At 73.7% G+C, this 56,686-nt stretch carries 51 protein-coding genes (1 of these 51 cut by a window edge); 25 read left to right on the top strand and 26 right to left on the bottom strand.

Annotated features, from left to right (window positions below; genetic code table 11):
• Positions 1-572: the 3' portion of a response regulator transcription factor gene (locus HHX35_RS30270; protein WP_182902067.1), read on the top strand. The gene continues 34 nt to the left of window position 1, outside the view; the window shows 572 of its 606 coding nt (coding positions 35-606); its start codon lies off the left edge, out of view; it ends in the stop codon at positions 570-572.
• A gap of 24 nt (positions 573-596) precedes the next feature.
• On the opposite strand, the gene HHX35_RS30265 is transcribed toward HHX35_RS30270, so the two are convergent.
• A complete protein-coding gene (locus tag HHX35_RS30265; protein ID WP_182902066.1) occupies positions 597-1,589 on the bottom strand; it encodes an aldo/keto reductase in 993 nt (330 codons plus the stop codon).
• Between the two features lie 164 nt (positions 1,590-1,753).
• Positions 1,754-3,097, bottom strand: a complete 1,344-nt coding sequence (locus tag HHX35_RS30260; RefSeq protein WP_310739402.1) for an EAL domain-containing protein — start codon at positions 3,095-3,097, stop codon at positions 1,754-1,756.
• Positions 3,098-3,214: 117 nt separating this feature from the next.
• Here HHX35_RS30260 and HHX35_RS30255 point away from each other — a divergent pair, with 117 nt between their 5' ends.
• From HHX35_RS30255 to HHX35_RS30235, 5 genes are all read left to right on the top strand, one after another.
• A complete protein-coding gene (locus HHX35_RS30255; protein ID WP_182902065.1) occupies positions 3,215-3,910 on the top strand; it encodes an acVLRF1 family peptidyl-tRNA hydrolase in 696 nt (231 codons plus the stop codon).
• A gap of 145 nt (positions 3,911-4,055) precedes the next feature.
• Positions 4,056-5,654 (top strand): ABC-F family ATP-binding cassette domain-containing protein, encoded by a 1,599-nt coding sequence (locus tag HHX35_RS30250; protein WP_182902064.1) that lies wholly within the window; start codon positions 4,056-4,058, stop codon positions 5,652-5,654.
• Positions 5,655-5,769: 115 nt separating this feature from the next.
• On the top strand, positions 5,770-5,985 hold the full coding sequence (locus HHX35_RS30245) for a helix-turn-helix domain-containing protein (protein WP_030507271.1): 216 nt from the start codon (positions 5,770-5,772) through the stop codon (positions 5,983-5,985).
• A gap of 199 nt (positions 5,986-6,184) precedes the next feature.
• Entirely contained in the window at positions 6,185-7,042 is an 858-nt protein-coding gene (locus HHX35_RS30240; RefSeq protein WP_182902063.1) for an enoyl-CoA hydratase/isomerase family protein, read from the top strand.
• Between the two features lie 100 nt (positions 7,043-7,142).
• Positions 7,143-9,029, top strand: a complete 1,887-nt coding sequence (locus tag HHX35_RS30235; protein ID WP_139573102.1) for an ABC transporter ATP-binding protein — start codon at positions 7,143-7,145, stop codon at positions 9,027-9,029.
• A gap of 27 nt (positions 9,030-9,056) precedes the next feature.
• On the opposite strand, the gene HHX35_RS30230 is transcribed toward HHX35_RS30235, so the two are convergent.
• Complete coding sequence (locus tag HHX35_RS30230; protein ID WP_182902062.1) at positions 9,057-9,935, bottom strand: sulfotransferase; 879 nt, start codon at positions 9,933-9,935, stop codon at positions 9,057-9,059.
• A gap of 31 nt (positions 9,936-9,966) precedes the next feature.
• Between HHX35_RS30230 and HHX35_RS30225 the strand changes: the two genes are divergently transcribed.
• Together HHX35_RS30225 and HHX35_RS30220 are read left to right on the top strand one after the other, a co-directional pair.
• Entirely contained in the window at positions 9,967-10,929 is a 963-nt protein-coding gene (locus HHX35_RS30225) for an LD-carboxypeptidase (RefSeq protein WP_182902061.1), read from the top strand.
• A 43-nt stretch (positions 10,930-10,972) separates the two neighbouring features.
• A complete protein-coding gene (locus tag HHX35_RS30220) occupies positions 10,973-11,878 on the top strand; it encodes a hypothetical protein (RefSeq protein WP_259405522.1) in 906 nt (301 codons plus the stop codon).
• Between the two features lie 70 nt (positions 11,879-11,948).
• On the opposite strand, the gene add is transcribed toward HHX35_RS30220, so the two are convergent.
• Positions 11,949-12,950 carry an adenosine deaminase gene (gene add, locus HHX35_RS30215; protein WP_182902060.1) on the bottom strand — a complete coding sequence of 334 codons (1,002 nt, stop codon included), beginning with the start codon at positions 12,948-12,950 and terminating at the stop codon, positions 11,949-11,951.
• Positions 12,947-13,900, bottom strand: coding sequence for a nucleoside hydrolase (locus HHX35_RS30210; protein WP_182902059.1), 954 nt, complete (start codon positions 13,898-13,900; stop codon positions 12,947-12,949). Before HHX35_RS30210 ends, add begins: the two co-directional genes overlap by 4 nt.
• Positions 13,901-14,034: 134 nt before the next feature.
• On the opposite strand from HHX35_RS30210, the gene HHX35_RS30205 reads away from it, so the two are divergent.
• Complete coding sequence (locus HHX35_RS30205; protein WP_182902058.1) at positions 14,035-15,018, top strand: LacI family DNA-binding transcriptional regulator; 984 nt, start codon at positions 14,035-14,037, stop codon at positions 15,016-15,018.
• 96 nt (positions 15,019-15,114) lie between these two features.
• On the opposite strand, the gene HHX35_RS30200 is transcribed toward HHX35_RS30205, so the two are convergent.
• The 3 genes from HHX35_RS30200 to HHX35_RS30190 all read right to left on the bottom strand — a co-directional run bounded on the left by HHX35_RS30200 (position 15,115) and on the right by HHX35_RS30190 (position 19,440).
• The gene (locus tag HHX35_RS30200) at positions 15,115-16,887 is read right to left on the bottom strand and encodes a glycoside hydrolase family 15 protein (protein ID WP_182902057.1); all 1,773 of its coding nucleotides are present in this window, start codon (positions 16,885-16,887) and stop codon (positions 15,115-15,117) included.
• Positions 16,888-16,938: 51 nt separating this feature from the next.
• Positions 16,939-18,735, bottom strand: coding sequence for a glycoside hydrolase family 15 protein (locus HHX35_RS30195; RefSeq protein ID WP_182902056.1), 1,797 nt, complete (start codon positions 18,733-18,735; stop codon positions 16,939-16,941).
• Between the two features lie 66 nt (positions 18,736-18,801).
• Positions 18,802-19,440, bottom strand: coding sequence for a YitT family protein (locus tag HHX35_RS30190; protein ID WP_182902055.1), 639 nt, complete (start codon positions 19,438-19,440; stop codon positions 18,802-18,804).
• A 64-nt stretch (positions 19,441-19,504) separates the two neighbouring features.
• Between HHX35_RS30190 and HHX35_RS30185 the strand changes: the two genes are divergently transcribed.
• The gene (locus HHX35_RS30185; RefSeq protein WP_182902054.1) at positions 19,505-20,950 is read left to right on the top strand and encodes a PLP-dependent aminotransferase family protein; all 1,446 of its coding nucleotides are present in this window, start codon (positions 19,505-19,507) and stop codon (positions 20,948-20,950) included.
• A 41-nt stretch (positions 20,951-20,991) separates the two neighbouring features.
• On the opposite strand, the gene HHX35_RS30180 is transcribed toward HHX35_RS30185, so the two are convergent.
• Positions 20,992-22,497 (bottom strand): peptide MFS transporter, encoded by a 1,506-nt coding sequence (locus HHX35_RS30180; RefSeq protein WP_182902053.1) that lies wholly within the window; start codon positions 22,495-22,497, stop codon positions 20,992-20,994.
• 372 nt (positions 22,498-22,869) lie between these two features.
• Between HHX35_RS30180 and HHX35_RS30175 the strand changes: the two genes are divergently transcribed.
• From HHX35_RS30175 to HHX35_RS30160, 4 genes are all read left to right on the top strand, one after another.
• Entirely contained in the window at positions 22,870-24,711 is a 1,842-nt protein-coding gene (locus HHX35_RS30175) for a long-chain fatty acid--CoA ligase (protein ID WP_182902052.1), read from the top strand.
• Between the two features lie 106 nt (positions 24,712-24,817).
• Positions 24,818-25,714: a hypothetical protein gene (locus tag HHX35_RS30170; protein ID WP_182902051.1), complete on the top strand. Its 897-nt coding sequence runs from the start codon at positions 24,818-24,820 to the stop codon at positions 25,712-25,714.
• A 168-nt stretch (positions 25,715-25,882) separates the two neighbouring features.
• Positions 25,883-26,803 carry a hypothetical protein gene (locus tag HHX35_RS30165; protein ID WP_182902050.1) on the top strand — a complete coding sequence of 307 codons (921 nt, stop codon included), beginning with the start codon at positions 25,883-25,885 and terminating at the stop codon, positions 26,801-26,803.
• A 190-nt stretch (positions 26,804-26,993) separates the two neighbouring features.
• Positions 26,994-27,650, top strand: coding sequence for a DNA-binding response regulator (locus HHX35_RS30160; RefSeq protein WP_142559420.1), 657 nt, complete (start codon positions 26,994-26,996; stop codon positions 27,648-27,650).
• Here HHX35_RS30160 and HHX35_RS30155 read toward each other — a convergent pair.
• From HHX35_RS30155 to HHX35_RS30115, 9 genes are all read right to left on the bottom strand, one after another.
• On the bottom strand, positions 27,552-29,360 hold the full coding sequence (locus tag HHX35_RS30155; protein ID WP_182902049.1) for an ABC transporter ATP-binding protein: 1,809 nt from the start codon (positions 29,358-29,360) through the stop codon (positions 27,552-27,554). The two genes, HHX35_RS30160 and HHX35_RS30155, sit on opposite strands and share 99 nt — an antisense overlap.
• Positions 29,357-31,096, bottom strand: a complete 1,740-nt coding sequence (locus HHX35_RS30150; protein ID WP_182902048.1) for an ABC transporter ATP-binding protein — start codon at positions 31,094-31,096, stop codon at positions 29,357-29,359. The genes HHX35_RS30155 and HHX35_RS30150 overlap by 4 nt, the downstream gene beginning before the upstream one ends.
• Before the next feature lie 126 nt (positions 31,097-31,222).
• Positions 31,223-31,354 (bottom strand): SapB/AmfS family lanthipeptide, encoded by a 132-nt coding sequence (locus HHX35_RS30145; protein ID WP_139573085.1) that lies wholly within the window; start codon positions 31,352-31,354, stop codon positions 31,223-31,225.
• Between the two features lie 70 nt (positions 31,355-31,424).
• Complete coding sequence (locus HHX35_RS30140) at positions 31,425-31,553, bottom strand: SapB/AmfS family lanthipeptide (RefSeq protein ID WP_139573084.1); 129 nt, start codon at positions 31,551-31,553, stop codon at positions 31,425-31,427.
• A 7-nt stretch (positions 31,554-31,560) separates the two neighbouring features.
• Positions 31,561-34,188, bottom strand: coding sequence for a class III lanthionine synthetase LanKC (lanKC, locus tag HHX35_RS30135; RefSeq protein WP_310739399.1), 2,628 nt, complete (start codon positions 34,186-34,188; stop codon positions 31,561-31,563).
• Positions 34,189-34,568: 380 nt separating this feature from the next.
• Positions 34,569-35,291 carry a sensor histidine kinase gene (locus tag HHX35_RS30130; RefSeq protein WP_182902047.1) on the bottom strand — a complete coding sequence of 241 codons (723 nt, stop codon included), beginning with the start codon at positions 35,289-35,291 and terminating at the stop codon, positions 34,569-34,571.
• Between the two features lie 269 nt (positions 35,292-35,560).
• A complete protein-coding gene (locus HHX35_RS30125) occupies positions 35,561-36,646 on the bottom strand; it encodes an NAD(P)/FAD-dependent oxidoreductase (protein WP_220506078.1) in 1,086 nt (361 codons plus the stop codon).
• 5 nt (positions 36,647-36,651) lie between these two features.
• Positions 36,652-37,227: an isoprenylcysteine carboxylmethyltransferase family protein gene (locus tag HHX35_RS30120; RefSeq protein WP_310739398.1), complete on the bottom strand. Its 576-nt coding sequence runs from the start codon at positions 37,225-37,227 to the stop codon at positions 36,652-36,654.
• Between the two features lie 12 nt (positions 37,228-37,239).
• Entirely contained in the window at positions 37,240-38,307 is a 1,068-nt protein-coding gene (locus tag HHX35_RS30115; RefSeq protein ID WP_182902045.1) for a type III polyketide synthase, read from the bottom strand.
• A 118-nt stretch (positions 38,308-38,425) separates the two neighbouring features.
• Here HHX35_RS30115 and HHX35_RS30110 point away from each other — a divergent pair, with 118 nt between their 5' ends.
• The gene (locus HHX35_RS30110) at positions 38,426-39,430 is read left to right on the top strand and encodes a UbiA family prenyltransferase (protein ID WP_310739396.1); all 1,005 of its coding nucleotides are present in this window, start codon (positions 38,426-38,428) and stop codon (positions 39,428-39,430) included.
• A 38-nt stretch (positions 39,431-39,468) separates the two neighbouring features.
• Here HHX35_RS30110 and HHX35_RS30105 read toward each other — a convergent pair whose 3' ends face one another.
• Positions 39,469-40,626 carry an MFS transporter gene (locus HHX35_RS30105; protein ID WP_310739395.1) on the bottom strand — a complete coding sequence of 386 codons (1,158 nt, stop codon included), beginning with the start codon at positions 40,624-40,626 and terminating at the stop codon, positions 39,469-39,471.
• Positions 40,627-40,701: 75 nt separating this feature from the next.
• Between HHX35_RS30105 and HHX35_RS30100 the strand changes: the two genes are divergently transcribed.
• On the top strand, positions 40,702-41,445 hold the full coding sequence (locus tag HHX35_RS30100) for a helix-turn-helix transcriptional regulator (protein WP_182902044.1): 744 nt from the start codon (positions 40,702-40,704) through the stop codon (positions 41,443-41,445).
• A gap of 9 nt (positions 41,446-41,454) precedes the next feature.
• Here HHX35_RS30100 and HHX35_RS30095 read toward each other — a convergent pair whose 3' ends face one another.
• The 4 genes from HHX35_RS30095 to HHX35_RS30080 all read right to left on the bottom strand — a co-directional run bounded on the left by HHX35_RS30095 (position 41,455) and on the right by HHX35_RS30080 (position 45,014).
• Complete coding sequence (locus HHX35_RS30095) at positions 41,455-42,924, bottom strand: DUF2079 domain-containing protein (RefSeq protein WP_182902043.1); 1,470 nt, start codon at positions 42,922-42,924, stop codon at positions 41,455-41,457.
• Positions 42,925-43,093: 169 nt separating this feature from the next.
• On the bottom strand, positions 43,094-43,714 hold the full coding sequence (locus tag HHX35_RS30090) for a methyltransferase domain-containing protein (RefSeq protein ID WP_310739394.1): 621 nt from the start codon (positions 43,712-43,714) through the stop codon (positions 43,094-43,096).
• Positions 43,711-44,373, bottom strand: a complete 663-nt coding sequence (locus HHX35_RS30085; protein ID WP_182902042.1) for a TIGR04282 family arsenosugar biosynthesis glycosyltransferase — start codon at positions 44,371-44,373, stop codon at positions 43,711-43,713. The genes HHX35_RS30090 and HHX35_RS30085 overlap by 4 nt, the downstream gene beginning before the upstream one ends.
• Positions 44,370-45,014: a glycosyltransferase family 2 protein gene (locus tag HHX35_RS30080; protein WP_182902041.1), complete on the bottom strand. Its 645-nt coding sequence runs from the start codon at positions 45,012-45,014 to the stop codon at positions 44,370-44,372. Before HHX35_RS30080 ends, HHX35_RS30085 begins: the two co-directional genes overlap by 4 nt.
• A 104-nt stretch (positions 45,015-45,118) precedes the next feature.
• Between HHX35_RS30080 and HHX35_RS30075 the strand changes: the two genes are divergently transcribed.
• Positions 45,119-46,384 carry a hypothetical protein gene (locus tag HHX35_RS30075; protein WP_182902040.1) on the top strand — a complete coding sequence of 422 codons (1,266 nt, stop codon included), beginning with the start codon at positions 45,119-45,121 and terminating at the stop codon, positions 46,382-46,384.
• A 12-nt stretch (positions 46,385-46,396) separates the two neighbouring features.
• On the opposite strand, the gene HHX35_RS30070 is transcribed toward HHX35_RS30075, so the two are convergent.
• Complete coding sequence (locus HHX35_RS30070; RefSeq protein WP_182902039.1) at positions 46,397-47,410, bottom strand: NAD(P)-dependent oxidoreductase; 1,014 nt, start codon at positions 47,408-47,410, stop codon at positions 46,397-46,399.
• A gap of 151 nt (positions 47,411-47,561) precedes the next feature.
• On the opposite strand from HHX35_RS30070, the gene HHX35_RS30065 reads away from it, so the two are divergent.
• On the top strand, positions 47,562-48,704 hold the full coding sequence (locus HHX35_RS30065; protein WP_182902038.1) for a cellulose binding domain-containing protein: 1,143 nt from the start codon (positions 47,562-47,564) through the stop codon (positions 48,702-48,704).
• Positions 48,705-48,764: 60 nt separating this feature from the next.
• Entirely contained in the window at positions 48,765-50,060 is a 1,296-nt protein-coding gene (locus tag HHX35_RS30060; protein WP_182902037.1) for a cytochrome P450, read from the top strand.
• Here the strand turns inward: HHX35_RS30060 and HHX35_RS30055 are convergent.
• On the bottom strand, positions 50,048-51,202 hold the full coding sequence (locus HHX35_RS30055; protein WP_182902036.1) for an RtcB family protein: 1,155 nt from the start codon (positions 51,200-51,202) through the stop codon (positions 50,048-50,050). The genes HHX35_RS30060 and HHX35_RS30055 overlap by 13 nt on opposite strands.
• Before the next feature lie 116 nt (positions 51,203-51,318).
• On the opposite strand from HHX35_RS30055, the gene HHX35_RS30050 reads away from it, so the two are divergent.
• Both HHX35_RS30050 and HHX35_RS30045 read left to right on the top strand, forming a co-directional pair.
• Positions 51,319-52,347: a phosphotransferase gene (locus HHX35_RS30050; RefSeq protein WP_182902035.1), complete on the top strand. Its 1,029-nt coding sequence runs from the start codon at positions 51,319-51,321 to the stop codon at positions 52,345-52,347.
• Between the two features lie 301 nt (positions 52,348-52,648).
• A complete protein-coding gene (locus tag HHX35_RS30045) occupies positions 52,649-53,083 on the top strand; it encodes a hypothetical protein (protein ID WP_182902034.1) in 435 nt (144 codons plus the stop codon).
• A 98-nt stretch (positions 53,084-53,181) separates the two neighbouring features.
• On the opposite strand, the gene HHX35_RS30040 is transcribed toward HHX35_RS30045, so the two are convergent.
• Complete coding sequence (locus tag HHX35_RS30040) at positions 53,182-53,514, bottom strand: cupin domain-containing protein (protein WP_182902033.1); 333 nt, start codon at positions 53,512-53,514, stop codon at positions 53,182-53,184.
• 268 nt (positions 53,515-53,782) lie between these two features.
• Between HHX35_RS30040 and HHX35_RS30035 the strand changes: the two genes are divergently transcribed.
• The 4 genes from HHX35_RS30035 (at position 53,783) to HHX35_RS30020 (ending at position 56,384) form a co-directional block, all read left to right on the top strand.
• Positions 53,783-54,205, top strand: a complete 423-nt coding sequence (locus HHX35_RS30035; RefSeq protein WP_220506044.1) for a YjdF family protein — start codon at positions 53,783-53,785, stop codon at positions 54,203-54,205.
• A gap of 230 nt (positions 54,206-54,435) precedes the next feature.
• Positions 54,436-55,425 carry a GTP 3',8-cyclase MoaA gene (moaA, locus tag HHX35_RS30030; protein ID WP_182902032.1) on the top strand — a complete coding sequence of 330 codons (990 nt, stop codon included), beginning with the start codon at positions 54,436-54,438 and terminating at the stop codon, positions 55,423-55,425.
• A gap of 54 nt (positions 55,426-55,479) precedes the next feature.
• A complete protein-coding gene (locus HHX35_RS30025; protein ID WP_182902031.1) occupies positions 55,480-56,100 on the top strand; it encodes an NTP transferase domain-containing protein in 621 nt (206 codons plus the stop codon).
• Between the two features lie 11 nt (positions 56,101-56,111).
• Positions 56,112-56,384, top strand: a complete 273-nt coding sequence (locus tag HHX35_RS30020) for a DUF6457 domain-containing protein (RefSeq protein WP_182902030.1) — start codon at positions 56,112-56,114, stop codon at positions 56,382-56,384.
• The last annotated feature ends 302 nt before the right edge of the window (positions 56,385-56,686 follow it).

Raw genomic sequence — 56,686 nt, 5'->3', positions numbered from 1 at the left:
TGGTGCGGGGGGCGCTCGCCTCCCTGCTCGGCCTGGAGCCCGACATCGAGGTGGTCGGAGAGGCGGCGAACGGGGACGAGGTGATCACCGTCGCCGAGGCGACCAGACCGGACATCGCGCTGCTCGACATCGAGATGCCCGGCAGGGACGGGATCTCCGCCGCCGAGGAGCTGGGCCGCCGGGTCCCCGGGTGCCGGGTGGTGATCCTCACGACCTTCGGCAGGCCCGGATATCTGCGCCGCGCGATGGAGGCCGGGGCGGTGGCCTTCCTGGTGAAGGACAGTCCCGCGAGCGAACTGGCCGCCGCGATCAGGCGGGTGCTGCGGGGCGAGCGCGTGATCGACCCGGGTCTGGCCGCCGCCGCGCTCAGCGCCGGGCCGAACCCCCTGTCGCCGCGCGAGCGCGACGTGCTGTCCGCCGCCGCGGACGGCTCGACGATCAACGACATCTCGCTGCGGCTGCACCTGTCGGAGGGCACGGTGCGCAACTACCTCTCGGCGGCCATCCACAAGACCGGCGCGCGCAACCGGATCGAGGCCGTGCAGAAGGCCCAGGCGCAGGGCTGGCTCTGACCGGCGAGGCAGGGCGGGGCGTGATCACCAGGCGTACGCCTCGGGCGCCGGCCTGGCTCCGTTGGGGCCGGGGGGCGGGAAGAGCGCGTCCAGCGTGGCGAGCGTGCCGTCGTCGAGCGTGATCCTCAGTGCGCGCAATGAGCCGTCGAGCTGCTCGACCGTGCGCGGCCCGACGATCGGTCCGGTCACGCCGTCCTGGGCGAGCAGCCACGCCAGTCCGACATGCGCCGGGTCCTCGCCGATGTCGGCGCACAACTTCTCGTACGCCTCGACGGAGTCCCGGTGCTCGGCGAGCGCCGCGGCCCACAGTCCCGAGCCGCTGCGGTCGGCGACCCCCTCACGCTGCTTGCGCAGGACGCCGCTGAGCACGCCGCCGTGCAGCGGCGACCATGGGATCACCCCCAGCCCGTAGTGCCGAGCGGCGGGCAGCACCTCCAGCTCGGCCCAGCGCGACATCAGGTTGTAGATGGACTGTTCGCTGACGAGCCCGAGGAAGTGCCGGTCCCGCGCCGCCTCCTGCGCCTGGGCGATGTGCCAGCCGGCGAAGTTGGACGAGCCGAAGTAGAGCACTTTCCCCTGCCGGCGAAGGACGCTGAACGCCTCCCAGATCTCCTCCCAGGGCGTGCTCCGGTCGATGTGGTGCATCTGGTACAGGTCGATGTGGTCGGTCCGCAGTCGCCTGAGCGACGCCTCGCACGCCCGCCGGATGTGCAGGGCGGACAGGAACTGCTCGTTGGGCCAGTTCCCCATCGGCTGGTAGACCTTCGTGGCCAGCACGGTCCTGTCGCGCCGGCCGCCGCCCTTGGCGAACCAACGGCCGATGATCTGCTCGGTGACGCCTTCGCCCTGCTGTTCGCCGTACGCGTCGGCCGTGTCGAAGAAGTTGAGGCCGTGCTCGTGCGCACGGTCCATGATCGCGTGACTGTCCTCTTCGGACGTACGCGACCCGAAGTTCATGGTGCCGAGGACGAGCCGGGACACCGAAAGGCCGCTGCGGCCGAGGCGGGGGTACTCCACGTGTTTCTCCCTCTCAAGGGGCGTCACTGGTCGCATCAAGCGGGACGCAGTGAAGCTACAACTTGCCACATGTATGTTGCAAGTCTGAGGCAAGCGGCGACGCCGCCGTAGTATCACCCCGTGGAGAAGGCAGGACGCGCCCTCGGCCGCGATCCGCGGTGGCCTCAGCGGGCCGGCTGCGCCTGGAGGTCGGCGGCGTGCCGCAGCAGGTCGCCGACCCGCACCACGCCCATGCACCGGCCGACTTCGTCGACCACCACGAGGTCGTCGTACACGCGGGCGTTGTCCCGCCCCGCCACCTGCATGGCCGCGATCACCGGGGTCGTCTTCGCCACGATCTTCGCGGTGTCCGCCAGGCGGCCGGCCGACTTCTTCGCGTGCAGCGCGTGGCCGTACGCCCCGGCCATGAAGAGCAGGAACCGGCTGCGGTCGATGCTGCCCTGCGGCCGCTGGTATTCGTCCACCAGGATCACGCTCGTGATCGAGGGCTCGGCGCTCAGCACGGCGACCACCTCCTCGGCCGTCGACCCGGCCGGCAGCGTCACCGCGGGAAGCAGGAGCTCCTGCACCCGGGGGCCCAGCGACGCGGTGACCGCGGCCGCCTCGGGCACCGGCAGCGGCACGTGGACGCGGTTGTACCCGTGGGAGGGCCGCCAGTCCGACGGCGCGAGCAGGGGGCCCTGCGCGAGCCGGATGCCCCAGCCGCGTACGGCCGCCAGCTCCGTCTCGTCCCGCACGCCCGGGGCGAGCACGTGCGCGCCGACGCCACGCGCGAGCCGGACCAGCGACTCCGCGAGCGCGCCGCGCCGGGGATCGCGCGGCCCCCGCGCCACCAGGTCGGGGGACAGCGCGATCACGTACGGCGAGGCGTCGGCGAGCAGGTCGAGCGGCAGCGCGGCGGTGCCGACCCCGCCGAACGCGATGAGGTAGCCCACCGCGCGCAGACCGTCGATCCCGGACAGCAGGGCCGTGCGATCCACGGGCGCGGGATCGCCCTCGATCACGAGGATGACCTCGCGGGGACGCCGCTTGCACACGCGCATCGCCTCGTGCAGCGCCGCGAGGCCGGCCGTACCCCCGGCCACGGCGGCGGCGGAGATCGGCAGGACGAGCGGCAGCAGGGCCTCCTCGCGGGCGGCGGCCAGCAGGCCGTTCACCGTGCCCGCCACGTCCGGACCGCCGGAGGAGGCGCCCTCGGCGATCACCTCGATGGCCACGGCGCCGCCGGTGTCGAGGTCGACCACCGGAAGGAAGAGCGGGGCGGCCGGGCCGGGGAAGCCGGGCGCGGGACCCGCGGACGCGTACGCGCGCTGGTCGTACGGCTGGGCGGCGGCCGCCGGGGTGTACCTCCGCACCATGGTGGCCGGGCCGTGTTCCCACACGGCGTCCGCCGGGGCGTGTTCCCGCGCGCTGTCCGGGGGGAACGGGGTCGCCGGGGCCGGGCCGGACGCCGGGGTGAGTTGCGAGGTCGCGGCGAGCGGCGCCGCCGAGGGGGAGGGGAGCGACACGATTGAATTGTGGGACGCCGGGCCCCCGGACTTGCCGTCCACAGAAGGAAATTCACCTATATTTCCCCGTCAGTTGGACGGAATCCGACAGACGGTGCACGAGTAGGCTGATCAGCCATGACGGCAGGGCCCGCCGCGGGAGGCGGCAGATGGATCTCGGTAGCCCCCGAGCGGCTCGCCGGATGGATCGTGCGCTTCGCCGAGCGGCACGGCGCGATCGAGGCCGTCGTCCTGCCCGACCTGGTCCGTCTCGACGCCGCCGACGGCGCGGTCGCCGAGTGCCACGTGCCGTTCCCGCCGCTGCGCCCCTCCCGCGACGGTGAAGGTGACGGCGGGCACGAGGGCGAGTTCCGCCTTCCCCCGCCTGCGGCGGCGCTGGTGGCCCACGTGTGCCGTGAGCGGACCGTCGGCGTGCTGCTGGCCCGGCTCGGCGGGCACGCCGCCGGCGTCTTCGCCGGGGCCCGCCTCGTGACGGGCAAGGTCGGCTCGCGTCAGGTCCACGGGCGCAGCGCGGCGGGCGGATGGTCGCAGCAGCGCTTCGCCCGGCGCAGGGACAAGCAGTCGGCCGAGGCGCTGGGGGCCGCCGCCGACGTGGCCGTCCGGGTGCTCCTGCCGAGGCTCGCGGACCTGGAGGCCGTCGTGCTCGGCGGGGACCGGCGCTCGATCGAGGAGATCAGGCGCGACCGGCGCCTCGCGCCGCTGTTCGCGCTGGAGACCGGCCCCTTCCTCACCGTCCCCGACCCCCGGCTGGCGGTCCTGGAGGGCGCCCCCGCGCTGTTCCGCGCCGTACGGATCCGCGTGATCGACCCCTGACCGGCCGTGCGGCGGGGCGAGGGCGGGGTTTCACCGCAGGCGGTGGTGGACACGGCGGCACTACACTTGAGCCCATGCGCACTCCCGATTGATCGCTCCCGGTGCCGATCCTGACCCCATCACCTACGGGAGTGTCCCCTTAACTATGATCATCGCTACCGACATCGAACTTCGCGCCGGCTCGCGCCTGCTCATCGAGGGCGCCTCGTTCCGGGTGAACCCGGGCGACAAGATCGGTCTGGTCGGCCGCAACGGGGCCGGCAAGACCACCCTCACCAAGGTCCTGGCGGGAGAGGGCCTGCCCGCCGCGGGCACGGTCACGATCTCCGGCAGTGTCGGCTACCTGCCGCAGGACCCCCGCACCGGCGACCTGAGCGTGCTGGCGCGCGACCGGATCCTGTCGGCCCGCGGCCTCGACGACGTGCTCCGCGAACTGCGCGAGGCGGAGGCCGGGATGGCGGCCGACGACCAGCGCGTACGCGATCGGGCGGTGCGCGCCTACGGCCGCCTGGAGGACCGCCTGCACGTCCTCGGCGGCTACGCGGCGGAGTCGGAGGCGGCCTCGATCGCCTCCAGCCTGGGGCTGCCCGACCGTGTCCTCGGCCAGCCGCTGGAGACCCTCTCCGGCGGCCAGCGACGCCGGGTGGAACTGGCCCGCATCCTGTTCTCCGGAGCGGAGACTCTCCTGCTTGACGAGCCGACAAACCACCTCGATGCGGACTCGATCGGCTGGCTTCGTGATTTTTTGCGCTCACACCAGGGCGGCTTGGTGATCATCAGCCATGATGTGAACCTTCTTGATGCGACGGTAAACCGGGTGCTCCACCTCGACGCGAACCGCTGCGTGATCGACACCTACAACGTCGGCTGGAAGGCGTACCTCGCCCAGAGGGAGACCGACGAGAAGCGGCGCAAGCGTGAGCGGGTCAACGCCGAGCGGCAGGCGTCGGCCCTGCTGTCCCAGGCCGACCGCATGCGGGCGAAGGCCACCAAGGCCAAGGCGGCCCAGGACATGGAGCGGCGCGCCCGGCGGCTGCTCTCCGGCGTCGAGGGCGAGCGGCGCTCCGACCGCGTCGCCAAGCTGCGCTTCCCCGACCCCGCGCCCTGCGGGAAGACCCCTCTGACGGCCCGCGGCCTGTCCAAGTCGTACGGCTCGCTTGAGGTGTTCACCGACGTCGACGCCGCGGTGGACCGGGGCTCGCGGATCGTCATCCTGGGCCTGAACGGCGCGGGCAAGACGACCCTGCTGCGTCTGTTCGCGGGCATCGAGAAGCCCGACACCGGCGAGGTCCTGCCCGGCCACGGGCTCAAGCTCGGCTACTACGCGCAGGAGCACGAGACGCTCGACCCCGGGCGCACGGTCCTGGAGAACATGCGCTCGGCCGGGCCCGACCTGGCCGACGTCGACCTGCGCAAGGTGCTGGGATCGTTCCTGTTCACCGGCGACGACGTGGACAAGCCCGCCGGGGTCCTGTCCGGCGGGGAGAAGACCCGTCTCGCCCTCGCGACGCTGGTGCTGTCGAGCGCCAACGTGCTGCTGCTCGACGAGCCCACCAACAACCTCGATCCGGCCTCCCGCGATCAGGTGCTGTCCGCCCTCGGCTCCTACACCGGCGCGATTGTGCTGGTCACGCACGACGAGGGGGCCGTGGAGGCGCTGCAGCCCGATAGGGTGATTCTGTTGCCAGACGGAGTAGAAGACGCATGGAGCGACGAATTTTCCGATCTTGTGGCGCTCGCCTGATCTTAATTTGAGCGGGTAGGGATCTTTTCCCGCGGAGTAGGTAGCCGATCCCGTCGAAATGACTGATCATGGGCTGAAGTAACGCTGCGGAAGTCTGGCACTACAGGAGGTACTCGTGGCCGAGACTCTGAAGAAGGGCACCCGGGTGACCGGGGCCGACCGGGAAAAGCTGGCCGCTGATCTCAAGAAGCGCTATTCCGCGGGTGAGAGCATCCGCGCTCTGGCTGCTTCCACCGGCCGCTCGTACGGGTTCATCCACCGCATCCTGAGCGAGTCCGGAGTGACTCTGCGCGGGCGCGGCGGCGCGACCCGGGGCAAGTCCAAGCGCTAGAGATCCACCTCAAGACGCGCGACCGCAGCCGCTCGTTCCTGCAGGAGGAGCGGTCGCGTCCGACTCGCCAGAACGATATTCGGTAAGCTCGGGCGCGACCGCGAGATGAACAGGAGGGCGGACGCCCGGCACGGACGGTGCGCCGCACCGGACCGGCCGTGCGAGGCGACGCCACTCCGCACCGGAGCAGGAGCAGGGCATGGCGGAAGCGGCAATGGGGGGGAATCTGGAGCACGCCCGTGAGACGGGCGACGGCTCCGATGTGTCGACGATCTCGGCGGCCGCGCCGGCCGAGGTCGGAGTGCGCTTCGAGGTGGACGGCGAGATCGCGACCGTCACTTTGGACCGGCCGGACAAGCGCAACGCTCAGACGTTCGCGACATGGTCGGCCCTGGCCCGGATCGGGGAGACCCTTCCGGAGCAGGTGAGAGTGGTCGTGGTCAAAGGCGAGGGGCCGTCCTTCTCAGCCGGGATCGACCTGCGCATGTTCAGGCCCGAGGGGGTGCCCGGACAGGGATCGTTCGCGAGCGCCGCGGCGCTCGGCGACACCGAGTTCGAGCAGCGGATCGCTGAGGCCCAGAAGGGCTTCCTGTGGCTACGCAGGCCGGAGATCGTGTCGATCGCGGCCGTGCAGGGCCACGCGATCGGGGCGGGCTTCCAGCTCGCACTCGCGTGCGACCTGCGTGTCGTCGCCGACGACGTGAAGTTCTGCATGAAGGAGCCCGCGCTGGGGCTGGTTCCCGACCTGACCGGGACCAAGCCCCTGGCCGACATCGTGGGGGTTCCCCGGGCCATCGAGATGTGCCTGACCGCGCGTACCGTCGGGGCCGCCGAGGCCGTACGGCTCGGCCTGGCCGAGATCGCGGTGCCCGCGTCCGAGTTGGCCCAGGCCGTACAGGACCTGGCCGCCGCGCTGCTGGCGACCGACCGCGCCGCCGCGGCCGCCACGAAGCGGCTGCTCCAGGCCGCGCCGGGACGCACGCTGGAGGAGCAGGCCGCCGCCGAGCGGGCCGAGCAGGTGGCGCGCATCCGGGCACTGTTCGGGTCGAACGGATAAGTACTGTTCGGGTTGAACGGATAAGTGCTGTTCGCTTCGAGCTGACGGGGGAATCGGGGGAGTCCTCCCACCGCTGCACGGCTGGGAGGATGTACGACATATGTCGATGATGAACGGGGGCTACGGCCTTCAGGTGATGCGGTCCTTACGGCGTGACAGCTCCGTGACGAAGGAGCGGTTGACGCCGGGGACCGTCCGGCGCATCGCCGGCTACGCCCGGCCGTTCCGCGCCCAGATCGCCGGTTTCCTCGCGCTGGTCGTGGTCGACGCGGTCATCGTGGTCGCCAACCCGCTGCTGATGAAGGCGATCATCGATTACGGCATCACCCCCGGGCGGGTCGACGTGGTGGTGTGGCTCGCCGCGGCGATCGGAGCGCTCGCGGTGCTGGACGCCGGGCTCGGCCTGGTGCAGCGGTGGTTCTCCGCCCGCATCGGCGAGGGCCTGATCTACAACCTGCGCACCGAGGTCTTCGACCACGTGCAGCGCATGCCGGTCGCGTTCTTCATGCGCGCCCAGACCGGCGCGCTCGTCTCCCGGCTGAACACCGACGTCATCGGGGCGCAGCGGGCCCTCACCAGCACGCTGTCGTCGGTGGTGTCCAACGTCATCAGCCTGGTGATGGTGCTCGGCACCATGCTCGTGCTGTCGTGGCAGGTCACGCTGGTCGCGCTGGTCCTGTTGCCGATCTTCATCTTCCCGGCCAAGTGGGTCGGCCGCAGGATGTCCGCGCTGACCCGCGAGCAGATGCAGCTCGACGCCGAGATGAGCTCGGTGATGACCGAGCGGTTCAACGTGGCCGGGGCCATGGTCGCCAAGCTGTACGGCAGGCCGGACGACGAGGCGGCCCACTTCGCGGAGCGCGCGGGCCGGGTCCGCGACGTGGGTGTGATCGTCGCCATGTACGGCACGGTGTTCCGCATCGCGCTCGGCCTGGTCGCCGCGCTGGCGACCGCGCTCGTCTACGGTCTCGGCGGCGTGCTCGCGATCTCCGGGGCCTTCGCGCTCGGCACCCTGGTCGCCCAGTCGTCCCTGCTCATGCGCCTGTACGGCCCGCTGACCAGCCTGTCGAACGTCCACGTGGACGTGATGACCGCGCTGGTGAGCTTCGACCGGGTCTTCGAGGTGCTCGACCTCAAGCCGATGGTGGCCGAGAAGCCGGACGCGGGGCCGATCCCCGAAGGGCCGGTCACGATCGAGTTCGACGACGTCCGCTTCCGCTACCCGGCCGCCTCCGAGGTGTCGCTGGCGTCGCTCGAGTCGGTGGCCCGCCCGGACACCGGGCCCTCGCAGGAGGTGCTCAAGGGCGTGTCGTTCACCGCGCACCCGGGCGAGCTGGTCGCGCTCGTCGGCCACTCGGGCGCGGGCAAGACGACCATCACCCAACTGGTGTCCCGGCTGTACGACGTGGACGAGGGGACCGTCCGGATCAACGGCGTGGACGTCCGCGACGTCACCCTGGACGGCATCAGGGACACGGTGGGAGTGGTCATGCAGGACGCCCACCTGTTCCACGACACGATCGGCAACAACCTCCGCTACGCCCGTCCTGAGGCGACCGACGAGGAGATCTGGGATGCCCTGCGCGCGGCCCAGATCGCCGACCTGGTCAAGAACCTGCCGGAGGAGCTGGAGACGGTCGTCGGCGACCGCGGCTACCGGCTGTCGGGAGGGGAGAAGCAGCGCATCGCCCTGGCCCGGCTCCTGCTGAAGGCGCCGCGGGTGGTGGTGCTGGACGAGGCGACCGCCCATCTGGACTCGGAGTCCGAGGCCGCGGTGCAGCAGGCGCTGAAGACCGCCCTGCGGGGGAGGACGTCGCTGGTGATCGCCCACCGGCTGTCGACCATCCGCGAGGCCGACACGATCCTGGTGGTCGAGGACGGCCGGGTCGCCGAACGCGGCAGGCACGAGGAGCTGCTGGAGCGGGGCGGCGCCTATGCCGAGCTGTACCGCACGCAGTTCACCGGCTCGGGCCCGGGCGGTTCCTGAGAGGCCCCGAGACGCCGGAGGTGCGGCTCAGCGGTAGCCGAGGCGGGCGAGCTCCTCCCTGGCCACCTTCTCCACCAGTTCGGCGTCCTCGGCCGACAGCCGCCTGCGCCAGCTTCCCGGCCGGGGGATCGTCGTGCCGTACAGCGCGATCGTGGAGATCTTGGCCTCCAGGAAGGACGACACCGCGTCGATCGCCTCTCCTGGTGAGGCCACGATGTCCTCGTATCGCAGGGTGAGCAGGTGCTCGCCGGGCAGTTCGCGGCGCAGGGCGGCGCTCAGCCGTACGGCGCCGCGCCAGCGCAGGGCGCACTTGCCCGCGGGCGGCATCCCGGCCCAGCGCTCGCGGTGCTCGGCCGAGCGCACGCCGAGGAACGGGTTGGGAAACTCCGCGTCCTCGCTCAGCATGTGGGGCTTGACCCAGGTCATGCAGGCGGGGTCGGCGAGCATGTCGGCGACGACGTCGCGGCCGTCGCGGATGATCTGGATGAGCCGGGCGTCGGGGAACGCCCGCAGCAGCACCGGCGCGCTGTAGAGCAGGTCGGGGCTGGCGTCGCCGAACCGGGACAGCGTGCCCGGCCCGACGCACGGCCCCGCGCCGACGATGCCGCCCGCCTCCCGGCAGGTGGTCGTGCACTCCGCGCACGCCGCCGGGACCACCTGCCACGCCTCCGCCAGCACGTCGCGCAGCACCTGCGGGGCGCCGCCGCTGCGGGCGATCGACGGTCTCCTGGCGAAGGCGTAGACGACCCGGGCCACCGGGCCCCTGCCCATGGTCACGTGGAAACCGGGCGAGCGCTTGAGGGCGCGGCCCAGCAGGTCCGCGCCGGAGTGCGGCGCCGCGACAACGAACACCGGACGACGGACCTTGACACCGTTGACCACGAGGATGTGCGTCGGAGGTCGCATAGATACCGCTAAGTCTGACACCCTTTGAAGGGTGAGCGAGCGCTTCCGCGGCGGGGCGGGCGGTGACGCCTCTGTAACGGTCCCGAGTCTGCCTCGGCGGCTGCGGCCCGGCGACACCGTCGCGCTGGTCGCGCCGGCCGGCCCCGTCGATCCCGTACGGCTCGAGCGCGGCACCGAGGTCCTGGCCGGGCTCGGGCTGCGGGTCGTGCACGGGGCGTCGATCCTCGCCCGGGAGGGCTACCTGGCCGGGCCGGACGCCGCGCGGGCGGCCGACCTCCAGGACGCGTGGTGCGATCCCGAAGTGGCGGCGGTCATCTGCGCCAGGGGCGGCTACGGCACCACCCGGCTGCTCGGGCTGCTCGACTGGGACGCCATGGCGGCGGCCGGTCCGAAGATCCTGCTCGGATCGAGCGACATCACCGCGCTGCACCGGGCCTTCGCCGACCGGCTGGGCCTGGCGACGCTGTTCGGGCCGATGCCGGCGTGCGCGACGATCAGCGACCCGGAGGGGCCCGAGCCGGCCACCTTCGCCCACCTGCGCGAGGCCCTGTTCGAGGGCGGCACGCCCGCGCCGGTCACGGGCGATCGGGTGATCGTGCCGGGCCGGGCCGAGGGCCGGCTCACCGGGGGCAACCTCGCCCTGCTGGCCGCCCTGTGCGGCACGCCGTACGCGCTGCGCGCGCGTGGCCGTATCGTGCTGCTTGAGGACGTCACCGAGGAGCCGTACCGGATCGACCGCATGGTGACGCAACTGCTGCAGGCCGGGTGTCTCGACGGCGCGGCGGGCATCGTGCTGGGATCGTGGGTGGACTGCGGCGACCCGCTGCCCGTGCTGACGGAACTCCTGGCCCCGCTGGGCGTCCCGACCGTCGCGGGCCTGCCCGTCGGCCACGGCGCACCACAGATGGCGATGTGGTTGGAGACGAATGTGGCTATTGTGACCGAATCGTGCTCTGTCGCGGGCACCTTCCGCGACTCTGACGCGGCAACCTGAGACGCGCCCGGATGCGCCCGGGCCGTGGCGAAGGGATGGTGCGTTGGGACTCTTGCGGCGACTGCTCAGCCGGACGCGGCCGGATCACCCCGCCCCGAGACCCGTCGAGGACGTCGATCTCGACTCCCTGCTGGCCCTGGTCGCCGAGACCATGGGCTACACCTGCGCGTTCGCGGCCGACGGCACGTCGCTGACGCTGACCTCGCCCGAGCGTGAGCGGGTGGTGAACCTCGTCGGCCTGCGCCGGGAGGCCGGTCGCCGCGCCCGCGAGGACTGGCCGATGCTGGTCTCCGAGCATCTGGCCCACGCGGTGTCGGGCGAGCCGTTCGACGCCTGCAACCTCACGCCCATCAAGCCGCTGCTGCGCACGCGGGTCCACGCCGCCGACGACCCGGCCTTCCCCGATCCCTCCCGGATCATCGGCCGCCACCTCAGCGCCGACCTGATCGAGGTGCTGACCGTCGGCGCCCGTCCGGTGCGCCCGGAGGAGGCGTTCTGCTGGCCCATCCCGCCGGCCGAGGCGCTCGACGTGGCGATCGGCAACGCCCTGACCGACGAGCGGCCCACCGTGTCGCGGCTCGACCTGGCCGGGACCGAGGTCTCGCTGCTGACCGCGCCCAGCGCGGCGGCCCACCTGCGCCGCCTGACGGCGTACATGGACGTGCCCGAGGACGGCATGCTCGCCGTGCTGCCGCACCGGGGGATGGTCGCGGTGCACCCGGTGGCCGGCATCGGCGTGGTCCGCGCGATCGAGCGCCTGCGCATCTTCGCCCACCGGGAGCACGCCGGCCGGGCCGACGGGCTCAGCCCCCACGTGTACTGGTGGCGCCGGGGCAAGCTGACCCGCATCCAGGCCGACCTCATCAGCCACGACGGGCAGACCCGGCTGGTCGTCGCGCCGCCGCCGGAGTTCGCGCGGCTCCTCGCCCGCATCGCCGGCCAGTCGTAACGCCCGCCCCGGGCACGGGGCAGGGGCGGGGCGACGAGCACGGGAGGGGCGGCGCCGAGGGAGGCCGCGGTCAGGCCGTCCCCCGGCTCGTGCCCTGCGGGAAGTCCGGCCGGGCCGCGGGCCAGGCGAAGGCGGCGGCGGCCGCGTGCGCCTGACAGGCCGCCTCCTCGTCGGCCGTCCAGCCGAACGTCTCCCGCAGCGCGTCGAACTCCCGGCGCAGCGTCGTCCCCGAGGTGGTCCGCGTGTCGGTGCTGATGGTGACGTTCAGGCCCGCCGCCAGGAGCGCGTGGGCCGGGTGATCGGCCAGCCGGGGAACCGCGGCCGTCTGGACGTTGCTGGTGGGGCACATCTCCAGGGCGATCCGCTCGCGTCCGAGCCGGTCGAGCAGGGCCCGGTCGGAGGCGGACCGCACGCCGTGGCCGATGCGGCGCGCGCCGAGGACGTCGATCGCCTCCCAGACGCTCTCCGGGCCCGCGGCCTCACCCGCGTGCACGGTGCAGGGCAGTCCCGCCGCCTGCGCGACGGCGAATGCGGGCAGGTGCGGCGCGCCGGGGAACAGGCGCTCGTCGCCCGCCAGGTCGAGCCCCGCCACCACGTCGCGGTGCCGCACCGCGGTCTCCGCGACGGCGACGCTCTCGTCCGGCGTCTGATGCCGCAGGCAGCACAGCACCAGCCCGGTGCGTACGCCCGTGGCCGCCGCGCCGGCGGCGAGACCGCCGGCGACCGCTTCGACCGCCTCGTCCAGGGTCAGGCCCCGCCGGTCGTGCAGTTGCGGGGCGAAACGCGCCTCCCCGTACACCACGCCGTCCGCGTGCCAGTCCTCGACGAGTTCGCGCGCCGCGCGTCGCAGCGCGTCCGGCGTCTGCAGGACGCGCAACGGGAGGTCGATGAAGGTGAGGAACCGGGTCAGGCTGCCGCACCGGGCGGGCGCGGTCACGAGCGTGTGCGCGGGCCGCGTCAGCGTGATCCCCTGAACCCTGGCGAGATCGGCGACCGTGGCGGGGCGGACCGAACCGTCGAGATGGCAGTGCAGTTCGAAGCGCCCTCCCTGCCGCGGCGATGCGGGCGTCATGCGGCCCGGCCCGTTCCGGCGCACGTGGCGAACAGCAGGTCCTTGAAGCCGGCCTCGTCGACGCGGCGCACCATGGTCAGATTGGGCTCACGGGCCGCACGGCGGCGATCGACGATCATCTGCCCCCGGGCCTCGTCGCCGAGGGCGATCGTCACATGCGCCCGCTCCTCTTCGAGGACCAGATCGGGCCGCAGCGCCACGGCCATGGCGATCGGGTCGGGCAGGTCGTACCCGGCCAGGCCGGTGACCTCGCGCGCCCATTCGGCGACCGTCCGGTTGATCCGATGGGCGAAGGCGGCGATAGGAGTGCCAAGCCGTTCGAGACGCCGCTGGTCCTCCGGCGTCATGACGGCGTACTTGCGGGAGACGTCCCAGCCGACCCAGGTGACCGTGTCCGGGCGCGCCGCCCGCAGCACGACTCCGGCCGCCTCGGGATCCGCCCACACGTTGAACTCCGCGGTGGCGGTGATGTTGCCGTGGGCGTCCGCCGCGCCCGCCATGCAGTACACGTGCCGGAAGCGGCCGAGCAGGCCGGGCTCCCGCAGGAGGGCGGCGGCCAGGTTGGTCAGCGGGCCCAGGGTGACCAGGGTCAGCTCACCGGGGAACCGCCGGGTGTAGGACAGCAGGACGTCGGCCGCGTGCCCCGGTTGGGGACCGCGCCGCGGGCCGGGCAGGCCGATGTCGCCCATGCCGTCCTGCCCGTGCACGTGCTGCGCGGTGGACAAGGGTCTCAACAGGGGGCGGTCGCACCCTTCGTGGACGGGGACGTCGGCCGCTCCCGCGATCTCCAGGGAGATCAGCGCGTTGCGGGTGGCCGTCGGCAGCGGGACGTTGCCGGCCACGGTGGTGACGGCGCGCACGTCGCCCAGGCCGCTGGCGGCGGCCAGCAGCAGGGCCACGGCGTCGTCGGATCCGGTGTCGGTGTCGACCAGGAGAGGTGTCGGGGGCATGTGGGGGCTTTCCTCGTGTGGGGGCGGGACGGCGGATGCGGGCGAGGTGGGTCTGGCCGTCCGCGGACGGCTCACGTGGCAGTTCTAATCGTTTAGATGAGAGGATGCAAGCCGTACGAGGAAAGGAGCCCCTCATGGCCGTCACGCTCGCGGACGTGGCCCGCCGGTCCGGCACGTCCACGGCGGTGGTCAGCTACGTGATGAACAACGGCCCGCGCCCGGTGGCCCCCGCGACCAGGGAGCGGGTTCTCGCCGCGGCCGCCGAGCTGGGCTACCGCCCCAACCGGATCGCGCGGGCGCTGCGGGCCGGCACCACCGGGGTCGTCGGCCTGGTCCTGGCCGACGCGTCCAACCCCTACTTCGCCGCGCTGGCGCGAAGCGTCGAGCGTGCGCTGGAGAGGCGGGACACGCTGATGATGACGGGCAACGCGGGCTACCTCCCGGGCAGGCAGCAGCACCTGGTCGAGCGTTTCCTCGCGGCGCAGGTCGACGGTCTGATCGTCGTCTCCGCCGACGGCGGCGCCGACGTCGCGGCCCAGGCGGTGGCGGCGGGCGTGCCCTCCGCCTATGTCCACCACCGGCCGGTTCCGGGTCAGGCCCCGCTCGTGTCCGCCGACAACGACGCCGCGGTCCGCGCGGCCGTCGAGCACCTGCGGGGGCACGGGCACCGGCGCATCGCCTTCCTGTCCGGTCCGCACGACGCCGGCCCGGTCGCCGAGCGGCGGGACGCCTGGCAGCGCGCCGTCTCCTCCTCTGGTCCCGAACCCCTGCCGCTGCGCTGCGACTACTCGCGGGAGGCGGCGGCCCGGCTGACGGCGGAGCTGATCGCCGGGGGGACGATGCCGCGCGCCCTCATCGCGGCGACCGACGAACAGGCCATCGGAGTCCTCGCGGCCGCGTCGGCCGCCGGTCTGCCCATCCCCGGCCGCCTCGCCCTGATGAGCTGCGACGGGACTCCGGACAGCGCCTACACGGCCCCCGCGCTCAGCGTCATGGAGCAGCCGCTGGACGCCATGGCCGAGCAGGCGGTCGCACTCCTCCTCGACCGCGCGCCCGCGTCCGCGTCGCTTCCCGCGGCCCACCTGGTCGCGCGGCGCAGTTGCGGCTGCGACGCATGACCGCCGCGCCGAAAGGGCGCGCGGCGACGACGCCCATCCGGTGCCCGCCCGGCTGTACCGGTCGCTCGGGTTCCGCGAGTGCGCCAGGAGCCCCGGCTACCGCCGCTCGGCGTGGCGGGCCAGCGCCTGGGCCGTGCGGATGAGGTGGATGTGGGTGAACGCCTGGGGGAAGTTGCCGAGTTGGCGGCCTGTTCTGGGGTCGTATTCCTCGGCGAGGAGGCCGACGTCGTTGGACAGGGCGACGAGGCGTTCGAACAGTTCGACGGCGTCGTCGTGGCGGCCGGTCATCGCTCGGGCTTCGGCGAGCCAGAAGCTGCAGGCGAGGAAGGCGCCTTCGCCGCCGGGGAGGCCGTCGACGGGGTTGTCTTCCGCCACGGGGTAGCGCAGGACGAAGCCGTCGGTCATGAGTTCGCGTTCGATGGCGTCGATGGTGCCGGTGACGCGGGGGTCGTCGGGGGGCAGGAAGCCGACGATGGGGATCTGCAGGAGGGCGGCGTCCAGTTCGCGGGAGCCGTAGGACTGGGTGAAGGTGTTGCGTTCGGGGTCGTAGCCCTTGTCGCAGACCTCTGCGTGGATGCGGTCGCGCAGGGCACGCCAGCGCTCCACGTCGCCGCGCCGGCCCAGCTCCTCGATGACGCGGACCATGCGGTCGGCCGCGACCCAGGCCATGACCTTGGAGTGGACGAAGTGGCGGCGGGGGCCGCGCACCTCCCACAGTCCCTCGTCGGGCTGGTCCCAGTTGTGCTCGAAGAACTCCATGACCTTCGTGACCAGGGCCCAGGCGTGGTCGTCCGGCGCCATGCCCTGCTTGCGCGCCTGGTAGAGGGCGTCGACGAACTCCCCGTAGATGTCGAGCTGGAGCTGGGTCGCCGCGCCGTTGCCGATCCGCACGGGCACCGAGTTCTCGTAGCCCGACAACCAGTCGAGCGTCATCTCCGGCAGGCGGCGTTCGCCGGCCACGCCGTACAGGACCTGGACGTCCTCGGGGCGGCCGGCGATGGCGCGCAGCAGCCAGGAACGCCAGGCGGCGGCCTCCTCGACGTATCCGGCGCCGGTCAGCGCGTCGAGCGTCATGGAGGCGTCGCGCAGCCAGCAGTAGCGGTAGTCCCAGTTGCGCACCCCGCCCAGGTGCTCGGGCAGCGACGTGGTCGGCGCGGCCACGATGCCGCCGGTCGGGCTGTAGGTCAGCGCCTTGAGCGTGATCAGCGAGCGGACCACGGCCTCGCGCCAGGGACCCCGGTGACCGCATCGCGAGACCCACTCCTCCCACAGGAGCCGGGTCTCGGCCAGCTGCTCCAGCGGGTCGATCCGCTCCGGCTCCGGCTGGTGGGACGGGTGCCAGGTGAACACGAACGGCACCCGCTGCCCGGCGGCGACCGTGAACGTCGCCTCGTGCCGGTAGTCGCCGCCCCGCAGCGGGACGGCGGAGTGGATCCAGACCGAGTCGGGGCCGCCGATGGCGTGCAGGTGCCCGTTCCTTCGGCGCACCCAGGGGACGATGCGGCCGTAGTCGAAGCGGATCCGGATCTCCGTCGTCATCTCCACGGTGCCGGACAGGCCCTCGACGATCCGTACGAGATCGGGGTTGGCGTGCCGGGGCGGCATGAAGTCGATGACCTTGACCGCGCCCGTGGGCGTCTCCCAGACGGTCTCGAGGATGAGCGTGTCCTCGACGTACGCCCGGCGCGTGGCCTGCTCGTGTCCCGTGGGGGCCAGCCGCCAGAAGCCGTTGGACTCGTCACCGAGCAGCCGGGTGAAGCAGGAGGGGGAGTCGAACCGGGGCAGGCACAGCCAGTCGATCGAGCCGTCCCGGCCGACGAGGGCGGCCGACTGCATGTCGCCCACCAGGGCGTAGTCCTCGATCCGCATGCCCGTCACGCTACCGGGCGCAGGCCGTCCTCTCACCCGCGAGTGTGGCTGTCAGATGCTCGCCACCTTCGCCGTGCCGGCGCCGCGTACCTCCCGGCTCAGCGCCTGGGCGGTGTGGATCAGGTGGATGTGGCTGAAGGCCTGGGGGAAGTTGCCGAGTTGGCGGCCTGTTTTGGGGTCGTATTCCTCGGCGAGGAGGCCGACGTCGTTGGACAGGGCGATGAGGCGTTCGAACAGTTCGACGGCGTCGTCGTGGCGGCCGGTCATCGCTCGGGCTTCGGCGAGCCAGAAGCTGCAGGCGAGGAAGGCGCCTTCGCCGCCGGGGAGGCCGTCGACGGGGTTGTCTTCCGCCACGGGGTAGCGCAGGACGAAGCCGTCGGTCATGAGTTCGCGTTCGATGGCGTCGATGGTGCCGGTGACGCGGGGGTCGTCGGGCGGGAGGAAGCCGACGATGGGGATCTGCAGGAGGGCGGCGTCCAGTTCGCGGGAGCCGTAGGACTGGGTGAAGGTGTTGCGTTCGGGGTCGTAGCCCTTGTCGCAGACCTCGGCGTGGATGCGGTCGCGCAGGGCGCTCCACCGGCCGAACGGCCCGGTGCGGCCCAGCTCCGCGGCCCCCCGCGTTATGCGGTCCATGGCGAGCCACGACATGATCTTGGAGTGGACGAAGTGGCGGCGGGGGCCGCGCACCTCCCACAGTCCCTCGTCGGGCTGGTCCCAGTTGTGTTCGAGGAACTCGGCCCCCTTCATCACCAGCGACCAGGTGTAGTCGTCGGGCGGCATGCCCTTCTTGCGTGCCTTGTAGAGGGCGTTGACCACCTGACCGTAGACGTCGAGCTGGAACTGGCCGGCGGCGCCGTTGCCGATGCGGACGGGGCGTGAGCCCTCGTACCCGGACAGCCAGTCGAGCGTCGTCTCCGGCAGGCGGCGTTCGCCGGCCACGCCGTACATGATCTGGTGATCCTGGGGGCGGCCCGCGATGGCGCGCAGCAGCCACACGCGCCAGGCGTCCGCCTCCTCGACGTACCCCGCCCGCAGGAGCGCGTCGAGCGTCATCGCGGCGTCGCGCAGCCAGCAGTAGCGGTAGTCCCAGTTGCGCACCCCGCCCAGGTGCTCGGGCAGCGACGTGGTCGGCGCCGCGACTATCCCGCCGGTGGGGCTGTAGGTCAATGCCTTGAGCGTGATCAGCGAGCGGACGACCGCGTCCCGCCAGGGGCCCCGGTAGCCGCAACGGGCGGCCCAGTCCCGCCACACCTGCACGGTCAGGCCGAGCTCGGCGAGGGGGTCGATGGCCTGGGGCTGCGGCTGGTGGGAGGGGTGCCAGGTGAACACGAACGGCAGCCGCTGCCCGGCGGCGACCGTGAACGTCGCCTCGTGCCGGTAGTCGCCGCCGCGCAGCGGGACGGGCGAGTGGATCCAGACCGAGTCGGGGCCGCCGACGGCGTGCAGATGGCCGCCCGCCCGGCGTGCCCACGGCACGATCCGGCCGTAGTCGAAGCGGATGCGGATCTCCGTCGTCATCTCGACGACCCCGGACAGGCCCTCCACCACCCGGACCAGGTCCGGGTTGCCGGAGCGAACCGGCATGAAGTCGACCACCCTGGCCGTCCCGGTGGAGGTCTCCCAGTCGGTCGCGAGCACCAGCGAGTCCTCGACGTACGCCCGCCGGGCGGCCCTGTCGCGTCCTACGGCGGCCAGCCGCCAGAAGCCGTTGGACTCGTCGCCGAGCAACCGGGCGAAGCAGGAGGGGGAGTCGAACCGCGGCAGGCACAGCCAGTCGATCGAGCCGTCCCGGCCGACGAGGGCGGCCGACTGCGTGTCCCCGATCAGGGCGTAGTCCTCGATCCGCATGCTGCTCACCTACCCGCGCCGGACGGGGTGTCCCGCCGGACGCAGGACCGCATTGCGCTCGCCTCATCATGCCGGTTTCGTGCCCGGTGGCCGGGCGGTGTCCCCCGTGGGAGCCCACAGCTTCATGAAGACCTGCGTCACCGGGCCGATCGTCAGGGCGAACACCACCGTGCCGATCCCGACCGTGCCGCCGAGCAGCCAGCCCACGGCGAGCACGGTGATCTCGACGACCGTGCGGGCGAGCCGGATGGACAGCCCGAGCCGGTTGAGGCCCGTCATCAGGCCGTCGCGCGGCCCCGGACCGAAGCCCGCGTGGATGTAGAGCCCCGAGGCGGCGGCGATGGCGACGATGCCGCCCAGGAGGAAGGCCCACTGGACCGGCCAGGCCGCGGGCGCGGGGACCAGCGCCATCACCCCGTCGGCGCTGGTGCCGACCACCAGGACGTTGCTGATCGTGCCGAGGCCGGGCCGTTGCCGCAGGGGGATCCACAGCAGCAGCACCAGCGCGCCCACCAGGTTGATGCACAGGCCGATCGACCACCCGGTGCGCACCGACATCCCCTGGTGGAAGACCTCCCACGGGTCGAGGCCCAGCCCGGACCTGACGAGCAGGGCGATCCCGGCGCCGTACAGCGCCAGGCCGGTGTAGAGGCGGATGAGCCGCAGCGGGAGCGAACGGGGGCGGGGGAGGGAGAGTTCGGTCATAGTCGGCCCATCGTGCAGGCAGGCGGGGTTGCGGGAAAAGGGCCAATCAGAGAAATTGGCCTTTATGGACCGGCACCTCAGCGCTCACCAGCTCGCCAGGCTCGTCCGGAGCGGCACGGGAAAAGGCACGGGAGACACGCCGGACGTCCGGCCCTACTACCGGGCGCTCGCGGAGGCCGTACGCGGCCTCGTCCTGGACGGGAGGCTCGCAGTCGGGGTACGCCTGCCGGCCGAGCGGCACCTGGCCGAGGCCCTCGGTGTGAGCCGCACCACCGTGACCGCCGCGTACGACCGGCTGCGCGAGCAGGGCTACCTGGAGAGCAGGCAGGGATCCGGCAGCCGCGTGGCCCTGCCCGACCCGGGCGCGCTCGGGACCGACAACCCGTGGCTGGCGTCCGACGACGACGGGCTGCTGCCGCTGCACGCGGCCGCGCCTCCGGCGAGCGCCCTGCTCGGCGAGGCCATCGAGGAGGTGGGCCGGGCCTACCACAGGTACGCGCTGGGCATGGGCTACCACCCGGCCGGGCTCGCGCCGCTGCGCGAGGCGATCGCCCGCAGGTACGGCGAGCGGGGGCTGCCCACGCGTCCCGAGCAGATCCTCGTCACGGCCGGAGCCCAGCAGGCCGTCCACCTGCTGATGTCGGCGTTCGCCGGGCGGGGCGACCCGGTGCTGGTCGAGTCGCCGACCTACCCGCACGCGATCGACGCGGCCCGGATGCGGGAAGCCCATCTGGTGCCGGTCGGCGTGCAGGAGGACGGCTGGCACCTCGACCTGGTGAGCTGTGCGATGCGGCAGTCGGCGGCCCGTCTGGCCTACGTCATCCCCGACTTCCACAACCCGACCGGCCACCTGATGGCCGACGCCGCCCGCGCCGAGCTGGTGGAGGCGGCCCGCCGGTACGGCGTCACGCTGATCGCCGACGAGAGCTGGGCGGAGATCGTGCTGGACGAGACGGCGCGTGCGGCGCCGCTGGCCGCGTTCGACACCGATGGCCGGGTGATCAGCGTGGGCTCGGCCTCGAAGCTGTGGTGGGGCGGCCTGCGGGTCGGCTGGATCCGGGCGAGCGCTGCGACCGTCCGCCGCCTGGCCGCGCTGCGGGCCGCCGTGGACATCGCGGGCGCGGTCTTCGAGCAGCTCGTGGTCGCGCGCCTGTTCGAGCGGATCGAGGAGACGCGCGCCGAGCGCCGCCGTGCGCTCGGCGCGTCCTGCGCGGCGCTCGCCGCGGTCCTGCGCGAGGAGCTGCCCGGCTGGGCGTTCACGGTGCCGCGCGGCGGCGGCTCGCTGTGGGTGCGGCTCGACGGGCCGGTGGCGAGCTCGGTCGCCGAGGCCGCCGCCGCCCGTGGCGTACGGCTGGCTCCGGGCCCGTGGTTCGGCGTGGACGGCACGCTGGAGCGCTACCTGCGGCTGCCGTTCACCCAGCCGCCGGCCGTGATGGAGGAGGCGGTGCGCCGCATCGCCCGCGACCCCGCCGGTTATCGCCCGTGCGAGCCGCTCACGCCGACCCTGTGAGCGCTGGGTTCGGCCCTGTCTCTGTTCAGCCCTGTCCCTGTTCAGCTGGGCGTGGGCACGGGCGGCATGTGGTGCTCGGCCATCAGCGTGCGGAGCCTGCGGACGAACATCAGCATGACGAGCCCCGCCGCGATCGCGGCGAGCGCGAGGGCGAGGTAGTACACGGGCATCGGCACGACCTTGGTCAGCCGGTAGGCCTGGCCGCCGACGGAGTCGCCGAGGGCCATGGAGAGGAACCACAGGCCCATGAGCTGGTTCTCGAACGCCCGGGGGGCGAGCTTGTTGGTGACCGACAGCCCGGCCGGGCTGAGGAACAGCTCGCCGACGGTCTGGATGAGGTAGACCGACAGCAGCCACATGATCGAGACCTTCACTCCGCCGGAGGCGAAGCCGGCCGCGACCGACATGACGACGAAGCTCAGCCCGACGATCACCAGGCCGACCGCGAACTTGAGCGGCGTGCTGATCCGGGTGCCCGCCTTGAGGAACATCTCCGCGAAGAGGGGGGCGACGATGATGATCGCGAGCGAGTTGACGTTCCCCACCCAGCCCGGGGGGATCATGAAGCCGAGCACGTTCAGGTCGGTGTCGTTCTTCGCGAACAGCAGCAGGGCGCTGCCGGCCTGGTCGTAGACGAGCCAGAAGATCGCGGCGGCCAGGAACAGCCAGACGTACGCGAACAGCCCGGTCCGCTCCTCCTCGGTGACCTCGCGCGAGGAGAACAGGAAGGCGAAGTACGCGACCGGCACGGCCGCCGTCACGACCGTGAGCACGAGGGCGAAGCGGTCCACGGTGAGCGTGCCGCTGAGCGCCCACAGGGCCAGCGCGCCCGCGCCGACGGCGAGCGAGACGCCCGCGACGACCTTGAAGCGCCTCTCCTCGTCGGGCGTCAGGCGGTGGTCCGGCTCCTCGCCGGCGCCGCACAGGGTGGCCCGGCCCCGGACGTACTGCGCCAGGCCGATGGCCATGCCGAGCGCCGCCGCGCCGAAGGCGAGGTGCCAGCGGCCGCCCGTCTGAAGCCAGGGGACGATCATGATGCCGAGGAAGGCGCCCAGGTTGATGCCCATGTAGAAGATCGTGTAGCCGGAGTCGCGCCGGGCGTCGTCCTCGTGCCGGTACAGCTCGCCCACCAGCGCCGACATGTTCGGCTTGAGCAGCCCGCTGCCCAGCGCGATCAGCACGAGGCCGAGCCAGACGAACCCGTCGCCCATGGGCATCGCCATGCTGACATGGCCGCCCATGATGACCAGGGCGCCGCACAGCACGGTCCTGCGCGCCCCGAGCAGCCGGTCGGCGAGCCAGCCGCCCACGAGGGCGAGCAGGTAGACCGAGGCGATGTAGACGCCGTAGATGCCGACCGCGGTCGTCTCGGGCAGGCCCATGCCGCCGCGCGTGGCGGGCGCGGTCAGGAACAGCACGAGGACGGCGCGCATGCCGTAGTAGCTGAAGCGCTCCCACATCTCCGTGCCGAACAGCGTGGCCAGTCCCCGTGGATGGCCGAAGAACGTCCGCTCGCCCATCGGCGGACCCGATCTTCCGGATGCCATGCGATCCCCCCGATCACGCATCATCCCGTGTACCTTACCTGGCTTTATATCCCTTTTGTCCGAATCTGCTGGCGGCGCGAAGATCGAGCGGGGCGAGTCGCGACCGGAAGCGGTCGCGTGGCACAGTGGGCTGGGCACCGCTGCCGATCTGCGTGCTGCTGATGCGCCGCGAGACCGGGCTCACTCCTGCGGAGTACCGGCGCCGATTCGGCCCGGGGACAGACCGGGGACCGCACTCGCCGCCCTGGAACCGCTCGGGCGGCGGGGTTCTCGCCCGCTCGCCCGCGTCCGCTCACCGCCGGGGTCTTGTCCGTGGCGATCTCGTGTGGTGCGATGCATGCCACGCGTGCGAAATGCCCGTTGGGAGGCGCGATGACCGGCGTACTTGAGGAACGGGCCGCGATCGAGCGGGAGATCGCGGGCAGGACGGTGTGCGAGCAGCTCAGGTGGGCCGCGCAGGAGCATCCGGACTCGCCGGCCTACTCCGACCCGGCCGGTGACGGCTGGACGACCCTGACCTACGCCGAGGCGCGGAGGAGGGTGCTGCAGATCGCCGCGGGCTACGCCGCGCTCGGCCTGCGTCCGGGCGACGCCGTCGCGCTGATGCTGGTGAACCGCAGCGAGCACGTGCTGGCCGACCTCGGGGCCGTCCACGCGGGCGCCGTCCCCTGCTCGATCTACGCGACCTTCGCCCCCGAGCAGGTCGCGTACGTCGCCCGCGACGTCGGGGCGCGGATCGCGGTGCTCGGCGGCCCGGCCGACCTGGCCCGCTGGGAGCCGGTCCTCGGCGAGCTGCCCGCGCTCACGAGGATCGTCATGCTGGAGGGCGCCCCCGAAGGCGACGAGCGCTTCCTGAGCTGGGAGGCGTTCCTGAAGCTCGGCGCCGACGCGCTGGCCGCCGACCCCGCCGTTGTGGACGCGCGCTGGCGCGCGGTGACCCCGCAGGACACACTGGCCGTCCTCTACACCTCGGGCACGACGGGCAACCCCAAGGGCGTCCCGCTGACGCACGCGAACGTGCTGTTCGAGATCGTCACGACCCAGCGGATGATCCGCCTGCCCACGCACGGCACGCAGATCTCCTACCTCACCTACGCCCACATCGCCGAGCGGGTGCTCAGCCTGTACCTGCCGCTGGTCAAGGTCAATCACGTCTACTTCTGCACGGACATGGCGAACCTCGGTGCCACGCTCGGCCAGGTGCGTCCCGTGCTGTTCTTCGGCGTCCCCCGCGTCTGGGAGAAGATGACGGCCCGGCTGCAGGCGCTGCTGGCCACCCAGCCGCCCGAGCAGCAGGAGAGCGTGCGCGCCGCGATGGCCGCCGGGCTCGCGTACGTCGAGGGGCTGCAGCACGGCCACACGGTCACGCCCGAGGTGCGCGAGGCGTACGAGCGGGCCGACGCCGCGCTGCTGTCGGTCGTCCGCGGCCTGATCGGGCTCGACCAGGCCCGCTGGTGCGCGACAGCCGCCGCGCCGATGCCTATAGAGGTGCAGCGGTTCTTCGCCGGCCTCGGCCTGAAGGTCATCGACGTGTACGGCATGACCGAGACGACCGGCGCCTTCACCGTCAACTCGCCGGACGTCTTCAAGCTGGGCACGGTGGGCCGGGCCGAGCCGGGCGTGGAGGTGCGGATCGCCGAGGACGGCGAGATCCTCACCCGCAGCCCGCTCAACACCCGCGGCTACCTCGGCCTGCCCGAGGCGACCGCCGAGCTCCTCGACGACGACGGCTGGCTGCACACCGGCGACGTGGGGTCGATCGACGAGGACGGCTTCGTCCGCATCGTCGACCGCAAGAAGGAGCTGTTCATCACCTCCGGCGGGGAGAACGTCTCCCCGGCCGCCATCGAGGGTCACCTGAAGGAGCATCCGCTCATCGGGCAGGCTCTCGCGTACGGCGACCGCCGGCCCTACCCGGTGGCGATCCTCACTCTGGACGCCGAGGTGGCGCCCGAGTGGGCGCGGGCGCGCGGCATCGCCTTCGGTTCCCTGGCCGACCTGGCCGCGCATCCGGACGTGCTGAAGGAGGTCGAGGCGGCGGTCGAGTCCGCCAACCGCAAGCTCGCCCGGGTGCAGCAGGTCAAACGGTGGCGGCTGCTGCCCGTCGAGTGGACGGCCGAGACCGCCGAGCTCACCCCCAGCCTGAAGCTCAAGCGCCGGGTCGTCCACGCCAGGTACGCCGAGGTGATCGAGGAGCTGTACACGACCGGCTGATCACGAGGCGGGTTCTCCCGGCCGAATTTTCACGAGCCGAACTTTTACCGGGCCGGGAGTGTGTCGGGGGCGGGGCGGCCCGCGAGCGTGCGTACGGTCACGGGGCATGATGAGACCTCTGCTCGCGACGCTGGTCCTCGCGGCCGCGACGACGGCGGCGGCCGCGCCGGCCCCCGCCTCCGGTGACCTGGCCATCCGATCGGTCGAGGTGCGCCCGTCCGACCCCGTGGTCGGCCCGAGCGGGTCGGTGCGGCTGGTCGTCGACGTGGTGGCGCGCGGCGCGGACCGCGTCTCCGTCGTCCTGGAACCCGGCCGCGCCCCCTCGGGAGGCGACGAGCCCGGAGAGGAGCCCGGGAAGGAGCCCGAGCCGGACGCGACCCCCTCGCCGCCGTCCGGCGACGCCGTGCCGGTGCCGCCCGGCTCCCCGGACCCCGTGGTCTCCCCGGGCGCCGCCGTACCCGCGGGTGTGCCCCTGCCGGGCCTGGGCGGGCTGGCGTCCGCCGCGATGCCCGGCATGGTGGGCGCGTCGCGGACCGGCCGGCCGGTCCGCCGGATCTCGTCGGGGGAGTGGGAGACCTGGCGGTTCCTCCCGGACAAGCCGCTGTCGCGGTGGTATCCGAGCGGTCCGTGGACGGTCACCGCGACCGCGGTGAACGCGCGGGGCGAGCGGGCCGTCGCCCGGGTGGGGTTCAACCTGCGCCGGGCGACCGAGATCGAAGGGCTCAAGGTGGTGCGCGACGGAGACGGCGTGCGCGTCACCGGGACGCTGCTGCGGGTGGACCCGGTCGGGAAGGTCGACTACCGGCCGTTCGCCGGGCAGCGGGTCAGGATCTGCTTCCGCCCCGCGGGGTCGTCCCGCTGGAAGACCGTCGGAGAGGCGGTCACCCGCAGGGACGGCTGGTTCACCGCACGGGTCCGTGCGGACGGCGAGGGCGCGTGGCGTGCCGAATATGCAGGTACGTCCCGGTATGCCGCCGATGCCAGCCCGCAACGAGAAGCGTGAAATGCCGTCAGTGCCTCAAATGGGCACAAATTAGACGTAAAGGACAGTTACCGTTTTGTTATCTCTTTAATGAACGAGTGAGGCAACTTTTCTCTCCCTTGTGACGTCTATGACGTAGGTGCGTCCCAAACCGGGGGCGCTTTCCTGAACGGGGAGAGGAACACCCTCATGGTGAAACGAGCTGCTACCACCCTGGTAGCGGTCGCCATGGGCGCCACGGCGCTCGCGACTGCGCCCGCGTACGCGGACACTGTCGCGCCTACGTCGTCGCCCACGCCGAGCCCCACCGCCGGGGAGAACTTCCACAAGCCGTACACACCCGACCCGCGCATCGTGTCGGTCGACGTCGACCCCGACGTGGTCGTGGTGAGCAGGGGCCGGTCGGCCCAGGTCACCGCCCGGGTCACCACCAAGGACGTCCAGAGCGTGGACATCGACCTGTGGGGTCCGTGGGGCCACGGCGACCACGGCGGCGACCACTGGTTCGGCAAGCGACGGGGCGGCCACGACGACGGTCCGAAGTTCGACCGCGCCTCGCGCTCGTGGAGCTTCGACTGGAGCGACCGGGCGGGCACCTACCGCGTGCACGTCGAGGCCATCGGGCTCGACGGCAAGAAGTACACCGAGGACCGCTCCTTCACGGTGAAGCGCAGGGAGTGGCACGCGCCGCGCCCGTCGGGCCCGAAGGCGACCCGCATCGCGGGCTTCGACGCCACGCCCGAGCCGGTCCGCAAGGGCCGCTCGCTGACCCTCAAGGGCACGCTGCAGGTCGCCCAGTGCTGGGGTGACTGGTACTACGACGACTGGGACAACTTCTCCGGCCGTCGCGGCGGCGACCGCTACTGCTTCGACAGCCGCGACTACTGGAACGACTGGCACTGGCTGGGCTCGCAGGACGTGGAGGTCTACTTCCAGCCCTCGGGCTCCCCGAGGTGGCAGTACGTGGACACGATCGAGACCGACGGCGACGGCGACTTCGCCACCAGCGTCCGGGCCTGGCGGTCCGGCACCTGGGCCGTGCGGTTCGACGGCAACCGCCGGCTCAAGGGTTCCGAGGCGACCGACTACGTGAAGGTCTGGCGCCACTAGAAGACCCGACCGCGACGCCCGGTTCCCGTGAAGGGGCCGGGCGTCCGGCTTTTCTCTGACGCGGTTCCTGATTAAAGGTGACAGTTCGGGTAGAGCAGTCACGGCGTGTGCGCGGAACCTTCATAGTGAGTGAAGCACCGCGGTCACCAACGGCGAGCATCCGCTCGCACCGCGTGTAGGGGGTCTGGGTTTGATCCGACTGATGCTCGCCGAGGACATGCACCTCATCCGCAAGGCGCTGGTCGCTCTGTTGTCGAGTGAGGACGACCTCGAGGTGGTGGCCGAGGCGGACAAGGGTGAGGACATCGTCCGGCTCGGCTGCCTGCGGCGCCCCGACGTCGCGGTGCTCGACATCGGGATGCCCGGTGTCGACGGCCTCACCGCGGCGGCCGAGCTGCACCGCCGATTACCCTCCTGCAGGACCGTCGTCCTCACCGGGCTCGGAACGCCCATGGCGCTGCGCAAGGCGCTGGACGCCAACGTGCGCGGCTTCGTCGTGAAGGACGCCTCGCCGGGCCACCTCGTGGACTGCATCCGCCGGGTGGCGAAGGGGGAGCGGGTCATCGACCCCGAGCTCGCGGTGGCCGCGCTCGACGCCGACAGCAACCCGCTGACCGCCCGCGAGCTCGACGTCCTGGAGACCGCAGCCGGTGGCGCCACCGTCGGCGAGATCGCCGACCGCCTGTCGCTGTCGCGGGGCACGGTCCGCAACTACCTGTCCCGCATCCTCACCAAGGTCGGCGCCCGCTCACGCGTCGAGGCGATCCAGATCGCCTCCGAGTGCGGCTGGCTGTGGCCCGCGGCCGGCCGCGACATCGGCATCCTGCGCTACCGCTCCCGCCGCTAGCCTCCCCGGGCCCTCCCAGTGACCCACCAGGTCGGCGTACAGCGGTGAGGAGGTCACCATCTCCTCGTGCGTGCCGAGCAGGACGCGGGTGCCGTCCATGACCAGCACCCGCCGGGCCCGCAGGGCCGAGGAGATCCGGTGCGCCACGACGATCACCGTGCCCCCGCGCGCCGCGAAGGCCGCCTCCGCCCGCGCCTCCGCCGCGGGGTCGAGATGGCAGGTCGCCTCGTCGAGCACGACCAGCCGGGCGGGGGACAGGTAGGTCCTGGCCAGCGCGACGAGCTGCCGCTCGCCCGCGGACAGCTCGGCCGGGTCGAGCGGGCCGCCCGCGGTGCGCTGCGCGAGCTCCGCCAGCCCGAACGCCGCCACCGCCTCGTCCACCCGCTCCGGAGGCGTCCCCGGCGCGAGGTACGTCAGGTTCTCCGCCAGGGTGCCGGGGAAGACGTACGCCTCCTGGGGGATCAGCGCGCGGGCGGCCGGGTGGACCCGCGCGGCCGGGACGCCGCCGACGAGGATCTCGCCCTCGTCCGGGCCCAGCAGGCCGGCGACGAGCGCGGCCAGCGTGGACTTGCCGATCCCGCTCGGGCCGACGACGGCCAGGTGGTCGCCCTCGGGCACGTCGAGGTCCAGGCCGTCGATCACCGGCTCGGGGGCCTTCTGCCCGGAGGTGCCGTAGGCGAAGCGCACCCCGCGCAGCTCCAGGCGGACCCCGCCGGGCTCCCGGTCACCGTGCGGCACGGGCGGGCCGGGCGCGTGCAGGATGCGCTCCAGCGTGACGGCCAGGCGGACGCCGCTGACGCCGAGACCCTGGACCAGGCCGCCGAGGGCGGGGGAGAGCGACTGCATCACGTAGGTCAGCGAACCGAGGATCACCCCGCCGGTGACCCCCTGGCGCACCAGCCAGGGCGCGCCCGCGAGCAGGAGCACGACCGGCAGCCACGCTCCGACCGCCAGCGACAGCGTCCGTGACGCCGTCACCCGGGCCAGCGCCCGCGCGGCCCTCGCCTGCCGGGAGACCTCCCGCCCGACGCTCGCCGCGACGCGCGCCTCGCCGCCGCAGGCGGTCACGTCCCGCAGGCCGCTCGCCATCGCCGCCACCGCGGCCGCCGTACGCTCGTCGGCGACGATGAACTCGCGCTGACGACGGGCCAGGGCGGGCAGGGAGACCAGGAACAGGCCGAGCCCCAGGGCCACCGGCGCCAGCACGAGCGGGACGACCTCCGGGGCCAGGGTCGTGAGCCCCACCGCCACGCCGGCCACCGTGAACACGAAGGTCCTGACCACCGTGATGATCGCGCCGAAGGCGTCCCTGGCCAGCTCGACCTGGTGGTTCATCCGGGCGACCGCCGCGCTGTCGCCGCCCCGCCCGGCCCGCAGCGCCCCTGTCACCACGCGCTCCAGCAGGTCGTCGCGGAACGGCTCGACGATCCCGGCGATGAGCAGCAGCACCTGCCGGGCGGCCACCGCGGCCACCGCCCACGCGGCGGCGAGCACACCCAGCCACATCAGGCCGGCGCCGGGCCGCCCCGCCGCGAAGCCGTCGTCCACGGCCCGCGCGATCGCGTACCCGCCGGTCAGCGCGGGCAGGGCCTCCGCCACCGACCAGCAGGCCAGCCACAGCAGCCGGGAGGGTTCGCGCCGCAGGGCGCCCACGACCACCTGCCCGGCGGCCGCTCCCGGCCGCCCTCCTGCGGGCGCGCGGCGCCTCATGAGGCCTCCTCGGCCCGGAAGACCGCACGGTAACCGGGATCGTCCCACAGCCGCTCGTGCGTGCCGGTCGCGCGGACCCGCCCGTTCTCCAGCCACACGACCTGGTCGGCCTGCGCCGCCGTCGTCACGCGGTGGGCCACCACCAGGCGGGTGCGGTCGGACAGGCTCCCGGTGAGCGCCCGCCCGATCTGCCGCTCGGTCACCGTGTCCAGGCTCGACATCGCGTCGTCCAGGATCAGCAGCCGGCCGGCCTGGGCGAACGCGCGGGCCAGGCCGACCCGCTGGATCTCGCCCCCGGACATCGGCGCCTCGCCGACCGGGGTGGCGTACCCGAGCGGCAGCCGCCGGATGAAGGCGTCGGCGCGGGCGGCGGTCGCGGCCGCCCGCGCCGCGTCTCCGCTCCGCTCACCGGCGTCGTCCCCTGCGCCGAGGCCGAAGGCGACGGCCTCGCCCAGCGTCTCGCCGAACAGCGCGGGCCGCTCGAACGCGTACCCGACCGCGCGGCGCAGCGGCTCCCGGCCGATCTCGCGCAGGGGCACGCCGTCCAGCAGGACCGCCCCGCGTTCGGGATCGACGAGCCGGCCGGCGACGGCGGCCAGCGACGACTTGCCCGCGCCCGAGCGGCCCACCACCGCCGTGCACGTGCCGCCGGGCACGACCAGGCTGACACCGCTCAGCAGCCGCACGCCGTCGGCCCGCACGGTCACGTCGCGCAGTTCCAGGGTGCCCGAGCCCGGCGGCAGCGGCCGGTCCCCGTACGCCGGGGGCGGCACGGCGAACAGCTGCTCCAGCCGCTGGGCGGCCGAGCGGGCGCGGGCGATGCGGGCCGCGTACCCGAGCGCCGACCCCAGCCCCGCCCCGAGCACGACATAGCGTGCGGCGGCGAGCAGTTCCCCGACGGTGAGGCCGCCGGCCGACAGGCGCAGCCCGCCGACGGCGAGCACGGCGATCTCCAGAAGCGGGACGACGACGGCGGCCTGGACGCCGGCCCGCGCCTGCAGGCGCCACAGCGCCAGGCCGTGGGCGCGCAGGCGGGGGAGCGGGGCGAGCACGCGCGCGGCCTCGCGGTCCTCGGTTCCGGCCGCGGTGATGGTGCGGGCCCCGGCGAGCGCGCCCACCAGCATGGCCGCGATCTCCCCCTGGGCCTGCTGGTAGCCGCCTGAGGCCGCCGTGGTCCTGCGCATGAACGCGCGCAGCACGGCCACGATCAGGAGCAGACCGGCCACGAGCGTGACCGCGAGCCATGGGTCGATCAGCGCGAGGGCGACGACGCTGCCGGCCGCCGGAACGATCAGCGTGGCGGCGGTGACCACCGCCTCGGGGGTCCGTCCGGCCTCCTCGACGTTCACCCCGGCGCGGGTGACGATCTCGCCCGGTGTGAAGTGGCGGGTCACGCCGGCGCCGACGGACAGGGTGTGGGCCACCACCCGGGAGCGCAGCCATCGCGCGGCCCGCGCTCCGCTCACCCCGGCCGCGAGCACGCCCAGCGCGTCGCACGCGACGACCAGCGCGACCAGCAGTGCGGCGGTCGTGAGCGGGCCGGTGAACCCGGACCCGGCCTCGGCCCCGGCCCGCGCCTGGGTCCGCACCACGGCGTCGACGGCGCTGCCGAGCGCCGCCGGGAGCAGCAGGTCGGCCGCGGCGCCCAGCAGCGCCGTCGCCGCCAGCGCCGCGAGCCACGGGCCGCCGCGCCGTACGGCCCGCGCGATCAGCAGGTCCGCCGGACGAGAGCTCACCGGGTCCTCCAGAGGTGAAAGGCCGGACAGGACGGGGGACGGGGACGGCTCCCGCGGCCGGCCGGGGCCGGAAACGCGGAAGCCTGGGCGGCCGCGACGACCGCCCAGGACTCCCTCAGCGTGCTATCAGCCGCAGATCAGGCTGAGGCTGCTGTTCTCGTGCGGGGTGCAGCCCAGCAGGCTCAGGTTGCTGCCGCCGCCACCGCCGCCGGTGTGGCCGCCGGGAACCTCGAGGGTCTGCAGGTCGAGAAGCGCCATCTGGATCAGCTCCTTGTATGGGTTCCATCAGCCGGGGATGCGGCTGAAGTTCGTGTTCACCGGAGGGTCGTCAGCCGCAGACGATGCTGAGGCTGCTGTTCTCGTGCGGGGTGCATCCGAGCAGGCTCAGGTTGCTGCCGCCGTCGCCACCGCCGTGGCCACCGGGGGCCTCGAGGGTCTGCAGGTCGAGAAGCGCCATTGTGCGTTCACCTCCTTCCGGGGCTGGTCGGGACGTTCGACCCGGCGGCGGTGCGCAGGGGCCCCTGCGCCTGGGACCGTCCGGGGGGCTCAAGGAACGGGAGGTGGACCGGCTCGTCGTGCAGCGCGGTGCCGAGCGCGAGCAGCACGCCGGCGCTCCCGGTGGAGAGATCCATGGACAGGCGGAGCAACTGGGCTCCGGGGAAAGCCAGCCCGCCCTGGTAGGGAAGCTCGTGCCAGGCCAGCCGGGCGATCTGCGCCGCGGCGGCCTCCGGGTCGGGGCGGGAGCCGGACGACAGGCAGGCGATCATGCCGGCCCGGCCCGCGAACAGCCCCGACTGGACGTAGTAGTGCAGGGTCGCGACCGGCCGGATGGCGGCCAGCGACTCGGCGAAGGTCTCGTCGTGCCGGTGGGTCAGGTAGCGGTCCAGCACCAGGCCGACGCCGGCCGACCCCTCGTCGAGGTAGGGGTTGGTCCGCCAGCCCTGCTGCACCTGGAGCTGACCGTCCTCGCGGCCGACACACCGGCGCAGGTCCTGCCGCAGCGCGATGGCCGCGAGGTCGAGCAGCCCGGGGTCGCCGGTGCGCTCGTAGGCGTGCAGGAACATCAGGGCGGGTCCCGACGAGCCGTACATCAGCCCCGCGTGCGGGTACTTCCCGCCGCTGATCTCGGGCACGTCGTCCGGGCCGCCGAGCCGGTCGGCCACCACCGCCACGACACGCGCGGCCCGCTCGCGGAACTCCGGCTCGCCGGTCGCGTCGTGCAGGTGCATCAGGGCGAGGGCGATGCCGGACAGGCCGCGGTAGAGGCTCAGGTCCAGCCCCTCGGGCAGCTCCCGCGCGCATCGCCGCGCCACGTCGAGCGCCTCCTCGCGGCGGCCGAGGGACTCCAGCGCGTACGCCACCCCGTGGAGGCCGTTGTAGAAGCCGGGCCCGATGCCGGGTCTGGCGGCCTGCCTGATCAGCCACTCCTCGTGCTCGGGGAAGCGCCCCGCCCCGGTCGCCGCCAGCGCGTACAGGACGCCGGCCGCGCCGTTGGCGAGGCTCACCCCGCCGCCGGGCTCGAACTGGACGATGTCGCCGGGGAACAGCCGGTCCTCGCGGTCCGGTGTCGCCGAGGCGAGGATGGCCTTCGCCAGGGCCTCCCGGACGGCGGGCCACCCCTCGGCGAGCCGGCCCGGCCGAGGGAGCCGGCTCGGCTCCGGCGCGGGCGGGTCCTGACCGAGGATCGTCCGTACGGCTCCCTCGATCAGCGCGGGGGGCACGGGGAACGTCTCGACGATCAGCCGGCCGAGCTGGGCGGCCTTGGGCCGGTGGAGCTGCAGCAGCATGGTGGTCATCGGGGCGAACACACCCAGGTGCAGGCAGGCCAGCGCGTACTCGTCGGCCTCGACGCCGGCCAGCTCGCGCGGCGGCACGAAGCCGGGATTGGCGAGCGTCGGCCGTCTGCGCTCCTCGACGGGTGAGGAGACCTCGAAGTCGATCAGGACCACGCGGTCGCCGTCCACGCCGCCTTCCACCAGGATGTTGAAGGGGTGCAGGTCGCCGAACACCACGCCGCGTTCGTGCAGCGCCGAGACCGCGGCCCGCACCTTGGCGAGCATCCCGATGGCCCACTCGGCGTAGTCCTCGTCCAGCTCGGGAGTGCGGTCGGCCCGCGTGAGGGGGTGCTTCTGGGCGATGAGCTGGCTGAGCGAGGTGCCGTCGACGTACTCCTGGACCAGGAAGTGGTGCTCGCCGACGGTGAAGTAGTCGCGCAGCGCCGGCACGACGTCGAGCCCGGCCAGGCGCTCCATGATCGCGGCCTCGTGCCGCAGGCGGGTGACGGCGTCGCGTCCCTCGACGTCGAGCCCGGCGTGCGGGCGGGCCTCCTTGAGCACCACCTTCTCCCCGGTGCGCCTGTCGCGCCCCAGGTAGACGCCGCCGCCGTTGGAGAAGTGAAGGACGCTGTCCACCGCGTAGGGCACGCCTTCGAACGTCACCGCGTTGCGCGCGGCCAGGTGTGGTTCGAGGAACGCCGGCAGGGTCACCCAGGAGGGCAGGGCGAACGCCGGACCGCGCACATCGGGGACGAGGTTGCCGTCGGCGTCCTCGATCGCCAGCACCCGCTCGCCGTTGTCGTCGAGGCAGTGGCGCTCGGCGAACCCGCCGTACCGGACGAACAGGGGTCCTTCGCCGTAACGCAGGTCGCTGAGGATGTACGGGCCCTCGACGCCGTCGAGGATCTCGGCGAGCTCCTTGAGCGTCAGCTCCAGCTGAGCCTCGTCCACGGGATAGATGGTGACCAGCTTGCCGCTCGACCCGCGGAAGGCGTACTTGGAGTTCTGCATCGTCATCACGCGCCGGCCGCGCAGGAACTTGAACGCCAGCCCGCGGGGCACGCAGTAGTCCCAGGCCGCCGCGATCACCCGCTCCGCCTCCGGCACGGAGGAGGAGATGTGGATCTTCCAGCCCTGTGTGGGCAGGGCCGCGCCGGCCGGCGCGTAGTGCAGCCAGGTCTCGCTCTCGGCGTGCGCCCACCCGTCGGGCGTGGGCCGGGCGGCGATGGCGAAGTCGGGATGCTCCGCGCGCTTGGTGTCGAGGGTGTCGTAGAACAAGGGATCTGCGAGGCAGTAAATCTCGTACTTACTAATCACCAGATGTCCCCTTAGGCCGGTCACATCAAAGAATTCCGGAAATAAAGAGAAGGGCCAAGTTACGCCCGTCAACTGCGCTATGTGAAATCTGCACATAACGAACCGTGACGCAGTCATGGGTCGACGGTGATGCTTTTCACGGTCGTCTCCGGGACGCCGCGTGGACTATTCGGTCAAGGGGCTGGTCAAACGCGCCACGCCGCTGTGCGGGGCCGGCCGGGGGCCTTGTGCGGGACGGCGAGCGGGTGGGGGCCGGGGGCCCGGGCGGTGCGCGAGGCGCACACGCACGGCAGGGGTCGTTCAGAAATGCGCGAAGGGCGCGGAGGCCCGCGCATCGCGCCCTGGACGCCGAGGCGCCCGGCGGATGAGCACGGCCGGCGTCAGCGGCGGTCCCCGGCCTTGCGGGGGATCTCGGCGATGAGGCGGAACCAGCCGTCCGGGTCGAGGACCGTTCCCACGACGCCGTCGAGCGCCGCCGCCCGGTTGCGGAGGTTGTCAAGCCCGGTGCCGTCGCCGGGTGGCACGGAGGGGTCGACGCCGTCGTTGGCGACGGTGAGCGTCGCCATGCCGCCGCGCACGACGATCTCGATCGTGCACAGGGTCGCCCTGCTGTGGCGCAGGACGTTGGTCACCGCCTCCCGCACCATGATCGCGAGCACCGCGCTCACCTCGTCGCCCAGCTCCGCCTCGGTCGCCTCGACCTTGCAGTCGGTTCCGTACGCGCGGAGCACGGCCCGCGCGTTGGCCAGTTCCGAGGCGAGCGAGACGTCCCGGAAGGAGCGGGTCACGTTGCGGATGTCGGCGGACGCCTGGCGGATCGACTGCACCACGTCGGCCAGCGCCGGTCGCAGGGGGCTGTCGTCGTCCGCGAGCCGGTAGGCGAGTTCGCTGCGCAGGGTGGCCAGCCACAGGCGGCTGCTCACGAGGTCGTGCACGTCGCGGCCGAACTGCTCGCGGGCTTCGGCCGCGGCCTGCCGCACGGCCTCGGCCTGCATGACGCGCAGCCGGCGCAGGCGCGCCGCGAGGACGACCAGCGCGGCGATCAGGAGCGTACCGAGCAGGGCCAGCGGTGCGAGCACGGCGATGTGCGGCAAGTGGGGCAAGTGACGACCCTCCAGTCATCCTCGCCGTAACATCGGCCTCGCCATTCGGTACACACGCTAGATCTTTGCATACCGGTCACGAAATATGGCTACTTCATGTATGTCGAAGTAGGTTCTATTACTGCCGCGTATAGGGATCTCCGGGGGCGCCCTAAAAACGGGCGTTCATGAACTGTGAATCCGGCTGTAACAATTCACGGGCACCGTGCCTGTTTCGTGCGAAAGGCCTGGGGAGCGCGGAAGGCGCGGGTCCGCGGAAGACGCGGCGCTCAGGCGAGCGACCGCACCGCCGCCCCGAACACCGCGGGCAGGCGCCGCGCAGCGGGCACGATCATCCGGGCCGCGGGGGGATGCCGCCGGGCCCGCACCAGCGCGGCCGTCAGCAGGCGGGATCGCCACGACAGGCGGCGCCAGGCGGTCTCGTACTCCTCGGGGCGGCCCGCCCGCAGGCACCCGACCAGGGCGCGGGCCGACAACAGCGCGAGCGAGATCCCCTCGCCGGTCAGCGCGTCCACGTAGCCCGCGGCGTCGCCGACGAGCAGGACCCGCCCGGCCACCCGCCGCCGCACCCGCTGGCGCAGCGGCCCGGCTCCGCGCACGGGGGTGGCGGGCGGGCCGTCCAACCGGGCGAGCAGGCCGGGGAACCGTGCCAGGTGCTCGTCGTAGGTCCGCCGCTCGCTGCTCAGCACGGCCACGCCGACCAGGTCGTCGCCCACCGGGGTGACGTACGCCTCGCCGCCGGGCGCCCAGTGCACCTCCACGAAGTCCGTCCACGGCGCGACCCGGTAGTGGCGGCGCAGGCCGTACCTGCGGGGGCCGCCGGAAGGCAGGTCGAGCCCGAGCCGCGCCCTGATCGGCGAGTGCAGCCCGTCGGCCGCGACCAGCCACCGCGCGCCCAGTTCTTCCGGCCCGCCCAGTTCCGGGCCACACAGTTCCTGCCCGCCCAGTTCCGGGCAACACGGCTCCGGCCCGCCCGTCACGTGGGCGCGTACGCCCTCGCCGGTGGCGCGCACCGCGTCCACCCGGCCGGTCACCACGCGGACGCCGAGGTCCCGGGCGCGGTGGGCGAGCGCGGTGTGCAGGGCCGTCCGGCGCACGCCCAGCCCCGGGCCGTCCCGGAACTCCGCCTGCACCCGGTGTGGCCCGTCCACGTAACGGATGCCGCGGAACGGCCTGCCGTCCGGCACCGTCACCCCGAGGTCCGCCAGGGCGGCGGCGCCGGTGGGCATGAGGCCCTCCCCGCACGCCTTGTCGACCGGGCCGGGCCGCGGCTCCACCACGACCGCCTCCATGCCGGCCAGCGCCGCGTGGATGGCCGTGGCCAGCCCGGCGGGCCCGCCGCCGGCCACCAGCATGTCGATCACGCCGCGGTCCCCGCTCCGGCGTCACGCTCGGCGGATCCCGGGGCCGCGGTGGCGAGCGCGGCGTTCTCGCAGCGCAGGCGCACGACCATGAGCGGCACGTTGAGCAGGGTGAAGGCCAGCGCGGTCAGCCAGGCGGAGTGCACGAGCGGCAGCGCCGCGCCCTCCACCGCCACCGCGACGTAGTTGGGGTGGCGCAGCCACCCGAACCGGTACGGCCCGCGCGTCACGAGCGTCAGGCCGGGCACGACGATGACCTGGGTGTTCCACTGGGGGCCGAGCGTGGTGACGCACCACCACCGCAGCGCCTGCGCGGCCAGGACCAGCCCGAGCATCGGCCAGCCGAGGCCGGGGACGAACGGCCGGTCCGCCAGCCACACCTCCAGCAGGCATCCGGCCAGCAGCCCGGTGTGCAGGGCGACCATCCAGGGATAGTGGCCCCTGCCGTACACCACGCCGCCCCGGCCGAGGCTCCAGCGGGCGTTGCGGCGCGCGACGACCAGTTCGGCGAGGCGCTCCACCGCGACGAGCGCGACGAGCAGCACGTACCACAGTGACACGGGCCAGGATGACACGGCTCCTCCTCCCTACCAGCGCAGCAGGACGAGTTCGGAGCAGAACCCCGGGCCCATCGCCAGCAACAGGCCCGGCGTGCCCGGCGGCGGGGGCCGCAGGGCGAGGGTGTCGCGCAGCACGTGCAGCACCGAGGCCGACGACAGGTTTCCGTTGGCGGCCAGCGAACGCCAGGTGAGGTCGAGCGCGCCGTCCGGGAGCGTGAGCGTCTCCGCGACGGCCTCCAGCACCTTGGGGCCGCCGGGGTGGCAGACCCAGGCGGTGACGTCGCCCGCGGTCAGGCCGTGGTCGGCGAGGAACCCGTGCACGTCGTCGCCCAGATAGGTGCGGACCACGTCGGGCACCCCGGCGTCCAGCACGACCCGGAAGCCGCTGTCGCGGACGTCCCAGCCCATCACCCGTTCCGATCCGGGATACAGATGGCTGCGCGTCGCCACCACAACGGGCCGCGCCGCGTCCGCGGGGGGCGGCTCGCGCTCGTCCCCGTACGCGACCACCGCGGCGGCGCCGTCCCCGAACAGGGCGCCCGCCACGAGGTTGGCCGTGGAGGTGTCGTCGCGCTGCAACGTGAGGGAGCACAGCTCGACCGAGAGCAGCACCGCCACGTGGCCGGGCCAGCCGCGCAGGTAGTCGTGCAGCCGGGCGATTCCCGCCGCCCCCGCCACGCACCCGAGCCCGAACACCGGCACCCGCTTCACGTCCGGGCGCAGCCCGATCCGGTTGGCCAGCCGGGCGTCCAGCGACGGCGCGGCGACACCGGTGACCGAGGTGCACATGATCATGTCGACGTCCGCCGGGGTGAGGCCGGCCGCCTCCAGCGCCCCGGTGACGGCCTGCGCACCCAGGTCGAGCGCGGCCTCGATGAACAGGTCGTTGGCCGCGCCGAAGCCGTCGAGCTTGCCGTACTGGTCGAGCGGCAGCACCAGGTTGCGGTGCTCCACCCGGGCACTGGCGTGCAGCCGGTCGAGAAGCCGGCGATCGGCGCCCGGCGGAAGGCAGACCCTCGCCAGCGCGTCCGCGATCTCCGCCTGTGAGTGGCGATGCGGGGGAACGACACCATGGACGGCCGCGATCCGCGTCATCTCACATCCCCGTGCAGGCGAAAACCGTGACAAGTCTCTCTTGCCCGTTGGCGGCCGTCGCATACCTTCCGGGGCCGATCGTGATCTGTCCCCGGCATGCCCGGTTACGCTCGGGATCGTGACCGGTTCAGCGGAACTGCCCGACGAAACGGCGGCCGTCGGCGGCGCGGGTGCCGCCGTGCCGGTTCGCCGCGCGCGTCGCGCGGGCCGCGCCTCGGCCGACTTCGCGGGCGAGGCGGCGGATGGGCGCCGCCGGGCGGCCGGGACGGCGGCGCGGACGGCGGCAGGGACGGTGGCATTGACGGTGGCCGGGCTGGCCCGGGCGTGCCACCCGGGTCCGGCCGCGGCGGTGACGACCCTGGTCGCGGCGCTCGTGGCGGTCGCCGGGTGGGGCCCGGCGGGGACGGCGCTGACGGCCCTCGCCGTGCTGACCGGTCAGCTGTCCGTGGGCTGGTGCAACGACGCCGTGGACGCCGCCAGGGACGCCGCGGCCGGGAGGACCGCCAAGCCGATCGTCGCGGGCCTGGTGTCCGCGCGTACGGTGCGCGTCGCGGCGTTCGCCGCGCTGGCGGCCTGCGTGCCGCTCTCGCTGGCCTGCGGCGTGGTGGCCGGGGCGACGCACCTGTCGGCCGTCGCCGCGGCCTGGGTCTACAACCTGTGGCTCAAGGGCACGGCGGCCTCGTGGGCGCCGTACGCGGCCGGGTTCGGCGCGGTGCCGGTGTTCGTCTCGGCCGGAACGCCGGGACACGCCCCGCCGGCGTGGTGGGCCGTGCTCGCGGCGGCGCTGCTCGGCTGCGCGGCGCACCTCGCCAACGTGCTGCCCGACATCGAGACGGACGTGGCGACGGGGGTGCGGGGCTTGCCGCAGCGTCTCGGCTCCGCCCGGGTGCGGGTTCTCCTGCCGCTGCCGTTGCTGGCCGCGTCCGCGCTGCTGGTGGTCGCGCCTCCGGGACCGGCCGGCCCGGCCCGATGGCTCGCGCTCGCGGGGGTGGCCGCGTGCGCCGCGGCCGGCCTGCTGCTCGGCCGGCGTGTGCCCGTGGCGCCCTTCGCCGCCGCGATCGGCGCCGCCGGGATCGACGTCCTGCTGCTCGCGGCCACGCCGGGCGTCGTCACCGCCGGCTGACTCCCCGCCGCGGCCAGGCTGAGGATCATCGCGGGAAGTCACCTGCGGGGAAGGAAGATCCCCAGTCCCACGGCGGCGATCGGCACCAGGCAGAGGATCGTGAAGACGCCCTGAGGGCCGTACGCCTCCGCCGCGACGCCGAGCATCGGCGCGGCGAGCCCGCCGACGCTCACGCCGAGCCCGAGCGTGACACCGGCCGCGGTGCCGGGCCGGTTCGGCAGGTAGTCCTGGCCCAGCTTCACCAGCACGGCGAACGGGATGTTGATCGCGATGCCCGCCAGTACGGCGAACACCAGCGGCAGGTAGGGCCCCGGCAGCAGGCGCAGCCCGGCGAGCGCGGGTATGGCCAGCAGGCCGCCGATCTGCACGGTGCGCACGAGCCCGATCCGGTCGGCGAGGCGCCCCCCGATCAGCGTGCCCGCGACCCCGCCGACCAGGAAGCAGGCCAGGGCCGCGCCCGCGAGGCCGCGCCCGGCGTCCAGGTGCCTGATCCAGAACAGCTCGATGAAGGTGAGCACGCCGAAGAACGTGACCGACCTGACGACCTCGATGCCGGTGAGGACCATGAACGGTGCCCACCTGTCGGTGCCGGCGCGCGTGCCCGCCGCGGCCGCCCGGGCCGATGGCCGGTTCCTGAGCAGCGCGAACGCGACGAGCAGGGCCGGCGGGATGAACAGGACCGTGGCGCCGACGCCCATCGCGATGAGGGCGGGCGTGGCCAGCACCGGCGCGAGGAAGAAGCCGACGCTGCCGCCCGCCGCGAAGACGCTCATCGCCGTGGCGCTGTCTCCCGCCGTCTCCCTGGCCCCCTTGCCCGCCGCCGGGTGGAACATGGCCACGCCGAGCCCGGACAGCAGGACGAGGGCCCAGACCGCGGGATACGGCTCCATCAGCCCGGACAGACCGAGGCCGAGCCCGGCCAGCGCGACGCCGGCGGCGGCCAGCCAGTCCAGGCGGAAACGGTCGACCGCCAGGCCGATGAACGGCTGCGGGATCGAACTGCCCAGGGCCGCGGCCAGCGTCAGCCCGGAGGCCGCCACGTAGCCGTAGTGCCGGTCGAGCACGAAGTAGGGCACGCAGGCCGGCACGAGTCCCTGGTAGAGGTCGTCGACGGCGTGTGCGGCCGCCCATAACCACATGCGCCGCCACGCGGACGTCGCCCGCGCCGCCGGCGCCTGCACGGATGTCTCTGTCACCGATCGTCTCCTTGAGAGGCTCCGTCGAGCATCCCGGACGACCGAGGCGGCGAACTAGCGATACTCTGCCGAGTCATGTCGGCAACCCGCCATTCCGCGAGCGGCGGCCCGTCCCGCGTGCCGCTGGCCCACCGCCAGCGCATCGACTGGCACGACCACGCCTCGCATCAGCTCATCCACCCGCACCGCGGGGTGCTGCGGATCTCGACCCCGATCGGAGACTGGGTGGTGCCGCCGCATCGGGGCGTGTGGATACCGGCAGGGGTCGCGCACGCGCACGAGGCGTACGGGCCGACGGAGATGCGGGCGCTGGTCTTCGACCCCCCGGTCAACCCGCTGCGGCTGGACCGGCCCACGGTCCTGGCGATCACGCCGCTGCTGCGGGAGGTGGTGGTCGCCCTGACCGGCGACGACGAGCTGACCGCGACGCAACGGGCCAACCTGGAACGGGTGCTGCTCGACCAGCTCCGCAAGGTCGAGGCGCTCCCGCTGTGCCTGCCGGCGCCGTCCGACCCCCGGCTGCGCGACGTGGCCGCGATCCTGGAGGCGGACCCGGCGGACGGCCGGACGCTCGCCGAGCTGGGCGCGGCGGTCGGCGCCTCAGAGCGCACGCTCAGCAGGCTGTTCCGCGCGGAGACCGGCATGAGCTTCCCGCAGTGGCGCACCCAGCTGCGGCTGCATCGCGCGCTCATCCTGCTGGCCGGCGGCCGATCGGTGACCTCGACGGCCGCCGCCTGCGGCTACAGCGGCCCCAGCGCGTTCATCCAGGCGTTCAAGCACGCCTTCGGCACGACTCCGCACGCGTACGTACGCTCGTGAGGCGGCCGGTTACGGCCGGGTGAGCACCACGTAGCCGGCCTCCCGGAACACCACCCGGTAGCCCTGCCGAAGCAGCGTCTCGACCCTGGCGAGCTGCCGGCGGGCCGAGTCGAACGGGAAGTCCCTGGCTCCCACGTCGGCGGCGACCCACGGCGCCCCGCGCGGGGTGCGGTCCCACAGCAGGGTCCGCGTACGCGGCGACAGGGCCGGGGCGAGGGAGCCGGCCGCCTCGACCAGCACGCCGTCGGGCACGGCCGCGACGGCGCGCCCGGCCGCGCGCGTCCGCGCCGTCTCCGCGTGGAAGGAGGGCGTGAACAGCGCCCCGAACGAGAAGAACGGCACGAGCGCGAGCGCGGTGGCGAGCACGAGCAGCGCCCATCCGCGCACGAGCCTTCCGGACCGTCCAGGAAAGCGGGCGGCCGCCCGCAGCGCCCCGTCGATCCCGGCGGCGAAGACGACCGCGACGACGAAGGCCGTGTAGTGGTATCTCGGGGTCCACCAGTTCGGGTAGGTGCTGGCGAGCATCCGTTCCAGCAGCGGCGGCAGCAGAGCGAGGCCCAGCGGGGACAGCACGGCGGTGAACAGCACGGGAGCGAGCGTCAGCACGAGCGTGCGCAGCTTCAGCGGCGGATCGGCGAGCAGCGCGACGACGTCGCCGGGCCGCGTCACGGCGTGCACCACGGCCCGGCGCAGGTCCGGGCCCAGCGTCCAGTACGCCCAGTAGTAGCCGGCCCTGCCGCCGAAGTGCGGGATGAGGAGCCGCGTCGCCACCAGGGTCGCGGCGACGCCGCCGAAGACGAGCAGCGCGCCCAGTCGCCGGTCGCGGCGGCGGGCGAGGAGGAACAGCCCGAACCCGGCCAGCAGCAGGCCCATGTCCTCCTTGACCAGCAGAAGTGCCAGCCCCGCGAGGACCGCCGCCCGCCTGCGCCCGGCCTGGTATCGCTCCAGCATGACCGCCGTGAGCAGCGGCGCGAACGCCACCTCGTGGAAGTCGAAGGCCACGGCCTCGGTGATCGGCCACGACAGGGCGTAGGCGACCGCGACGGGACAGGCGACGCGCCGCCCGGCCGTGACCGCCGAGGAGGCGCGGAAGGCGTACGCCCACACGAACGGGATCGACAGCGCGAGCAGGACGGCCTGCGCGACGAGCAGGGTCGCGGGCCCGTCGTGGATCCAGTACAGCGGCGCCAGGAGCGCGAGCGCCGGGGACCAGTGGTCGCCGAGCAGGCAGAACCCCGGCCCGAACCCGTTGTGCACTCCCTTCAGCATCGACACCGGTGGCTGGAAGCGCGCGTACGAGCGGATCGCCTGGTCGAATATCACCAGGTCGTACGCGCCCGCCCGGAACCGTGCGAGCGTCACGCACGAGTAGAACGCGTAGAGCGCCGCCGCCGCGACGGTGAGAACCGAGACGAACGCGAGGTCCCCGCCGGCAGGCTTCTCGGCGGCACGGTCCTCGATCACACGGTTCTCGCGCACCCACGCGATCATCCCTGCGGCAATTCGCGCGATCCCCGGCATCCGTGTCGTCCGCTTCCGCCTGCTCCCCGCGCAGGCTACCGGCGGGGCCGCCGCACGGACCGGGACCGTCGCCCCCGTTTCCCGTCAGCGGCGGTCAAAACTCCGGCCTGCCTTGCTCCGGCCTGTCTCAACGGGGCAGGCTCAGGACGGAGAACCAGCGGCCGGCCTCGGTCCACACCTCCTCCGGGCGGAAGCCGGCGCGCCCGGCGAGCGGCCCGATGTCGGACACGCTGACCCGCGCCCAGGCGAACCACCCGGTGACCCTGCCCTCCCGGCGCAGCCGGACCTGTTCCGCGCGGGTCGCGGCACCGGGCGGATCGAGCTCGGCGACGACCTCGCCGCCGGGCCGGAGCAGCTCGCGGACCCGCCGCAGCAGGGCGTCGGGGTCGCCGCCGATGCCGATGTTGCCGTCGGCCAGCAGCACGGTGCCCCAGCGGCCGGCGCCGGGCACGTGGCCGAACACGTCACGGCACAGGGCCCGCCCGCCGGCCAGGCGGGTGAGCCGGACGGCCCGGGGGGTGACGTCGATGCCGAGCGCCCGCACCCCGCGCCTCGTCAGCGCCACGGTCAGCCGCCCCGGTCCCGAGCCGACGTCGAGTGTGGGGTCGGCGCAGCGGGCGAGCATGGCCTCGTCCCCCTCGGCGCCGTGGAGCCAGCGCCACGACTCCAGCGGCCACGTCCCGCCGTCGGCCGACTCGACCTCGACCCGCGCGCCGTCCAGCGACTCGGCGTAGAGGGGCCCGATCACGCGGGGGCGTCCGCGCCGAGGGCCGCCAGCGTCGCCGCGAACCGCGAGGAGGGGACCCGCGCGGCCACCGCGCGCGCGTCGGCGGCGGTGTCCACGTCGGTCAGCTCGGGCAGCAGGGCGGCCCGCACGCCCGCGGCGCGAATCCGCTCCATCAGCAGCGCCCCGGTGTCGGGCCGGGACATCGGCAGCCCGGTCAGCAGGGCGGGATCGGGCCTGCGCTGCCCGAGCAGCCAGAACCCGCCGTCGGCGGCCGGGCCGACCACGATCTCGTGCCCGCCCAGCAACCGCCCGGCCTCGGCCAGCAGAGCGGGGGTGACCTGCGGGGTGTCCATGCCGATCAGCACGACCGGGACGGGAAGCGCCGCCCACGCGTCGGCGAAGGCGGCGGCCAGCCGTGCGGCCAGGTCGTCGCCCCGCTGGGCGACCACGTCGTACCCCGTGGGCAGCCAGGGCCCCGGCTCGCCGAGCAGGGCCAGCACCCGGCGCGCCGCGGGGGCCGCGGCGACGGCCGACAGCGTGTCGCGCAGCGCCGCCTCCGCGAGCGCGGCGGCCTCCCGCGCCGTGTAGGGCGGCGTGAGCCGCGTCTTGACCGCCCCGGGGACGGGCGCCTTGGCGATGACGACGATCTGCGTCGCGTTCCCGCTCGTGGCCGGCGTCACGCCGCCCGCCACATGTCGCGGACGGTCCGCACGGTGCCGCGTACGGTGCCCGTCACCTTCGAGTGGCCCACTCGCGGCAGGTAGTCGACCTCGACCTCGCCGATGCGCCAGCCCGCCTCGCTCGCCCGCAGCACCATCTCCAGCGGGTAGCCGAACCGCCGGTCCCGCAGGCCCAGGGCCAGCAGCGCCGTACGCCGGGCCGCGCGCATCGGGCCGAGGTCGTGCAGCGGGGCGCCGGTGCGGCGGCGCAGCCGCCAGGCGAGCACCCGGTTGCCCAGCCGGGCGTGCGCGGGCCACGCCGATCCGGTGACGGGCCTGCGGCGGCCCAGCACCAGATCGGCCGCGCCGCTCACCACCCCGTCCGCGACGTACGGCACCTGCCGCGGGTCGAGGGACGCGTCGGCGTCCATGAAGCACACGACGGGGGCGGTCGCGGCCGTCAGGCCCGCGTGGCAGGCGGCGCCGAAGCCCGGCCTGGGCTCGGTCACCACGAGCGCGCCGTGCCGGGCGGCGACCTCGGCCGACCCGTCGGTGGACCCGTTGTCCACCACGATGGCGCGGCAGCCGTCCGGCATCCGGCCGAGCACCCAGGGCAGCGCCGCCGCCTCGTCGAGGCAGGGAAGCACCACATCGATCTGCATGTCGCAGAAGCTAGGGCCGCCGGGGCCGCCGAGTTCTTACGAAGTGACTACGGGGCGGTCCGCGAGGCGGGGACGGCGCCTGTGGCGCGCCTAGCGTGTGGCCCGTGATCACACGACGACGGGCACTGGCGGCCTGGGCGGCGCTGGTGGCGGTCGCGTTCGCGGTGGGCGGTCTGCTGCACGCCCGAGGGGTGCTGCGTATCGACCACCTCCCGCCGCTGCACGCGCTGGCGCGCCTGCCCACGCTCGCGCTGCTTCCGGCCGCGGCCTTCGCCGTGGTCGCGGTCCCCGCGCTGCCCCGGCTGACCGCGCACCTGCCGATGCGCGCGGCGCTGGCGGCGGCCTTCGGCGCGTCGCTCGCGTGGACGGTCCTGCTGGCCGTGTCGGGGGAGGGGCTGGCGTGGCCGTTCACCCATCCGCAGGAATACCTGGCCGGGCTCGGGGCCGTGGGCGACGATCCCCTCGGCTGGCTCGCCGGGTTCACCCGCGACCTGCCGGCCTATCCCACGCACGTGCGCGGCCATCCGCCGCTGCCGGTGCTGGTGCTGTGGGCGCTGGCGGCCGCCGGGTTGCCCGGACCGTTCTGGGCCGCCGTCCTCGTGGTCGTGACGGGATGCTCGGCCACGGTCGCGATCGGGCTGGCGGTGTGGCGCGTCGCGGGGGAGGAGGCGGCCAGGCGGGCGCTGCCGTACCTCGCCCTGTGCCCCGCGGCGGTGTGGATCGCGACGACCATGGACGCGTTCTTCGCGGGCGTGGGGGCGTGGGGGACGGCGCTGCTGGTGCTCGGCGCGCGGAGCCGGGCGGGCCGGGTGGCGCTCGGCCTCGGCGCGGGGCTGGCCCTGGGCGCGCTGCCCTACCTCAGCTACGGTCTGGTGCCCTACCTGGTCGTCCCCCTCGTGGCGGCGGTCACGGTGGAGGTGCCGCGCACGACCGTGGCCGCCTGCCTGGCCGGGATGGCGGGGGTGAGCGCCCTGTTCGCCGCCGGTGGGTTCTGGTGGCCCGCCGGAGTGCTCGCCACCCACGCCGAGTGGGCCGCCGACCCCGGCGCGGCCCGGCCTTACCTGTACTTCCTGGTCGCCGACCTGGCCGTGCTCGCCCTGGTGACCGGCCCGGCCGCCGCCGTCGGACTGGTGGCGCCGGGGCGGGCCGGGGAGCGGATCCTGCCCGTGGCGGCGCTGGCCGCGGTGCTCGCCCTCGACGTCAGCGGCGTCACCCGGGGCGAGGTGGAGCGGATCTGGCTGCCGTACGCCCTGTGGGTCGTCGCGGCGGCCGGGCGTACGGGAGCCGGGCGCGCGGGAGACAGCCGTCTGCTCGCCGTGCAGGCGCTGGCGGGCCTGCTGCTGCAGGGGTTCGTCCGGTCGCCCTGGTAGGTGAGCCGTAGGTCAGCCGGCCAGCGGCGCGTGGGCGAACTCGCGCATGCCGTCGGCGAAGCGGACCCGGGCCCGGAAGCCGAGGCCGGCGGCGGCGCGGTCCGGGGAGGCCACGATGTGCCGCACGTCGCCGAGCCGGTAGCGGCCGGTGACCTCGGGGGCCGGTCCGCCCCTGGCCGCGCTGAGCGCGTCCGCCAGGTCGGCGATCGTGCGGGGCTCGCCGCTGGCCACGTTGTACGCGCGAAGCCGCCCGGGCGGGGCGGACTCCAGCGCGTGAAGCGCGGCGAGGTTGGCCGCCGCGACGTCCCCGACGTGGACGAAGTCCCTGCGCTGGCCGCCGTCCTCGAACACCAGCGGCGCCCGCCCGGCCTCCAGCGCCGACCTGAAGATCGCGGCCACCCCCGAGTAGGGGGTGTCGCGCGGCATGCCGGGGCCGTACACGTTGTGGTAGCGCAGGGCGACCGCCGCGCCGCCGGTCTCGCGCGCCCAGCCGGCCGCCAGGTGCTCTTGGGCGAGCTTGCTCGTGGCGTACGCGTTGCGCGGATCGGCCGGGACGTCCTCGTCCACGGTCCCGGGCGTCAGCGCCCGCCCGCAGCGCGGGCACGCCGGCTCGAACCGCCCCGCGGCCAGGTCCTTCTCGTCCCGGGGGCCTGGGCGCAGGCGGCCGTGCTCCGCGCAGTCGTAGGCGCCCTCGCCGTAGATGACCATCGACGACGCCAGGACCAGCCGGGCGATCCCGTGCCGCGCCATCGCGGCGAGCAGCACCGCGGTCCCGAGCGCGTTGACCGACACGTACTCCGGGAGGTCCCGCACGTCGACGCCGAGGCCGACCTTGGCCGCCTGGTGAACGACGGCGTCGGCGCCGTCTATGGCACGGCCGACGGCGTCCTCGTCCCGCACGTCACCGGCCGTGACGTCCTCGCCGCCGCGCAGGTCGAAGCCCCGCACCTCGTGCCCGGCGTCGCGCAGCAGCCCGGCGACGCGAGTTCCGATGAAACCGGCCGCGCCGGTGACCACGATCTTCATCCCGCGACGGTAACAACGGCCCGCCTCGCTGAAACTTTCATAATCCTTACGGAACGACCGGCACGGACGCGAGCGAGCTTGACGGGCCCGCGCCGCCGACCTGATGATCCGGGCGATGTCGTCGGCGGATCGTCGTTCCGGAGGGTGGCTCGTGTCCAGACTGTCGTGGCCGGCCGCGTGGACCGCGGCGGGCGCCGTCGCCGCCGCGCTGCTGGCGGCCAACATCGCCGCGCCGCCCGTCCTCGCGACGAGTGTGGTGTACGCGGCTTCGGCGTCCACCGGTGAACCCACGCCGCAGCCGAGCGGGTCCCCCGGGGCGGACACCACGCCGCCCACGGCCCCGGGCGAGGTGCGGCCCTGCCCGCCGCCGCTGCCCACGGGCGGCACGCCTCAGGGCGTGGTCGGCCTGTGCTGGTCCGCGTCCACCGATGACGTCGGCGTCACCGGCTACGAGGTCTACCGCCTCACGCCCGACGGTTTCGTGAAGGCGACCTCAACCACGTCCACGATTACCGTGATCTCCGGCCTGACCATCGGCCGCACCTACACGTTCTACATCGTGGCCAAGGACGCCGCGGGCAACACCAGCAGGCCCACCGCGCCGTTCAGCACCGCGGCGGTCACCGGCATGTCCGTGTCGCCGAGCCCCGGCACGGGCGACACGACCCCGCCGACGAAGCCCGCCGGGATCCAGGCCGACTGCCTGCCCGACTTCAAGGGGACGTCGTTCTGCTGGACCCCGTCCACCGACGACGTCGGCGTGACGGGCTACGACGTCTACCGGCGCACCGACACCGCCTGGATCCCGGTGGGCACCGCCATCGGCACGCACTTCACCGAGGGCAACCTCGTCACCGGCCAGTCGTACGTCTACTTCATGGTGGCGCAGGACGCCGCGGGCAACCTCAGCCTGCCGTCCGATCTGATAACGGCCCGGGCGTCGGGAGGCTACCCGACGTACTCGCCGCCCCCGGTCAGTTGCAAGATCGAGTACACGGCGTGGTCGTGGAGCGGCGGCTTCTCGGCCACCGTGAAGATCATCAACCTCGGTCAGACGCCGATGAACAACTGGACGCTGCGCTTCGTCCTTCCCGACGCGGGACAGAAGGTCGCCAACGGCTGGTCGGCCACCTGGTCGCAGTCCGGCAAGGACGTCACCGCCTCGGCCATGCCGTGGAACTCGGTGATCCAGGGCGGCGCGTCGCTGCAGATCGGCTTCAACGGCACCCTCACGGGCGCCAACCCCGATCCCACCGGCTTCATGCTGAACGGCGGCGTCTGCATCCGGGGCTGACCGCCGTACCGGCCCGATGGGGGCCGTTTCCCCGGGGCGAATCGGGGCAGGCAGGACGATATGCCGCTGCTCGACACCACGCTGCTCCTGCTGCTCGAGGGCTACGCCTGGCTGCCGGCCCGCTGGCGGGAGACCCAGGGAGAGATGGTCCACACCCGGCTGATGGGCCAGCGCGCCGTCGTGCTGCGCGGGCCCGACGCCGTCCGCTTCTTCTACGACGACAACCACGTCCAGCGGGCTCCCGCGCTGCCCGAGCCGATCAAGAGCACGCTGTTCGGGCACGGCGCGGTGCACACGCTCGACCAGGCCGCGCACCGGGCGCGCAAGGGCATGTTCCTGTCGCTCATGACGCCGGAAAGCGTGGCCGCCCTGGTGGGCGAGACCACCGCGGCGTGGGACGCGGCGGTGGCGACGTGGCCGGACAGAGGACACGTCGTGCTCTTCGACGAGGCCGCCCGCGTCATCACCCGGGGGGCCTGCCGGTGGGCGGGCATCCCGCTCACCGAGGAGGAGACCGGGCCCCTCGCCGCCGACCTCGTCGCGCTGGTCGACGGCTTCGGGTCACCGGGCCCGCGGCACTGGCGGGGCCGCGCCGCCCGCACGCGCCGCGAGGCGTGGCTGGCGGGACTGGTCGAGGACGTGCGCCGCGGGGCCCTGCGGGTGCCGGACACCTCGGCGCTCGCCGTGGCCGCCCGCCACCGGGAGCCCGACGGGGAGCCGCTCGCGCCCCGGATCGCGGCGGTCGAACTGCTCAACCTGGTGCGCCCCACCGTCGCCGTGAGCTGGTTCCTCACGTTCGCCGCGCACGCGCTGCACTGCTGGCCGGTCACCCGGGTCCGCCTGACCGAGGACGCCGACGGCACGTACGCCGAGGCGTTCGCGCACGAGGTGCGGCGCTTCTACCCCTTCGCGCCGTTCGTGGCGGGGAAGGCCGTCAAGGACCTCACCTGGAAGGGCGAGCCGATCCTGGCCGACTGGCTCGTGCTGCTCGACATCTGGGACCAGAACCACGATCCGGCGCTCTGGCCGAATCCGTGCGCGTTCGACCCGCGCCGCTTCGTCGGGCGCGAGATCGGCCCGTACGACCTGATCCCGCAGGGCGGGGGCGACCCGGCGGCCGGCCACCGGTGCCCGGGCGAGCCGGTCACCGTGGGCCTGCTGGAGGCTCTCGCGCCGCGGCTGGCCCGGCTGGACTACAGCGTGCCGGAGCAGGACCTCACCATCTCGCCGTACCGGATCCCGGCCCGGGTGGCGAGCGGTTTCGTCCTGCGTCCGGCCGGCGCCCGTCCAGCCGGCGCAGCGCCCCGCGAGACCGTGGGGGCGGAACGGCGGCGCCCCTCCGTTCATCCCTTGTAGTTGAAGACCTGGCGCAGCGTGTGCCGGACCTCCACGAGGTCCTTCTGGTCCGCCATCACCTGGTCGATCGGCTTGTACGCCTCGGGGTGCTCGTCGACCAGGGCGGCGGCCCGGTCGGAGTTCCAGGTCCGGCCGCGCATCGCCTCCCTGAGCGAGGCCGGCGACAGCTCGCGCTTGGCCCGGCTCCTGGACATCCTGCGCCCCGCACCGTGCGAGCAGGAGTTGTACGACAGCGGGTTGCCCCGCCCGCGCACGATGTAGGACCGGGTGCCCATCGAGCCCGGGATCACGCCCTCGTCCCCGGTGTCCGCCTTGATCGCGCCCTTACGGGTGATCCACAGCTCCTTGCCCTGATGGGTCTCCATCTGGGTGAAGTTGTGGTGGCAGTTGATCGTCCGGATCCGGGCGCCGGCGCCGACGACGCGGAACAGCGCGTCGCTCAGCACCTTGTCCATCCGCGCCCGCGACGCCATGGCGTAGCGCTGCGCCCACAGCATGTCCTCGATGTACGCCGTGAACTCCGGGGTGCCCTGGGTGAAGTAGGCCAGGTCGTAGTCCTCCATCCCGACCCCCAGGCTCCGCATGAGCCGCTTCGCGCCGTTGATGTGCGCGGTGGCGAGCTGGTTGCCGATCCCGCGCGAGCCCGAGTGCAGCACGGTCCAGACCCGGTCGCGCTCGTCGAGGCAGACCTCCACGAAGTGGTTGCCCGAGCCGAGGGTCCCGAACTGGCAGGCCACGGTGTTCTCCTGCTTGGGCGTCAGGCCGGTGTGCGGCCGGCCCAGCTCGCCGAGCGCGCGGTCCGCCGCGCGGTCGTCGTGCCCCTTGCCCACGCCCGCCGGGATGCGCCGCTCCACCAGCCGCATCAGCGGGTCGAGCGAGTCGGGCAGGTCGGCGGCCGTGAGCGTGGTCTCGGTCGCGACCATGCCGCAGCCGATGTCCACGCCGACGGCGGACGGGATGATCGCGCCCTCCGTGGGGATGACGGAGCCGACCGTCGCGCCGATGCCCACGTGCGCGTCCGGCATGAGCGCGACGTGACCGGGCACGAACGGCAGGCGCGCCGCCCGGGCGGCCTGGTCGATCGTCCCGTCGTCGATCTCGCTCGCCCAGGACAGCAGCTTCGGGGCGATGTGCTTCGGCATCGTGGTCCTCCTCCTCAATCGAGATCCACTGTGCCGGGGACCGGCGGGAATCCCAACTGAATATCGCGACGGAAAGTCGTTTGCCGCACTGCCCGCCCGCCGCCCATCATGCCGAGATGAGCGACGATTCCCGGGACCCCGGCGGTCGGGACGAGGAGGAGCGGCATCGCCGCCCCCATGGCGACGGCCCGCCCCCGCCCGCCGGCGGCGTACGGCTGCCGTGGACCGCGGTGCCCGCGCACCTGCGGCTGGCCGTCGAGCTGCATCTGGGAGACCGCGTGACCGAGGCCGTCACCCAGCCCGGCGGATTCTCCCCGGGCGTGGCGGCCCGCCTGCGGCTCGCGGGTGGCGGCAGGGCCTTCGTCAAGGCGGTCGGGCCCGAGCCGAACCCGGTCAGCCCCGGCATCCACCGGTCGGAGGCCCGGGTGGCCGCCGCGTTGCCGGCCACGGCGCCCGCGCCCCGGCTGCTCGCGTCGTTCGACGAGGACGGCTGGGTGGTCCTGCTGTTCGAGGACGTCGACGGCCGCACGCCGGCCCAGCCCTGGGTTCCGGCCGAGCTGGACCTCGTGCTCGGCGCGATGGCCGAGCTGGCCGAGTCGCTCACCCCCGCGCCCGTGGCCGTGCCGCCGGCCGCCGAGCGGCTCGCGGAGGAATACCAGGGATGGCGGCGCCTGGCGGCCGGCCCGGACGGCCTGGGCGTGGACGGATCCGACGCCGCGTGGGCCCGGCGGCACCTGGACCGGCTGGCGGAGCTGGAGGCGGCCTGGGGCCGGGCGGTGGAGGGTGACACGCTGGCCCACGCCGACCTCCGGGCCGACAACCTGCTGCTCACCGTGGACGGGCGCGTTCGCGTGGTGGACTGGCCCTGGGCGTGCCTGGCGGCCTCGTGGTTCGACCTGCTCGGGATGCTGCCGAGCGTGGCCATGCAGGGCGGGCCGCCGCCCGCCGAGGTCTTCGACGGTCACCCGGTCGCGGCGAAGGCGGACGGCGACGCGGTCACCGCGGTCCTGGCCGCCGTGACCGGCTTCTTCCTGCAGCGGGGAAGCCTTCCCCCGCCGCCGGGCCTGCCGACGCTCCGCGCGTTCCAGCTCGCGCAGGGCCGGGCGGCGCTGGCCTGGCTGCGGCAACGGACCGGCTGGAAGTGACGCCGGCGACCGCGCCGCGATCGGGCCCGTGCCGGCGGTCCGGCTGACGAGCGCCACGAGGGCGCCGGAGGGGAGGACAGGGGGCGGGCGGAGGGGAGGACAGGGGGCGGGCGGAGGGGAGGACAGGGAGCGGCGATCTCCCGCTGGCACGTGACCCTGGATCGGGAACCGGGGAGCCCGCGTGGAACCCTGGGCGAGGGCGAGGGCGAGGGCGACGGCGGACGCCGTGACCTGCGGGACGCTCACCTGAGCGCGGCCCCGCCCGCCCCGCCGGTTTCGCGTGCGCGAGAGGAGAGCGAGAATGAACCCCGCCTCGGCCGCCGTGGGCGGCGCGGCCACCTTCGTCTGGCTCGGAATGGTGCTGGCGATCTCCTTCCTGGAGGCGCCGCTGAAGTTCCGCGCGCCGGGGGTGACGATCCCGATCGGGCTCGGCATCGGCCGGCTCGTCTTCCGCGCGCTCAACGCCGCCGAGGCCGTGCTGGCGGTCGTCGTGATCGTGGCGGTCGCGACCGGATCGCCCGCCATTCCCGCGGTCGCGCTCACGGCGGTCGCCGGGGCCGTCCTGGTGATCCAGATCGCCGCCGTACGTCCGCCGCTCAACCGCAGGTCCGACCGCGTCCTGTCCGGCGAGGACCCGGCGCGGCACAGGTCGAGGGCGCACCTGTACTACGTGGCGCTGGAGATCGTGAAGGTCCTGGCGCTGCTCGCCCTGGGCTGCGTCCTCCAGGCGGTGTAGCGGTTCCTTCCGCCCGTGGCCGCGTCGAGCGGGGCGGGGGACCACCGGGGCCGGCGACCTGTCATGAGGACCTGGCAGAGGTCCCTGGACGGGCGCGATCAGGGGCGTCTGACGACGGTGAGCAGGACCGCGCTGTCCTCGACGGCGTCGAGCGCGTGCCGTGCGTCGGGGATGGCCAGCAGATCGCCGGACCGCCCCTCCCACGTGGCGTCGCCGCTGCTCAGCCGTACATGACCGTGCAGCACCAGCAGGGTCGCCTCACCCGGGCTCTCGTGCTCGGCGAGGCCGGTCCCGGCGGTGAGGGCGAGCAGCGTCTGGCGCAGCGCGTGCTCGTGGCCGCCGTGCACGGTGTCGGCCGCGCGCCCGCTGGACGCGGCGGCGGCGCGTTCGAGTAGTTCCCTGGCACGCACGTCGAGAGAGATCGGTTCCATGCCCATCAGTCTGCCCTGTGCTCCGTGCGGGGTCCCGGGAAGGTCATGGCCGCGACGGGAGGCGGCCCCTTAAGCTGGGCTGCGCACACGAAAACGCGGTCCCCGGTTGGTAGCCCGGGCACCCGCCGGCCCTGGTGTGAACTGATGTGGAACGGTGCCGGCGGTCTCGTATCCGCCTCTCGTGTCCCCTCGGGGAGCCTCGGAGGATGTCCGGTGTGCCGGAAAGCGGCTTCGCCAAGCCGCCTGTCGGCATACCTCTGGAGGCATCGTGATTTCCCTGTCCGTCTACTTCGAGAGCCCGTTCTGGGTGGGCGTCCTGGAGATCGTCGAGGACGGCGAGCTCCGCGCGACCCGGTTCGTCCTCGGCGCGGAACCCACCGACCCCGAGCTGTACGAGTTCCTCATGCGGCACGGGGTCGCCCTGCTCGAACGCGCGGAGGCGGCCCCCGCCGTACCTGTGGGGGAGCGCGGGGAGCGGCGGGTCAATCCCAAGCGCGCGGCCAAGCTGGCCGCCCGTGCGGCGGCCCGGGTCACGCGGCGCGGCACGGCCGCTCAGGAGGCGCTGCGGCTCGAACTGGAGAGCACCAAGAGCCAGGCGCGCGTGAACCGGCGCGAGCGCGAGCGCGCGCTGGCCGAGCACCGCCGGGAGGTCGCCCACCGTAAGCGCATCGAGCGCCGCCGCGACCGGTGACCGCGCGCGGCGGTGGACACGCCGCCCGAGGTCCGCGGGCCGCCCGAGGTCCGCTCGCCGGACGTGGCCGAGGGAGGCGGTGTGCCGCGACGGCGGCGCACCGTCGGCCCCGTTCCGGGAACGGACCCGTTCCGTCCCGGGGTGAGGGAATCACGCCGGGGACACCGAGATTGCCGTCATCGTGACGGCAGGGCTTAGGCTTGAGGCTCTCTGAGGTTGGAGGTCCTCTCGTGCTGGTTGACTCGTTCGGCCGGGTCGCGACCGATCTGAGGGTGTCGCTGACCGACCGGTGCAACCTGCGGTGCGCGTACTGCATGCCGCCCGAGGGCCTCGACTGGCTGCCCAAGCCCGAGCTGCTCACCGGCGAGGAGATCGTCCGCCTGGTGACGATCGGCGTGGAGCGGCTCGGCATCCGGGAGGTCCGCTTCACCGGTGGCGAGCCGTTGCTGCGGCGGGAACTCGCCGAGATCGTGGCCGCGACCGCCGCGCTGCGCCCGCGTCCCCAGGTGTCGCTGACGACCAACGGCATCGGCCTGGCCCGCCTCGCGGAGCCGCTCGCGCGGGCCGGTCTCGACCGCGTCAACGTCTCGCTGGACACGCTCGACCGCGACGTGTTCGTCCGGCTGGCGCACCGCGACCGGCTGCGCGACGTGCTGGACGGGCTCGCGGCGGCGACGGCGGCGGGCCTCACGCCGGTCAAGGTCAACACGGTGCTGATGCGCGGCGTCAACGAGCACGAGGCCGCGCCGCTGCTGCGCTACTGCCTCGACCAGGGGTACGAGCTGCGCTTCATCGAGCAGATGCCGCTCGACGCCCAGCACGGCTGGCGCCGCGACGACATGATCACAGCCGACGAGATTCTCGGGCTGCTGAAGGACTCCTTCGACCTGACCGAGGACGACCCGCGCGAGCGGGGCAGCGCCCCCGCCGAGCTGTTCCTGGTGGACGGCGGTCCGCACCGGGTGGGCGTGATCGGCTCGGTCACCCGGCCGTTCTGCGGCGCCTGCGACCGCGTCCGGATAACCGCCGACGGCCAGGTCCGCAACTGCCTGTTCGCCACCGAGGAGTCCGACCTGCGTTCGGCGCTGCGCTCGGGCGCCTCGGACGATGAGCTGGTGGAGCGGTGGGTCGCGGCGGTGCGGGGGAAGAAGGCCGGGCACGGCATCGACGACCCCGCGTTCCTCCAGCCGGCCCGCCCGATGTCGGCCATCGGCGGCTGACGGAGCCCCAAGAGAGCCGCAAGAGAGCCACGAGAGAGAGTTCAGGGAGCACCCGTGCGTCCCCGTTCCGGAACCGGCGCCGGTAAGGCGGCTTCCCCGCCGCCGTACGACGCCGTGATTCTGGCGGGGGGCCGGGCCGAGCGGCTCGGCGGGGCGGACAAGCCGGGCGCGCTCGTCGGCGGGCTGCCCCTCGTCGAGCGGGTGGCGGCGGCGGTCCGCGACGCTCGCGCGGTGGTCGTGGTGGGCCCGCCCAGGGAGATGCCGGGTGTGCTGTTCACCCGTGAGGACCCCCCGGGCGGCGGACCGGTGCCGGCGCTGCGCGCCGGGCTCGCCGAGGTGACGTCCCCACTGGTCGTCCTGCTCGCCGCCGACCTGCCGTTCGTCGTCACCGGCCACGTCGGGGCGCTCCTGGCGGCCGTGCCTGGGGACGGCGCGGGCGCGGTGCTCGTGGACGACGAGGGCCGCGAGCAGTGGCTGACCGGTGCCTGGCGGACGGCCGCGTTGCGGGCCGCGCTCGGCGCGTACGAGGGGCGGTCGCTGCGCGGGCTGCTCGGCCCGCTGGGGCCGGCGCTCGTGCGCCCGCCGGTGGCACCCGGGGAGACCCCGCCGTGGTTCGATTGCGACACCGTCGACGATCTCCGCGCGGCCCGCGAGCGGGCCCGAGGGCGCGGGTGAAGGGAGTGCGCGTGAACGTGTTGGAGGAATGGACGGCACGGGTCTGCCACGAGCTGGGCATCGACCCCGCCCGGGTGGACCGGACCGCGGTGCTCGACCTGACCAGGGATGTGGCGCACGGAGTGGCGCGGCCCGCCGCCCCGCTGACCGCCTACCTGGTGGGGCTGGCACAGGGGGCCGGCACCGCGCCGCCGGATGTGCTGGAGCGGCTGTCCCGGATGGCCGAGGACTGGGCGGAGGCGACCGCGCAGACGCGCGCGACCACTGACACCCCCGACTCCTGACTCCGGCTTCCACGGCCCCGGCGCGCCGCGTAGAGGGGAAGGGCGGGCGCCGGGGGCCGCTCGGCGGAAGGGCCGTCCCTGCCGGGGACGACCGCGACGGCCGGTCTGTGAGACCTGTGCTAGGCCGAGAGCTGTGCAAAGTCTTGGAAAAGGGCGACGCCGGGTGGTTACGGGGGCAAACCACCCGGCGCCGCTTCATCGGCGTTCCGACGGGGGCCCGGAACGCCGGCACCAGCGCTCCGACGGGGGACCAGAGCGCTTGGCTAAACTGTACACCTCCAACCCACGGGTTGCGTCAAGAC

The sequence above is a fragment of the Microbispora sp. H10830 genome (assembly GCF_014161375.1).
In the GTDB taxonomy this organism is placed as follows: domain Bacteria; phylum Actinomycetota; class Actinomycetes; order Streptosporangiales; family Streptosporangiaceae; genus Microbispora; species Microbispora catharanthi.
Note: the sequence above shows the minus strand (reverse complement) of the source record. Positions and strands in the feature narration are given on the sequence as shown.

Excerpts from the sequence above, each read along its gene's own strand:
- HHX35_RS30200 (WP_182902057.1), bottom strand. The coding sequence starts at position 16,887 with ATGCGGATCGAGGACTACGCCCTGGTGGGCGACATGCAGTCGGCCGCC.
- HHX35_RS30255 (WP_182902065.1), top strand. The coding sequence starts at position 3,215 with ATGACGGCAGGGCCCGCCGCGGGAGGCGGCAGATGGATCTCGGTAGCC.
- add (WP_182902060.1), bottom strand. The coding sequence starts at position 12,950 with ATGACGCCCGCATCGCCGCGGCAGGGAGGGCGCTTCGAACTGCACTGC.
- HHX35_RS30205 (WP_182902058.1), top strand. The coding sequence starts at position 14,035 with ATGGCCGTCACGCTCGCGGACGTGGCCCGCCGGTCCGGCACGTCCACG.
- HHX35_RS30235 (WP_139573102.1), top strand. The coding sequence starts at position 7,143 with ATGTCGATGATGAACGGGGGCTACGGCCTTCAGGTGATGCGGTCCTTA.
- HHX35_RS30050 (WP_182902035.1), top strand. The coding sequence starts at position 51,319 with ATGAGCGACGATTCCCGGGACCCCGGCGGTCGGGACGAGGAGGAGCGG.
- HHX35_RS30185 (WP_182902054.1), top strand. The coding sequence starts at position 19,505 with ATGGACCGGCACCTCAGCGCTCACCAGCTCGCCAGGCTCGTCCGGAGC.
- HHX35_RS30045 (WP_182902034.1), top strand. The coding sequence starts at position 52,649 with ATGAACCCCGCCTCGGCCGCCGTGGGCGGCGCGGCCACCTTCGTCTGG.
- HHX35_RS30175 (WP_182902052.1), top strand. The coding sequence starts at position 22,870 with ATGACCGGCGTACTTGAGGAACGGGCCGCGATCGAGCGGGAGATCGCG.
- HHX35_RS30125 (WP_220506078.1), bottom strand. The coding sequence starts at position 36,646 with ATGCTGGTGGCCGGCGGCGGGCCCGCCGGGCTGGCCACGGCCATCCAC.
- HHX35_RS30240 (WP_182902063.1), top strand. The coding sequence starts at position 6,185 with ATGGCGGAAGCGGCAATGGGGGGGAATCTGGAGCACGCCCGTGAGACG.
- HHX35_RS30190 (WP_182902055.1), bottom strand. The coding sequence starts at position 19,440 with ATGACCGAACTCTCCCTCCCCCGCCCCCGTTCGCTCCCGCTGCGGCTC.
- HHX35_RS30100 (WP_182902044.1), top strand. The coding sequence starts at position 40,702 with ATGTCGGCAACCCGCCATTCCGCGAGCGGCGGCCCGTCCCGCGTGCCG.
- HHX35_RS30180 (WP_182902053.1), bottom strand. The coding sequence starts at position 22,497 with ATGGCATCCGGAAGATCGGGTCCGCCGATGGGCGAGCGGACGTTCTTC.
- HHX35_RS30145 (WP_139573085.1), bottom strand. The coding sequence starts at position 31,354 with ATGGCGCTTCTCGACCTGCAGACCCTCGAGGTTCCCGGCGGCCACACC.
- HHX35_RS30210 (WP_182902059.1), bottom strand. The coding sequence starts at position 13,900 with ATGCCCCCGACACCTCTCCTGGTCGACACCGACACCGGATCCGACGAC.
- HHX35_RS30250 (WP_182902064.1), top strand. The coding sequence starts at position 4,056 with ATGATCATCGCTACCGACATCGAACTTCGCGCCGGCTCGCGCCTGCTC.
- HHX35_RS30115 (WP_182902045.1), bottom strand. The coding sequence starts at position 38,307 with ATGACGCGGATCGCGGCCGTCCATGGTGTCGTTCCCCCGCATCGCCAC.
- HHX35_RS30230 (WP_182902062.1), bottom strand. The coding sequence starts at position 9,935 with ATGCGACCTCCGACGCACATCCTCGTGGTCAACGGTGTCAAGGTCCGT.
- HHX35_RS30170 (WP_182902051.1), top strand. The coding sequence starts at position 24,818 with ATGATGAGACCTCTGCTCGCGACGCTGGTCCTCGCGGCCGCGACGACG.
- HHX35_RS30040 (WP_182902033.1), bottom strand. The coding sequence starts at position 53,514 with ATGGAACCGATCTCTCTCGACGTGCGTGCCAGGGAACTACTCGAACGC.
- HHX35_RS30070 (WP_182902039.1), bottom strand. The coding sequence starts at position 47,410 with ATGAAGATCGTGGTCACCGGCGCGGCCGGTTTCATCGGAACTCGCGTC.
- HHX35_RS30055 (WP_182902036.1), bottom strand. The coding sequence starts at position 51,202 with ATGCCGAAGCACATCGCCCCGAAGCTGCTGTCCTGGGCGAGCGAGATC.
- HHX35_RS30140 (WP_139573084.1), bottom strand. The coding sequence starts at position 31,553 with ATGGCGCTTCTCGACCTGCAGACCCTCGAGGCCCCCGGTGGCCACGGC.
- HHX35_RS30060 (WP_182902037.1), top strand. The coding sequence starts at position 48,765 with ATGCCGCTGCTCGACACCACGCTGCTCCTGCTGCTCGAGGGCTACGCC.
- HHX35_RS30080 (WP_182902041.1), bottom strand. The coding sequence starts at position 45,014 with ATGCAGATCGATGTGGTGCTTCCCTGCCTCGACGAGGCGGCGGCGCTG.
- HHX35_RS30165 (WP_182902050.1), top strand. The coding sequence starts at position 25,883 with ATGGTGAAACGAGCTGCTACCACCCTGGTAGCGGTCGCCATGGGCGCC.
- HHX35_RS30155 (WP_182902049.1), bottom strand. The coding sequence starts at position 29,360 with ATGAGGCGCCGCGCGCCCGCAGGAGGGCGGCCGGGAGCGGCCGCCGGG.
- HHX35_RS30195 (WP_182902056.1), bottom strand. The coding sequence starts at position 18,735 with ATGCGGATCGAGGACTACGCCCTGATCGGGGACACGCAGTCGGCCGCC.